56 protein-coding genes and 1 pseudogene (1 of these 57 running past the window's edge) are annotated in these 57,671 nt (G+C 33.9%); 41 read left to right on the top strand and 16 right to left on the bottom strand.

Features of this window, described 5'->3' with window-relative positions; genetic code table 11:
- From BUA89_RS21980 to BUA89_RS21850, 27 genes are all read left to right on the top strand, one after another.
- Positions 1 to 1,170, top strand: the 3' portion of a protein-coding gene (locus tag BUA89_RS21980) for a polysaccharide biosynthesis protein (RefSeq protein WP_072964054.1). The gene continues 759 nt to the left of window position 1, outside the view; only the last 1,170 of its 1,929 coding nucleotides appear in the window; its start codon lies beyond the left edge, outside the window; it ends in the stop codon at positions 1,168 to 1,170.
- Between the two features lie 36 nt (positions 1,171 to 1,206).
- On the top strand, positions 1,207 to 2,022 hold the full coding sequence (locus tag BUA89_RS21975) for a polysaccharide biosynthesis/export family protein (protein WP_072964052.1): 816 nt from the start codon (positions 1,207 to 1,209) through the stop codon (positions 2,020 to 2,022).
- A 96-nt stretch (positions 2,023 to 2,118) separates the two neighbouring features.
- A complete protein-coding gene (locus BUA89_RS21970; RefSeq protein WP_072964050.1) occupies positions 2,119 to 3,420 on the top strand; it encodes a nucleotide sugar dehydrogenase in 1,302 nt (433 codons plus the stop codon).
- A gap of 31 nt (positions 3,421 to 3,451) precedes the next feature.
- Positions 3,452 to 5,815, top strand: a complete 2,364-nt coding sequence (locus BUA89_RS21965) for a GumC family protein (protein ID WP_072964048.1) — start codon at positions 3,452 to 3,454, stop codon at positions 5,813 to 5,815.
- Between the two features lie 127 nt (positions 5,816 to 5,942).
- Entirely contained in the window at positions 5,943 to 7,253 is a 1,311-nt protein-coding gene (locus BUA89_RS21960) for an oligosaccharide flippase family protein (RefSeq protein WP_072964046.1), read from the top strand.
- A gap of 9 nt (positions 7,254 to 7,262) precedes the next feature.
- On the top strand, positions 7,263 to 8,096 hold the full coding sequence (locus tag BUA89_RS21955) for a glycosyltransferase family protein (protein ID WP_072964044.1): 834 nt from the start codon (positions 7,263 to 7,265) through the stop codon (positions 8,094 to 8,096).
- Positions 8,097 to 8,101: 5 nt separating this feature from the next.
- The gene (locus tag BUA89_RS21950; protein WP_072964041.1) at positions 8,102 to 9,466 is read left to right on the top strand and encodes an O-antigen polymerase; all 1,365 of its coding nucleotides are present in this window, start codon (positions 8,102 to 8,104) and stop codon (positions 9,464 to 9,466) included.
- The gene (locus tag BUA89_RS21945; protein ID WP_072964039.1) at positions 9,466 to 10,560 is read left to right on the top strand and encodes a glycosyltransferase WbsX family protein; all 1,095 of its coding nucleotides are present in this window, start codon (positions 9,466 to 9,468) and stop codon (positions 10,558 to 10,560) included. Before BUA89_RS21950 ends, BUA89_RS21945 begins: the two co-directional genes overlap by 1 nt.
- 11 nt (positions 10,561 to 10,571) lie before the next feature.
- Entirely contained in the window at positions 10,572 to 11,696 is a 1,125-nt protein-coding gene (locus BUA89_RS21940) for a glycosyltransferase family 4 protein (protein WP_072964037.1), read from the top strand.
- The gene (locus BUA89_RS21935) at positions 11,696 to 12,916 is read left to right on the top strand and encodes a glycosyltransferase (RefSeq protein WP_072964035.1); all 1,221 of its coding nucleotides are present in this window, start codon (positions 11,696 to 11,698) and stop codon (positions 12,914 to 12,916) included. Before BUA89_RS21940 ends, BUA89_RS21935 begins: the two co-directional genes overlap by 1 nt.
- A 73-nt stretch (positions 12,917 to 12,989) precedes the next feature.
- Positions 12,990 to 14,024, top strand: coding sequence for a polysaccharide biosynthesis protein (locus BUA89_RS21930; RefSeq protein ID WP_072964033.1), 1,035 nt, complete (start codon positions 12,990 to 12,992; stop codon positions 14,022 to 14,024).
- A gap of 9 nt (positions 14,025 to 14,033) precedes the next feature.
- Positions 14,034 to 14,459, top strand: a complete 426-nt coding sequence (locus BUA89_RS21925) for a WxcM-like domain-containing protein (RefSeq protein ID WP_072964031.1) — start codon at positions 14,034 to 14,036, stop codon at positions 14,457 to 14,459.
- A complete protein-coding gene (locus tag BUA89_RS21920; RefSeq protein ID WP_072964080.1) occupies positions 14,459 to 15,577 on the top strand; it encodes a polysaccharide biosynthesis C-terminal domain-containing protein in 1,119 nt (372 codons plus the stop codon). Before BUA89_RS21925 ends, BUA89_RS21920 begins: the two co-directional genes overlap by 1 nt.
- Before the next feature lie 21 nt (positions 15,578 to 15,598).
- On the top strand, positions 15,599 to 16,732 hold the full coding sequence (gene wecB / locus BUA89_RS21915; RefSeq protein ID WP_072964029.1) for a non-hydrolyzing UDP-N-acetylglucosamine 2-epimerase: 1,134 nt from the start codon (positions 15,599 to 15,601) through the stop codon (positions 16,730 to 16,732).
- On the top strand, positions 16,720 to 17,949 hold the full coding sequence (locus BUA89_RS21910; protein WP_228420664.1) for a glycosyltransferase family 4 protein: 1,230 nt from the start codon (positions 16,720 to 16,722) through the stop codon (positions 17,947 to 17,949). The genes wecB and BUA89_RS21910 overlap by 13 nt, the downstream gene beginning before the upstream one ends.
- A gap of 37 nt (positions 17,950 to 17,986) precedes the next feature.
- Positions 17,987 to 18,214, top strand: coding sequence for an acyl carrier protein (locus BUA89_RS21905; protein WP_072964027.1), 228 nt, complete (start codon positions 17,987 to 17,989; stop codon positions 18,212 to 18,214).
- On the top strand, positions 18,215 to 18,961 hold the full coding sequence (locus tag BUA89_RS21900) for an SDR family NAD(P)-dependent oxidoreductase (RefSeq protein WP_072964024.1): 747 nt from the start codon (positions 18,215 to 18,217) through the stop codon (positions 18,959 to 18,961). It begins immediately after the preceding gene.
- A 5-nt stretch (positions 18,962 to 18,966) separates the two neighbouring features.
- Positions 18,967 to 19,965 carry a 3-oxoacyl-ACP synthase III family protein gene (locus BUA89_RS21895; protein ID WP_072964022.1) on the top strand — a complete coding sequence of 333 codons (999 nt, stop codon included), beginning with the start codon at positions 18,967 to 18,969 and terminating at the stop codon, positions 19,963 to 19,965.
- Between the two features lies 1 nt (position 19,966).
- A complete protein-coding gene (locus tag BUA89_RS21890; protein ID WP_072964020.1) occupies positions 19,967 to 20,926 on the top strand; it encodes a GNAT family N-acetyltransferase in 960 nt (319 codons plus the stop codon).
- Positions 20,923 to 21,762 (top strand): polysaccharide deacetylase family protein, encoded by an 840-nt coding sequence (locus BUA89_RS21885; protein ID WP_072964018.1) that lies wholly within the window; start codon positions 20,923 to 20,925, stop codon positions 21,760 to 21,762. The genes BUA89_RS21890 and BUA89_RS21885 overlap by 4 nt, the downstream gene beginning before the upstream one ends.
- A gap of 1 nt (position 21,763) precedes the next feature.
- The gene (locus tag BUA89_RS21880; RefSeq protein WP_072964017.1) at positions 21,764 to 22,654 is read left to right on the top strand and encodes an NAD-dependent epimerase/dehydratase family protein; all 891 of its coding nucleotides are present in this window, start codon (positions 21,764 to 21,766) and stop codon (positions 22,652 to 22,654) included.
- The gene (locus tag BUA89_RS21875) at positions 22,654 to 23,616 is read left to right on the top strand and encodes an MraY family glycosyltransferase (RefSeq protein ID WP_072964015.1); all 963 of its coding nucleotides are present in this window, start codon (positions 22,654 to 22,656) and stop codon (positions 23,614 to 23,616) included. Before BUA89_RS21880 ends, BUA89_RS21875 begins: the two co-directional genes overlap by 1 nt.
- A gap of 15 nt (positions 23,617 to 23,631) precedes the next feature.
- Complete coding sequence (gene rfbC / locus BUA89_RS21870; RefSeq protein WP_072964013.1) at positions 23,632 to 24,177, top strand: dTDP-4-dehydrorhamnose 3,5-epimerase; 546 nt, start codon at positions 23,632 to 23,634, stop codon at positions 24,175 to 24,177.
- Between the two features lie 93 nt (positions 24,178 to 24,270).
- Positions 24,271 to 25,572 (top strand): 30S ribosomal protein S12 methylthiotransferase RimO, encoded by a 1,302-nt coding sequence (gene rimO / locus BUA89_RS21865; RefSeq protein ID WP_072964011.1) that lies wholly within the window; start codon positions 24,271 to 24,273, stop codon positions 25,570 to 25,572.
- A 427-nt stretch (positions 25,573 to 25,999) separates the two neighbouring features.
- Positions 26,000 to 26,608, top strand: a complete 609-nt coding sequence (locus BUA89_RS21860; RefSeq protein WP_143152420.1) for a hypothetical protein — start codon at positions 26,000 to 26,002, stop codon at positions 26,606 to 26,608.
- A 19-nt stretch (positions 26,609 to 26,627) separates the two neighbouring features.
- Positions 26,628 to 27,350, top strand: a complete 723-nt coding sequence (locus BUA89_RS21855; protein WP_072964007.1) for a hypothetical protein — start codon at positions 26,628 to 26,630, stop codon at positions 27,348 to 27,350.
- A gap of 386 nt (positions 27,351 to 27,736) precedes the next feature.
- Positions 27,737 to 28,108 carry a septal ring lytic transglycosylase RlpA family protein gene (locus BUA89_RS21850; protein WP_072964004.1) on the top strand — a complete coding sequence of 124 codons (372 nt, stop codon included), beginning with the start codon at positions 27,737 to 27,739 and terminating at the stop codon, positions 28,106 to 28,108.
- A gap of 53 nt (positions 28,109 to 28,161) precedes the next feature.
- On the opposite strand, the gene BUA89_RS21845 is transcribed toward BUA89_RS21850, so the two are convergent.
- The 3 genes from BUA89_RS21845 to BUA89_RS21835 all read right to left on the bottom strand — a co-directional run bounded on the left by BUA89_RS21845 (position 28,162) and on the right by BUA89_RS21835 (position 32,332).
- Positions 28,162 to 28,926: an exodeoxyribonuclease III gene (locus tag BUA89_RS21845; RefSeq protein WP_072964002.1), complete on the bottom strand. Its 765-nt coding sequence runs from the start codon at positions 28,924 to 28,926 to the stop codon at positions 28,162 to 28,164.
- Between the two features lie 88 nt (positions 28,927 to 29,014).
- Positions 29,015 to 30,559 (bottom strand): T9SS response regulator signal transducer PorX, encoded by a 1,545-nt coding sequence (gene porX / locus BUA89_RS21840; RefSeq protein WP_072964000.1) that lies wholly within the window; start codon positions 30,557 to 30,559, stop codon positions 29,015 to 29,017.
- Positions 30,560 to 30,691: 132 nt separating this feature from the next.
- On the bottom strand, positions 30,692 to 32,332 hold the full coding sequence (locus tag BUA89_RS21835) for a S41 family peptidase (RefSeq protein WP_072963998.1): 1,641 nt from the start codon (positions 32,330 to 32,332) through the stop codon (positions 30,692 to 30,694).
- Positions 32,333 to 32,699: 367 nt separating this feature from the next.
- Between BUA89_RS21835 and BUA89_RS21830 the strand changes: the two genes are divergently transcribed.
- From BUA89_RS21830 to BUA89_RS21790, 9 genes are all read left to right on the top strand, one after another.
- On the top strand, positions 32,700 to 33,926 hold the full coding sequence (locus BUA89_RS21830; protein ID WP_072963996.1) for an HD domain-containing protein: 1,227 nt from the start codon (positions 32,700 to 32,702) through the stop codon (positions 33,924 to 33,926).
- A 72-nt stretch (positions 33,927 to 33,998) separates the two neighbouring features.
- Entirely contained in the window at positions 33,999 to 35,018 is a 1,020-nt protein-coding gene (gene lpxD, locus BUA89_RS21825) for a UDP-3-O-(3-hydroxymyristoyl)glucosamine N-acyltransferase (RefSeq protein ID WP_072963994.1), read from the top strand.
- Positions 35,019 to 35,023: 5 nt separating this feature from the next.
- Positions 35,024 to 36,421, top strand: a complete 1,398-nt coding sequence (locus BUA89_RS21820; protein WP_072963992.1) for a bifunctional UDP-3-O-[3-hydroxymyristoyl] N-acetylglucosamine deacetylase/3-hydroxyacyl-ACP dehydratase — start codon at positions 35,024 to 35,026, stop codon at positions 36,419 to 36,421.
- Positions 36,422 to 37,216 carry an acyl-ACP--UDP-N-acetylglucosamine O-acyltransferase gene (gene lpxA / locus BUA89_RS21815; protein ID WP_072963990.1) on the top strand — a complete coding sequence of 265 codons (795 nt, stop codon included), beginning with the start codon at positions 36,422 to 36,424 and terminating at the stop codon, positions 37,214 to 37,216.
- A gap of 17 nt (positions 37,217 to 37,233) precedes the next feature.
- On the top strand, positions 37,234 to 37,575 hold the full coding sequence (locus BUA89_RS21810; RefSeq protein ID WP_228420662.1) for a hypothetical protein: 342 nt from the start codon (positions 37,234 to 37,236) through the stop codon (positions 37,573 to 37,575).
- A gap of 15 nt (positions 37,576 to 37,590) precedes the next feature.
- On the top strand, positions 37,591 to 38,157 hold the full coding sequence (gene efp / locus BUA89_RS21805) for an elongation factor P (RefSeq protein WP_072963987.1): 567 nt from the start codon (positions 37,591 to 37,593) through the stop codon (positions 38,155 to 38,157).
- 221 nt (positions 38,158 to 38,378) lie between these two features.
- Entirely contained in the window at positions 38,379 to 39,281 is a 903-nt protein-coding gene (locus tag BUA89_RS21800; RefSeq protein ID WP_072963985.1) for a UDP-3-O-(3-hydroxymyristoyl)glucosamine N-acyltransferase, read from the top strand.
- A gap of 91 nt (positions 39,282 to 39,372) precedes the next feature.
- Positions 39,373 to 40,245, top strand: a complete 873-nt coding sequence (gene sucD / locus BUA89_RS21795) for a succinate--CoA ligase subunit alpha (RefSeq protein ID WP_072963983.1) — start codon at positions 39,373 to 39,375, stop codon at positions 40,243 to 40,245.
- Positions 40,246 to 40,261: 16 nt separating this feature from the next.
- A complete protein-coding gene (locus tag BUA89_RS21790; protein ID WP_072963981.1) occupies positions 40,262 to 40,933 on the top strand; it encodes a porin family protein in 672 nt (223 codons plus the stop codon).
- Positions 40,934 to 41,011: 78 nt separating this feature from the next.
- Here the strand turns inward: BUA89_RS21790 and BUA89_RS21785 are convergent, their stop codons facing one another.
- From BUA89_RS21785 to BUA89_RS21770, 4 genes are all read right to left on the bottom strand, one after another.
- A complete protein-coding gene (locus tag BUA89_RS21785) occupies positions 41,012 to 41,479 on the bottom strand; it encodes a hypothetical protein (RefSeq protein WP_072963979.1) in 468 nt (155 codons plus the stop codon).
- A gap of 17 nt (positions 41,480 to 41,496) precedes the next feature.
- A complete protein-coding gene (locus BUA89_RS21780; RefSeq protein WP_072964074.1) occupies positions 41,497 to 42,807 on the bottom strand; it encodes an ABC transporter permease in 1,311 nt (436 codons plus the stop codon).
- A 2-nt stretch (positions 42,808 to 42,809) separates the two neighbouring features.
- Positions 42,810 to 43,721, bottom strand: coding sequence for an ABC transporter ATP-binding protein (locus tag BUA89_RS21775; protein ID WP_072963977.1), 912 nt, complete (start codon positions 43,719 to 43,721; stop codon positions 42,810 to 42,812).
- 104 nt (positions 43,722 to 43,825) lie between these two features.
- Positions 43,826 to 44,176 carry a T9SS type A sorting domain-containing protein gene (locus BUA89_RS21770; RefSeq protein WP_072963975.1) on the bottom strand — a complete coding sequence of 117 codons (351 nt, stop codon included), beginning with the start codon at positions 44,174 to 44,176 and terminating at the stop codon, positions 43,826 to 43,828.
- 119 nt (positions 44,177 to 44,295) lie between these two features.
- Here BUA89_RS21770 and hemB point away from each other — a divergent pair, with 119 nt between their 5' ends.
- A complete protein-coding gene (gene hemB, locus BUA89_RS21765) occupies positions 44,296 to 45,285 on the top strand; it encodes a porphobilinogen synthase (protein ID WP_072963973.1) in 990 nt (329 codons plus the stop codon).
- 51 nt (positions 45,286 to 45,336) lie between these two features.
- Here hemB and BUA89_RS21760 read toward each other — a convergent pair whose 3' ends face one another.
- The 3 genes from BUA89_RS21760 to BUA89_RS21750 all read right to left on the bottom strand — a co-directional run bounded on the left by BUA89_RS21760 (position 45,337) and on the right by BUA89_RS21750 (position 46,695).
- On the bottom strand, positions 45,337 to 45,519 hold the full coding sequence (locus BUA89_RS21760) for a hypothetical protein (protein WP_072963971.1): 183 nt from the start codon (positions 45,517 to 45,519) through the stop codon (positions 45,337 to 45,339).
- Positions 45,520 to 45,600: 81 nt separating this feature from the next.
- The gene (locus BUA89_RS21755) at positions 45,601 to 46,329 is read right to left on the bottom strand and encodes a hypothetical protein (protein ID WP_072963968.1); all 729 of its coding nucleotides are present in this window, start codon (positions 46,327 to 46,329) and stop codon (positions 45,601 to 45,603) included.
- 72 nt (positions 46,330 to 46,401) lie between these two features.
- A complete protein-coding gene (locus BUA89_RS21750) occupies positions 46,402 to 46,695 on the bottom strand; it encodes a TM2 domain-containing protein (protein WP_072963966.1) in 294 nt (97 codons plus the stop codon).
- 160 nt (positions 46,696 to 46,855) lie between these two features.
- On the opposite strand from BUA89_RS21750, the pseudogene lptB reads away from it, so the two are divergent.
- The 3 genes and pseudogenes from lptB to BUA89_RS21735 form a co-directional block, all read left to right on the top strand.
- Positions 46,856 to 47,581, top strand: a pseudogene (lptB, locus tag BUA89_RS21745) (LPS export ABC transporter ATP-binding protein); the annotation flags it as partial.
- Between the two features lie 501 nt (positions 47,582 to 48,082).
- Positions 48,083 to 49,810, top strand: a complete 1,728-nt coding sequence (locus tag BUA89_RS21740) for an ABC transporter ATP-binding protein (protein WP_072964072.1) — start codon at positions 48,083 to 48,085, stop codon at positions 49,808 to 49,810.
- A gap of 61 nt (positions 49,811 to 49,871) precedes the next feature.
- On the top strand, positions 49,872 to 50,828 hold the full coding sequence (locus BUA89_RS21735; RefSeq protein ID WP_072963962.1) for a helix-turn-helix transcriptional regulator: 957 nt from the start codon (positions 49,872 to 49,874) through the stop codon (positions 50,826 to 50,828).
- Between the two features lie 191 nt (positions 50,829 to 51,019).
- Here BUA89_RS21735 and BUA89_RS21730 read toward each other — a convergent pair whose 3' ends face one another.
- The 4 genes from BUA89_RS21730 to speB all read right to left on the bottom strand — a co-directional run bounded on the left by BUA89_RS21730 (position 51,020) and on the right by speB (position 54,210).
- Entirely contained in the window at positions 51,020 to 51,511 is a 492-nt protein-coding gene (locus tag BUA89_RS21730) for a DinB family protein (RefSeq protein WP_072963960.1), read from the bottom strand.
- A gap of 195 nt (positions 51,512 to 51,706) precedes the next feature.
- Positions 51,707 to 52,315, bottom strand: coding sequence for an alpha-ketoglutarate-dependent dioxygenase AlkB family protein (locus BUA89_RS21725; RefSeq protein WP_072964070.1), 609 nt, complete (start codon positions 52,313 to 52,315; stop codon positions 51,707 to 51,709).
- Between the two features lie 130 nt (positions 52,316 to 52,445).
- Complete coding sequence (locus BUA89_RS21720; RefSeq protein WP_072963957.1) at positions 52,446 to 53,288, bottom strand: bifunctional helix-turn-helix domain-containing protein/methylated-DNA--[protein]-cysteine S-methyltransferase; 843 nt, start codon at positions 53,286 to 53,288, stop codon at positions 52,446 to 52,448.
- A 67-nt stretch (positions 53,289 to 53,355) separates the two neighbouring features.
- Positions 53,356 to 54,210 carry an agmatinase gene (speB, locus tag BUA89_RS21715; RefSeq protein WP_072963955.1) on the bottom strand — a complete coding sequence of 285 codons (855 nt, stop codon included), beginning with the start codon at positions 54,208 to 54,210 and terminating at the stop codon, positions 53,356 to 53,358.
- A gap of 165 nt (positions 54,211 to 54,375) precedes the next feature.
- Between speB and BUA89_RS21710 the strand changes: the two genes are divergently transcribed.
- On the top strand, positions 54,376 to 55,035 hold the full coding sequence (locus tag BUA89_RS21710; protein ID WP_072963953.1) for an HAD family hydrolase: 660 nt from the start codon (positions 54,376 to 54,378) through the stop codon (positions 55,033 to 55,035).
- 141 nt (positions 55,036 to 55,176) lie between these two features.
- On the opposite strand, the gene BUA89_RS21705 is transcribed toward BUA89_RS21710, so the two are convergent.
- Together BUA89_RS21705 and BUA89_RS21700 are read right to left on the bottom strand one after the other, a co-directional pair.
- Positions 55,177 to 56,568 carry a type III PLP-dependent enzyme domain-containing protein gene (locus BUA89_RS21705; protein ID WP_072963951.1) on the bottom strand — a complete coding sequence of 464 codons (1,392 nt, stop codon included), beginning with the start codon at positions 56,566 to 56,568 and terminating at the stop codon, positions 55,177 to 55,179.
- A gap of 110 nt (positions 56,569 to 56,678) precedes the next feature.
- Positions 56,679 to 57,554, bottom strand: coding sequence for a tyrosine-protein phosphatase (locus BUA89_RS21700; protein WP_072963949.1), 876 nt, complete (start codon positions 57,552 to 57,554; stop codon positions 56,679 to 56,681).
- Positions 57,555 to 57,671 lie beyond the last annotated feature (117 nt).

The following is a 57,671-nucleotide window of genomic DNA, read 5'->3' as shown; positions in this document are numbered from 1 at the left end:
AAAGATCTCAACATATTTAAGTCGCCATCCGTACAAAAGCTTAGAGACAGTGATTTTGGAGGATCCATCAGAAATCTTCAGATTGAAGACCTTTTAAACAGGAAACCGATCAAGATTCAAAATGAAGAAATTAAAAGCAGACATTTTAATAAAACGATCTTAGTTACCGGAGGAGCCGGATCAATTGGTAGTGAAATAGTTCGCCAGGTTGCACAATTTAATCCTTCTCTTATCGTTGTTTTAGACCAGGCAGAAACTCCTCTGTATGATATAGAACTCGAAATGAAGGAAAAATTTCCACACATACGATTCAAGTTTGTTTTAGCAGATGTATCAAATAAACATAGAATTGAGCCTTTGTTTCAGATGTATAATTTTTCCATGGTATATCATGCCGCAGCATATAAGCATGTGCCGTTGGTTGAGGAAAATCCACATGAAGGAATTTTGGTAAATGTATTGGGATCAAAAATCATAGCTACACTTTCTAGTAAATATCATGTAAATAGATTTGTAATGATTTCCACTGATAAAGCGGTAAACCCTACCAATGTTATGGGAGCTTCAAAGAGAGCTGCGGAATTATTCGTTCAGTCATTGCAGAATGTAGAAGGAAATACAACTAAGTTTATTACGACAAGATTTGGGAATGTTTTGGGATCCAACGGCTCTGTGATTCCACATTTTAAAAAACAGATAGAAGCGGGTGGTCCTGTTACGATTACACATCCTGAGATCGTACGATATTTTATGACCATTCCTGAGGCTTGCGAGTTGGTACTACAGGCAGGTACCATGGGGAAAGGAGGGGAGATCTTTGTTTTTGATATGGGAGAACCCGTGAAAATATTGGATTTGGCAAAAAGGATGATAAAACTCTCAGGGTTTGAACCTAATATTGACATCAAAATAATTTATACAGGGTTAAGACCGGGAGAAAAGTTATACGAAGAGCTTTTGAGTGACGGTGCAAAGACATTGCCTACTCATAACGAGAAGATCATGATTTCTAAAGATCCTTCTACTGAATTTAATGAAATAAATTTGTTAATAAATTTGGTAACAAAAGCTTCTATCAGAAGAGATAAAGTAGAAGTAGTGAAATTATTAAAAACAATTGTACCAGAGTTTAAGAGTAATAATTCTATCTATGAGGTATTGGATAACTAAATAAAATATAAATGTATATTTGTACAATTTTAAAATATGAAGGGTAAAGTTCTAACTATATTTTGTGCGCTTGTTTTGGTTTCCTGTAAAGTGAACCAAAATGCAAAGAATGATCTGAATTATATGCAAAATATAGAAAATGTTGCGATAGAGTCATCAATAAAAAATTCCAGTTCCACAATACAACCGGGAGATCAAATGGTTATTATGATTACAGCTAAAGATATGGATGTGGTAAAACCGTTTAATCAAAACTATTCTTCTTCTGAAGTTATTCAGAATAATGGTTCTGCAGGAGGAAATACTCCAAATCAAGGGGCTACAAGTATTTCTGGACCTACTTATATTGTGGATGCAGATGGTAATATAGATTTTCCTGAATTAGGAAAAATAAATGTAAGTGGAAAGACTTTAGTAGAGTTTAAAGATGAACTTCGGGAAAATCTTAAACAATATATTATTAATCCTACTGTAAATATAAGATTAGCAAATTTTAAAATTACAATGTTAGGAGAGGTAAATCGACAAGGAGATTATATTATTTCTAACGGCCAGGGAACCATATGGAATGCACTAGGTATGGCAGGAGATCTTACAATGTATGGGAAAAGGGATGATATACTGATCATAAGAACAGAAAATGGACAGGTTACTCACGGAAAGATTAATCTTCAGGATGCTAATTTGATCAATTCTCCCTACTACTATTTAAAGCAAGGAGATGCAATTATCGTTGCAGCAAATAATGCCAAGGATATATCATCTAAGCAGAATCCTAACACAGGGCTTTATCTGACAGCAGCATCAATCGCTTTAACAGCGGCAGCTCTTGTGATAAGTTTAGTAAAATAATATTCAATTTTGTTCCCTATTATTAAAATTATTCTTTAGCTATAATAATTAAAGAGTTCAGAGACTTAGAAATAATAAGCTTTTAGACTAAATAAAATGAATGAAAATAAATTATATAAAATAGGAGTTATTGGACAAGGATATGTAGGTCTGCCATTATCAATAGAATTTGCTAAACATTATCCTGTTTTAGGATTCGATATTAATTCTCATAGAGTTGAAGAATTAAATAAAGGAATAGATAGTACTCTTGAAGCTGACTTAGAAAAGTTGACTTTATCTTTACGAAAATATAAAGAATCAAATGGGATATTAGGATATAAAGCTACATCTATCTTAAATGAAATAGCTAATTGTAATGTTTATATTGTAACTGTACCTACTCCTATCGATAAATACAATGCTCCTGATTTGGGACCTCTGCTTTCTGCATCAAAAATGCTTGGGGAAATTATAAAGAAAGGAGATATCATCATTTATGAATCAACTGTTTTTCCAGGATGTACAGAAGAAGAATGTGTACCTATTTTAGAAAAACGTTCGGGGTTAATTTACAATCAAGATTTTTATATAGGATATTCACCAGAGAGAATAAACCCTGGTGATAAAATTAATACGTTAACAAGTGTTAAAAAGGTAACCTCCGGATCAACTGAAGAAATAGCTGAAGAAGTTGATGCATTATATCGTAAGATCATTATAGCCGGAACTCATAAGGCATCTAGTATCAAGGTGGCTGAAGCTTCAAAAGCGATCGAAAATGCGCAGAGAGATGTTAATATTTCATTTGTTAACGAGCTTGCTCTAATTTTTGACAGAATTGGGATTGATACTAATGATGTTCTTGAAGCGGCGGGAACAAAATATAATTTTTTGAAGTATAAACCTGGTTTAGTAGGAGGGCATTGTATCTCTGTAGATCCTTATTATTTGGCTCATAAAGCTGAACAATTGGGATATCATCCTGATGTTATTCTTTCCGGGAGAAGAGTGAATGATTCTATAGCAAATTTTATAGCTTCTAAAGTCGTGAAACTTCTTATTGCTAAAGGAGGTATTGTAAAGAATTCAGAAGCCTTAATTTTGGGTATTACCTTTAAAGAAAATTGCCCGGATGTTAGAAATACCAAAGTTGTTGATATTTATAACGAGCTTAAGGAATACGGGATTAATGTTGATGTTTACGATCCGTGGGCAAATAAAGAAGAAGTTGAGCATGAATACGGTGTGCACATTCTTGAAAAGCTCAAAGAAGGTAAAAAATATGATTCTATAATTGTTGCTGTTTCGCATAAAGAATTTCTCGAAATGGATATAGAACAATTAAAAAATACAACTGCAGTTATTTTTGATGCGAAAGCATGTCTAGATAGAAAGTTAGTAGACGCAAGATTATAATAATAAAATAAAGATTTAATTATAGTAGATAATGAATAATTCGGTAATTGAGGGTCAGGAAAAACAACTAAGTATTAATGAAATTATCAAGCCATATTTAAGAAACTGGATATGGTTTGTAATCGTACCTATTTTATCTTTAATTATAGTTTATTTTTACGTAAAGCAGGTAACTCCAGTTTATAAAATAGAGTCTACTGTGCTTATTAAGGATGCAAAAACTGCACCTAATACCTCTGAAGAATTTGGAGTTTTACAGGATCTATCAGGATTGGGGGGAATGGGGACCAATAGTATCGAAAACGAAATTGAGATTTTCAAGTCTAAAAAAATGATGTATGATGTTGTGAAAAAATTAGAACTTCAAAATTCTATTTTTACAAAATCAGGTTTCACTACGAAAGAGCTTTACAGTGATACTTCACCAATACTCATACATACAATTAACGAAAAACCGTTTACACAATCTCCGGAGAAGCCAGTATTAATAAAAATCTCTGGTAATGAGATTATTTTAAGTTCGGAAGAGCTTTCTCATGAAATTAAAACTACTTTCAATAAAACCATCAGTCTTCCGTATGCTAATATTTTAATTCAGAAAAATTCTAAATTTAACAAAGCAAAGGCGGGAGAAGTCGGTGATCTTTATTTTACCTATTCTACATTAGAGAATACAGTTATTAAATGGCAAGGGAAATTAGATGCCCACCTTGTAAATAAAGATGCTACGGTGATAGGATTGTCTTTAAACTATCCTAACACTGATAAGGCTAAAGATATTCTAAATAATTTAGTTCATGTATATAATAATGAGGCTATTAGTGATAAAAATTCTGAATCTAAAAAGACAAAAGATTTTATTGATGATAGAATTAATATTATTTCAAATGAGCTGGGGCAAGTAGAAAGTGAGAAAGAAAACTTCAAAACAGCTAATAAAATTACAGATATAGAGGTAGAAGCAAGATTAAATCTTGAAACTTCTGCGAGTGCAAGAGCAAAAGAGCTTGAAATAGAATCACAATTAGAGCTCACAAATACACTTATTAATTTTATAGATAAGCAAAATAATTCTCAAGTTTTACCAATTAATATGGGATTAGATAATGCCACAGCAATGGCTAATATTTCCGAATATAATCAATTGGTTTTAGAAAGAAATAGATTATTAGAAAATGCAACGCCTCAAAACCCTTTAGTTGTTAGTGTTACCAAGCAGATCTCATCTCTGAGAGGGGCTGTTTTAGAGAGTTTAATTAAAAACAGAACAGGTCTCCAGATGGCAAAAAATCAATATCAAGGGGAGCAAAATACTGTTAATTCCAAAATTACAAAAGTACCACACCAAGAGAAAAAATTCAGAAGTATTGAAAGACAGCAGCAAATAAAGGAGAGTTTATACTTATTATTACTTCAGAAAAGGGAAGAAACTGCTATTTCTCTTGCTGTAACGGGAAATAAAGCAAGAATTGTAGATTACGCTTATACATATCCTACTCCTATAGCACCCAGAAAACAGATATTTTTGTTAGGAGGTTTATTGGTTGGACTACTGATACCGTTTATAATTATTTATTTTAAAGAATTATTTAATAATAAAATAAAATCTAAACATGATTTAGTTAATTTGTCAAATAATAAGCCAGTTATCGGAGAAATTCCTAGTTTGGAAAGAGGTCAAGATGAATTGGTAAAAGTAAACGATCTTTCTCCATTAGCTGAAGCATTCAGGATTCTAATTACGAATATGAATTTCTTGTTATCTAAAAAGAAAGGTTCGAAGGTAGTATTTGTAACTTCCACAGTTAAGGCTGAAGGTAAGACATTTGTATCCGTAAATCTTGCTCTTACACTTGCTACCCCTAATAAAAAAACAATTATTATCGGTTCAGACATCAGAAATCCGCAGCTTCAAAGGTATAATCCTGCTAGAAAGGGCTTGTTAGGACTTACTGAATATCTTTATGATGATAAAACAAAGCTTGAAAATATTATACATACTTCTACTTTTAATCCAAATTTGGATGTGATATATTCAGGAAGCATACCTCCCAATCCTACTGAGCTTTTAACGAATGGAAGATATGAAATACTTATTGAGGAATTAAAAACAAAATATGATTATATCATTTTAGATACGGCTCCGTTGATGTTGGTTACAGACACCTTCCTTTTTGCTGAAATGGCTGATGTTACTCTTTATGTTTCAAGATCCGGATATACAGAAAAAACACTGATAGAATTTGCTAATAATAGTATTGATTCTGGAAAAATTACAAATGTAGGATTTGTACTAAATGATGTAAGTAAAAATTATCTCGGCTATGGAAATAAATATGGATATGGATACAATGCTGAAGAAAAAAAATGGTGGGAAAAAATTTTAAAAAAATAATAAGCATTATAATAAAATAATGATATTGGAAAAAACCTTTATAAAACAATATAAAGGTTTTTATTTAAGAGCATATTTGATAAAATATCGATAAGAGTTAAAAGGATTACACATTACATCAATTTCAATGTTTAAAAATAAAGTACTTGAAAATATTTTTTCTTTAGGAATTAGCCAGATTGCAAGTGTTGCTTTTCCCTTAATTACGATGCCATATGTATCGAGAATTATTGGCCCTGAAGGTTATGGTATTTTGAACTACAGCACAGCCTTTATTGGATATTTTACATTATTTATTTTATACAGTTTTGATTTATCAGGAACAAAAATAATTTCTAGGAATATTAATGATAAAGTTCTTGTTAGCCAAGCCTTCTCCGAAGTATTATATTCAAGATGCATTTTATATGTTATTTGCTGTGTATTATTTATAATATCGTTCTTCTTTGGAAAAGTTTTTCATAAAGATTATTTAGTCAGTATCATTTTATTTATTGGACTACTTTCTTCAGTTTTTTCGCCACAATTTATCTATCAAAGTTTTCAGGATTTAAAGCTTTTTTCTAAAATAAATGTGATTAGAGGATTAATCAATATGATTTTAATTTTTCTTTTTGTAAAGACAAAACAAGATTATTTTTATATTCCTTTATTTGCCACAATTTTTAATGTTATCATCAATATAGGTTTGCTTTTGCATGCAAAGAAAAAGTTTTCTTTACAATTAACGAGGCAACCTCTTAATAAATTATTTAATTTAATATTTACTGATAGATTTATTTTTATTTCAAATGTTTTGGGAGCCTTTAGAGCTACTACGAATACTATTATTTTAGGTTTTTTCGTCACAACGAAAGAAATAGGATATTTTACGACAAGTATAAATTTTTTGTTTGTTGTTGTAAACGTTCTTTTTATTCCAATATCAACAGCTATTTATCCCTTTATATCCAATGCATTTTCAAAGTCTCATGAAGTAGGAAACGATATTGTTAAGAAGATTGTACCTATAACAGTGTACTTTTATTTTATTACCTCCTTTTGTTTGTTGGTGTTTTCTCCTTTTCTAATAATGTTAATTTTTGGAAATAAGTTTGATGAATCGATAAAAATTCTGCAGATCATATCATTTGCACCTCTTACGATTGGCTTATCTAATTTATTAGGAGTACAGGTTTTACTGAATTATCATTTTGATAAGTTGTATTTCAGAATAAATTTATACAGTACAATTATTACATTGATACTAAATTTTTATTTAAGTAAAAACTTCGGATATTATGGTGCTGCTTGGAATATTGTTTTTGTTGATATTATGATCATTACTTTGTATTTTATATATCTTAAAAAGTTAAAAATAAATATTATTGACTGGAATTATTTTAACCCCAAAATCGTTAAGGCAAACTTATTTAGTCTTGCTTCGTTTAAAAAATAAAATTGGACTATGCGCATATTGGGAATAATTATATTATATAATCCGGATATTAAAAATGTTTTAAAAAATATTTCAAAATTCATTGATCACATTGATCATTTGATTATTTGGCAAAATTCTTCTTGTGAGGGATTGGAGAAAATGGTAGGTGAATATTCTAACAAGCTTACAATAATGGGAAATAAAAACAATCAGGGGATAGCATATCCTTTGAATGTCGCTACAAATAGGATTAAAGAAAGTTCGTCATTTACTCATTTGTTAACAATGGATCAAGATAGTGAATGGCAAAATTTTGATTCATTTATAGATACCGTTAGCTTACTTGATAATCATTCTATCTACTCACCTAACATAAATAATGAAAATAATGATTGTACGACAAATACCAAAAAAGTTAATGATTGTATAACGTCTGGAGCATTATTCTCTAAATATGCTTTAGATAAAATCAACGGTTTTAATGAAGTTTATAGTGTAGATTGTGTAGATTATGATTTTAGTTATAAGGCAACCGCAAATGGGATTAATATATATAAAATATGTAATGCCCGCATGGTACAGACTTATGGCGCTCCTCAAATATCTAAATATTTTGGAATAAAATCTAATGTCTATTCAGCGCAGAGATCTTATTTTATTGTTCGGAATCATATGCTATTATGGAAAGATCACAATAAATATCTGAGTTCTAGATTTAAAATCAATATTCTGAAACATTATATATTTGTAAGAATTGTGAAAATTATTATGATGGAAGATCATAAAATTAAAAAAATTTCTTCCATTATCAGAGGATTATTTGATGGGCTTATGAATAATCGTTCAAAAAAATATACATAAAAATTATGACTAGGTTTATATGGGTTCTTATATCAGTACTTTGTGTTGCTGCAATGTTTTTTGCGGGTAAAGATTCTGTGTATTTTTCAGACAAAATATTTTTCACTAGTAGTATTATTCAGGTAATATCCATATATAATATTTTTTCCAGAGAAAGCGAGCCCTACTCATTAGAAAAAATGTTTTATCTCTTTTCACTATTTTTCTTTGGGATAGCCCCATTACTACAATCGTACGCCAATTCGAAATTTTGGTATTATAGACCTCTTAGAGAAGATGAATATTTTTTCATGAATATTTTGATATTGTTTATTATTGTCTTGTATAAAATAATTTATAATTTTTTTAGAAAAACAATAGCCCATTCTAAAACACAGAACAAGTTCAGTAATTTTAAAATAGGAGATAAAATATCTTTTTTTAATGCTATTATTTTAATAGCTATATCGTCGATGTCTTTCATTATAGTATTCGCATCTAATAATTTTAATATTGTGCCTATGCTTATTCGCGGAGGTGAATTGGTAGCAGACGCTTTAAAAAATGTTGAGCAAGACGAAAGTCCTACAAAATGGCTTATTGTAAACAATTTTGTAAGACCAATGTCTATCATGTGTTTTTTATATTATGCTATTTCTAAGGAAAAGAATAAAGTTATCTTTGCCATATTGGGTATATTGGCAATTATCACATGTTTTCCTGCTGCTGTTCCACGTTTTGCGGCGGCTGCCATGTATATTCCTGTAATATTAGTTTTGATTTCTTTTGTAAGGAAAAAAAATGTTTTTTCACTTCTTTTTATTGGTGGGCTTCTGTTTCTTTTTCCTTTTTTAAATATTTTTAGAAACTTCGGTAGTAGTAGTGGTGAAGAAGAATTTAAATTAGACTTCAAAATGTTTACAGAACCCCATTTTGATACTTACCAGAACTTCGCCTTATTAATTTCTAACGATATTATTAGCTATGGGCGACAGTTATTAGGAGTGTTTTTATTTTGGGTACCCCGATCTGTATGGCCAGATAAACCACCGGGTACAGGAGCTTACACTGCAGAAAAGTTAAATTTCTTTTTTAGCAATGTAGCTGCTAATTATTTTGCAGAAGGATACGTAAACTTTGGATATTTAGGAATTATAATATTTCTGATATTTTTAGCGTATCAAACTGCATTAGTGGATAAAACTTATTGGGAAACTAAAAGAACAATTATCGGAGATTTTTTTTCTGTATTATATGCAATTTCATTAGGCTTTCTATTTTTTATCTTAAGAGGAGACTTGCTTAGTTCAGTAGCGTATATGTTCGGTTTCCTATTTGCCGCAATATTTGTATATAAAATCACCACATTTAGAATAAAAAATTATAAATAATGAAAAATAAACAAGCTCGTGTTATAGCTTTCTATCTTCCGCAGTTTCACCCAGTCCCTGAAAATAATGAATGGTGGGGACCTGGCTTTACAGAATGGCAGAGTGTTGCTAGTGCAAAGCCATTATTTAAAGGGCATCATCAACCTAATATCCCTGCTGATTTGGGGTTTTATGATTTAAGGGTTGCAGAAACTCGAAAGTTACAAGCTGAAATGGCGAAAGAAGCTGGGGTTGAAGGGTTTTGTTATTGGCATTATTGGTTTGGAGATAAAAAGAGACTTTTAGAAATGCCTATAAATGAAGTGATGTCTTCTGGAGAGCCGGATTTTCCTTTTTGTTTCGGATGGGCAAATCATAACTGGTATCAGAAACTTTGGGATCCTTCAGGAAATGGAGATAAGCTGTTAATCGAGCAAAAATACCTTGGTAGAAAAGATTATGAAGAACATTTCATGTCTACATTGTTACCAGCGTTTAAAGACGAAAGATACATTCAGGTTGATGGAAAGCCTTTATTTGTTATTTATTCAATAGATAAAAAGAAAGAAATAAAAGAAATAATTGATGTGTGGCGCGAGCTCGCACTGAAAAATGGACTTGACGGAATTTATTTTGTGGCTGTTCAAAGAGGAGAAACCACAGATGAAATAAAAGCTTTAGGTTTCGATGCCATGTACCGATTACAGGATTATTTGAAAACATATGTAAACCAACCTTATTTTGTAAAAGTACTACAGTTCTTAAAAATTAAATTATTTAACTCTCCCAGAAGAATTGATTACGAAAGACTATCTGATAATTTGTATATAGATCAGCACTATGGTGAAGATACAATTCCTACCATTATTCCAAATTATGACCATAGCCCAAGGTCAGGAAGTAAAGGGTTTGTAATTTCGGGATCAACTCCTCAATTATTTGCTGATCAGGTTTCAAAGGCTATTCGGTATTTAAAGAATAAAAAAGAAGATAAAAAAATCTTATTTTTAGTCTCTTGGAACGAATGGGGGGAAGGCAATTATATGGAACCCGATCGTCGTTTTGGAAAAGGATACATTAACGCTTTACGAAAAGTGATATTCAACGAGCAATAGAAGCTTATCAAATGAAGAATAAAAAAGTATATTTTTTTACGAATATAATTCCTCCATACAGGGTCTACTTTTATAATAAATTAGAAGAAGTTCGTAAAGGTACTAATTTTGATTTTGAAGTTTTTTTTATGAGAGAAACAGAGTCTAATCGAAATTGGAATATTGATTTGAAAGACCTTCAATTTAAATATAAAATTGGTAATGGTTTATACTTTGATATTAGAGGCTTTTTTTTCCATTTTAATCCTCTCTTAGTACGTGATCTTATAAAATCTAAGGAAGAAATTATTTTAGGAGGTAGTTGGAATAATCCTAATATCATGTTAATTGCTTTGTTAAAGAGTCTAGGATTAGCAAAAAATAAATTATCAGTATGGAGTGAGGCCAATAGTTTAACCAATGAAAGTCAGACAAAGAATAAACTGAGGGACGTTTTAAAAAAGTGGTTCTTTAGACAGGTGGATGGTAAATTCATAATACCAGGAGAGATGGCTGTACAGTCATTCGAAAAATGGGATATACCGATACATGATATTGTATTTTTGCCTAATATAGTATCTACTAATGTTTTTAACAGTAACAAAGCAGTATCTAAGGAGAATACATTACCTGTCTTTTTTTTGGTGGCGAGATTAGAAGAAAGCATAAAAGGAATAAAAAATTTTATGGATGCCGTTGGTCTTGAAAATCTTAAAAAAATTATTTTAAAAATTGCGGGTACTGGCACCTCTTATGATGATTATGCAAAATATATCCGGGATAATAATCTGGAGAATAATGTTAAGCTATTGGGTAATCTTTCTCAGGAACAAATTGGAGAAGAATATAGAAATGCGGATGTTTTCTTACTGCCATCATTCTCGGATCCAAGTCCGCTATCCAGCGTTGAAGCGATTTCATCTGGATTGCCTGTATTTATAAGTAATCGATGTGGAAATCATTTTGAAACTGTTTCAGAGGGTAAAAATGGTTATGTTTTTGATCCGGCTAATCATATTGAAATTAGAGATAAATTCAATAGGCTGATGAGTGAAAAAAACTATTGGAAAGAATTCTCAGAAGTAAGTTTAAAGTTGGCAGAACAAAATTTTAATCCGGACATTGTTTTAAAAAGATTTGTATCAAGTTACACGTAATGAAAAAAATTTTACAAATTAATGTAGCTTCAAATTTCGGTTCCACAGGCAAAATTGTTAAAGGCATTGAAAAAGAAATTCGGAATCAGGGATGGGAATCTTTTGTGGCGTATGGAAGAGATTCTGGCCAGCCAGATTCGGAAGATATTAGAATAGGAAATAAAATAGGGAATATTTTTCATGTTTTATACACTCGTTTTACAGATAAACATGGTCTTTGTTCAAAAAAAGCTACAACCGATTTTCTTGTTAAGTTAGATACAATTCAGCCGGATATTATTCATCTTCATAATATTCATGGATATTACATTAACTATGAATTGTTGTTTACCTATATTAAGAAGAGGAATATTCCTGTAGTGTGGACGTTGCACGATTGCTGGTCTTTTACAGGACATTGTGTTCATTTTGAATATATAAATTGTAATAAGTGGAAGACAGAATGTGAAAAATGCCCGCAAATAAATAATTATCCAAAATCATTTGCTGATAATTCTAAAAAAAACTTTCTACTAAAGAAAGTTACATTTAATATGTCGGAGAAGCTAATTTTGGTTCCTGTGTCTCAGTGGTTATCAGATTTGGTTGAAAAATCTTTTCTTAAAAAAAATAAAAGTGTAGTTATATATAATGGTATTGATCTTCAAAAGTTTAAAATAATTGATGATTTTCAGGATACATTAAAAAAATATAATATCCAGGATTGTAAATATGCCTTAGCTGTTGCTAGTGTGTGGGATTTTAGAAAAGGATTAGAAGAAGTTTATCAATTGGCGGAATTACTTTCCGAAGATTATAAATTAGTAATTGTCGGACTTACCCAAGAGCAAATAAAAAAACTTCCTAAAAAAATCATAGGTTTGCAAAGAACAGATAATGTGGAAGAACTTGTAGCGCTTTACAATGGTGCTCAGGTTTTTGTAAATCCTACATTAGAAGATACATTTCCTACAACAAATCTGGAAGCGATGGCATGTGGTACACCCGTAGTAACATATAAAACAGGTGGAAGTCCAGAAAGTATTGATCATAAAACTGGGGAAGTGGTTGAAAAAAAAGATATCTATTCGTTATTAAGAGCCACAGAAAAATATCTAAAAAATAATAAAGATGCTTCGAGACAAAATTGTAGATCAAAAGCTGAAGAACTCTTCAATCGGGATATAAATTTCAAAGAATATATAAATTTATATAAACAGTTATTTGAAAAAAAGATATAAAATTAAATATTGTACAACATAACAAACAGATTTTATAATATGTACATTTATATCATGAAATAGTAAATATAATATGAAGATCAAAAATAAAACACTTTTAATAACCGGAGGAACCGGCTCATTCGGAACGGCTGTTTTAAGAAAATTCATTAATACTGACCATTTTAAAGAGATCCGAATCTTTTCCCGGGATGAAAAAAAGCAGGATGATATGAGAAATCAGTTTAAAAACGATAAACTGAAATTCTATATCGGTGATGTGAGAGACTATAGAAGTATCGAGCCTGCCATGAGAGGAGTAGATTATGTTTTTCATGCAGCAGCCTTAAAACAGGTTCCGTCTTGCGAATTTTTTCCGATGCAGGCTGTGAAAACAAATGTAGAAGGAACTCAAAATGTTATTGATGCGGCAGCGGCAAATGATGTACAAAAGGTAATTTGTTTAAGTACTGATAAAGCGGCATATCCCATCAATGCAATGGGTATTTCTAAGGCTATGATGGAAAAAGTAGCGGTTGCAGCGGCCAGAAATTTACAGAATACAACCGTTTGTCTTACCAGATATGGTAATGTAATGGCATCCCGAGGCTCTGTAATTCCTTTATTTATCAAACAAATTAAAAGTGGAGATTCTATCACCATTACAGATCCGAATATGACACGATTTCTCATGTCATTAGAAGAAGCGGTGGATTTGGTGTTATTTGCATTTGAACATGGAAATCCGGGAGATCTCTTTGTAAATAAAGCTCCTGCAGGAACAATCGGAGATCTTGCCCAGGCTTTGAAAGAAATGTTTAAAGTAGAAAATCCTGTAAAAATTATCGGAACAAGACACGGAGAAAAATTATATGAAACACTGTGTACCCGTGAAGAAATGATTAAAGCAGAAGATATGGGCGATTTCTACAGAATTCCTGCAGACAACAGAGATCTGAATTATGCTCAATATTTTTCTGAAGGTATAGTAGATATCTCAAAAATCGAAGATTACCACTCTCACAACACTGAACAGCAGGATGTGGAAGGAATGAAGAAGCTTTTAATGAAACTTCCTTTGATTAGAAAAGAAATTCTGGGAGAAGATATAATGCAATATCCGGATTAAAAATTTTCTATGAATACTCCTGACATTCTTGAAGGTGGAAAATATTTTGATGATAGGGGAAGCCTATTATTCAATAATAACTTTGATGCTTCCGAAGTAAAAAGAATTTATTTTATTGAAAATAAAGACCTCAGCTTTATAAGAGGCTGGACGGGACATCAGATAGAGCAACGTTGGTTCAGTGCGGTACACGGAAGTTTTACCATAAGATTAGCAAAGCTGGATTCATTGAATAATCTGGATAAAAATGTTGAAATTGTAGAATTTGAACTAAACAGCCTGCAATTTAATGTTCTTCACGCACCAAGAGGATTTGCAACAACAATTCAGGCGACTCAGAATGATTCGAAGCTGATGGTAATGGCAGATTATTTATTAGGAGAGATAAAAGACGAATATCGTTTTGAAATAAATTATTTTGAAAAACTGAAATGATGAAAAAAATAGGCATTACGGGGCAAAATGGTTTCGTTGGCTCATATTTATATAATACTTTAGGGCTACAGCCTGAAAAATTCGAAAGAGTAGACTTTGACAGGGAGTTCTTTGATAATCCGGAAAAACTGGATGAATTTGTGGGGGAATGCGATGTTATTGTACATCTTGCGGCGATGAACCGTCATTCTGATCCAGAGGTTATCTACAACAATAATGTGGATCTGGTTAAAAAATTAATTGTTTCCTTAGAAAAGACAAATTCTAAAGCACACATTCTTTTTTCATCTTCTTCGCAGGAAGAAAGGGATAATTTATACGGAAAATCTAAAAAAGAAGGAAGAGAATTGTTGGCAGATTGGGCAGAAAAATCAGGAGGAAAATTTACAGGAATGGTAATTCCTAATGTTTTCGGACCTTTTGGAAAGCCTAATTACAATTCTTTTATAGCAACTTTTTGCCATAAACTGACACACGGAGAAACTCCTGTGATTGATAATGATGGTGAAGTAAAACTGATTTATGTAGGAGAGCTTGTTCAGGAAATAATCTGTAAGATTCAAGGCGAGGAATCCAATACATTATATGAAGTGCCTCATACTTCTGTCAATAAAGTTTCGGTAGTTCTTCAGAAATTAGAAGATTACAAAAAATTATATTTTGACAATGGTGAAATTCCTGTTTTGGAAAGTAAATTCGATTTAAATCTTTTTAATACTTTCCGTTGTTATTTTGATATTAAAAATCATTATCCTATAAAATTTACTCAGCATACAGATCCCAGAGGGGCATTTGTTGAGGTAATAAGATTGGGAATTGGCGGTCAGTGTTCATTTTCCACTACAGTTCCGGGAATTACGAGAGGAAATCATTTTCATACAAGAAAAATTGAAAGATTTGCGGTAATTAAAGGAAAAGCTTTAATTCAATTAAGAAAAATAGACACTGATGAGGTGTTAGATTTTTATCTTGATGGAAACGAACCGGCTTATGTAGATATGCCGATTTGGTATACCCATAATATCAAAAATATAGGAGAAGAAGAATTATATACAATTTTCTGGATCAATGAACCTTTTAATCCTGAAGATGCAGATACTTATTTTGTAGAAGTTTAGACATATAGTTAAAATAGTAAGATGAAAAAATTAAGAGTAATGACGGTCGTAGGAACTCGCCCGGAAATTATCAGATTATCAAGAGTATTATCGGCTTTGGATGCTTCCGAAGCTGTTGACCATATTATCGTTCATACAGGACAAAATTATGATTACGAACTTAATCAGATTTTCTTTGAAGATCTGGGACTTCGTAAACCTGATTATTTTTTAGAAGCTGCAGGGAAAACGGCGACGGAAACCGTAGGAAATATTTTAATTAAAATAGATCCGCTTTTGGAAGAATTGAAACCGGATGCTTTCTTGGTGCTGGGTGATACAAATTCTTGTCTTTGTGCAATTCCAGCTAAGAAAAGGCAAATCCCTATTTTCCATATGGAAGCTGGAAACAGATGCTTTGACCAAAGAGTGCCGGAGGAAACCAACAGAAAAATTGTAGATCATACATCAGATGTTAATTTAACGTATTCTGATATTGCAAGAGAATATTTGCTGAGAGAAGGGCTGCCTGCAGACAGAATTATCAAGACGGGCTCTCCGATGTTTGAAGTGTTGAATCACTATCTTCCGGAAATTGAAAATTCAGATGTTTTAAGCCGTTTTAATCTGGAAGAAGGTAAATATTTTGTAGTGTCATCTCACAGAGAAGAAAATATCAATTCTGAAAAAAACTTTAACGGATTAATTGAAAGTTTAAATACAATTGCTGAAAAATTCGGTTATCCTATCATCGTTTCTACGCATCCCAGAACCAGAAATATGATTGATAAAATGAAGGTTGAGGTAAGACCGGAAGTTCAATTCTTAAAGCCATTAGGTTTCCACGATTATAATGCATTACAGATGAGAAGCTACGCCGTTTTATCCGATTCAGGAACGATTTCTGAAGAATCATCAATTCTGAATTTCAGAGCGCTCAATATCAGGGATGCTCATGAAAGACCAGAAGCGATGGAAGAGGCGTCCGTAATGATGGTTGGTTTGTCTTCTGAGAGAGTTTTACAAGGACTTGTTCAGCTTCAGCAGCAAAAAACAGGTAAGGAAAGAAATTACAGATTAGTGGCAGATTATTCCATGCCGAATGTTTCTGAAAAAGTAGTAAGAATTATTTTAAGTTATACCGACTATATTAATAGAGTAGTGTGGAGCAAATAAAGAAAAGAAGTGTATTAATCGTTACTCAGAATTTTTATCCGGAAAATTTTAAAAGTAATGATGTTGCATTTGAATTGAAAAAGAAAGGTTACGATGTAACGGTACTTACTGGAATTCCGAATTATCCTCAGGGAAAATATTATCCGGGATACGGCTTATTTAAAAAAAGGGTTGAAACGGTAGAAGGAATTAAGGTTTACAGATGCCTGCAAATTCCGAGAGGGAAAAAGTATACTAAATTTTTACTTCCTTCAACTTATCTTAGCTTCATGTTTTTTGGTTCGCTCTGGGCAATTTATCTGAGTCTTTTTAAGAAGTTTGACTCTATTTTTGTTCATCAGGTGTCACCTATTACTCAGACTCTTCCTGCAATCATCGTAAAAAAAATGCAGAAAAAACCGTTAATACTCTGGGTATTGGATCTATGGCCGGATGCATTTATTTCAGGCTCGGGAATTGATAATAAAACTATTATTTTATGGCTTGGGAAATATGTGGATTTTAGTTATAAAAACAGTGATAAGATCCTTATCAGTTCCAAAGGATTTAAAGAATCTATTGTAGAAAGAATAGGAGACGACCATAAAATACAGTATTTTCCTAACTGGGCAGAAGATACATTTCAAGGTGCTGTAAAGCATACAATTCCGTCCTTGCCGGATGGTTTTAAAATAATGCTTGCCGGAAATTTGGGTGTTTCGCAAAATCTGGAAAATATAATGTATGCCGCTTTAAAGCTTAAAAACGAAAATGTAAGATGGATTATATTGGGAGATGGAAGTAGAAAAGAGTGGATGGAAAATTTTGTAAAAGAAAATTCTTTACAAGACAGTGTATTTTTAATGGGGAAGCATCCAGTTGAGACAATGCCTGCTTTTTATGAGAATGCAGATATCATGCTTTTGAGTCTCAACAATAAATATGATGATTTGAAAAAAGTAGTACCCGCAAGGCTTCAGTCTTATATGGCCGCCGGAAAACCTGTATTAGGCTTTATAGAAGGGGCTGCCACAGATGTGATAAAAGAAGCTGATTGTGGATATACCGTGAATCCAGATGATATAGACGGGCTGGTAGATTTAATTCAGAATAAATTAGTTCAGAATTCTCATCAGCTGCCTTTACTCGGCTCGAACGGGAAAACCTATTTTGATACTTATTTTACCAAACAAAAATGTATAAATAATCTAATAGCAGCAATGGATACGCTAAATTAATATTTAGTATTTTTGCTTTAAAATTTAAAATAATAATATGGACATTAATAATTTCGTTTCAAAATTTTCAGAACAGTTTGATGATACAGATGCATCTGAGTTTTCTGCAGATACAAAATTTAAAAATCTAGAGGAATGGTCTTCTATTCTTGCGCTTTCAATCATTGCGATGGCAGATGAAGAGTATGAGAAAGAAGTGACGGGTGAAGACATCAGAAATAGTGAGACTATTCAGGATCTATTTGATATTTTAAGCAAAAAATAAATGCATAATCCATTTTCGCTTGCCGGAAAATCAATTTTAGTGACAGGTGCCTCTTCAGGGATAGGGAAATCTATTGCAATAGAATGCTCAAAAATGGGCGCAAAGTTGATTATTTTGGGTAGAAATGAAGAAAGATTAAGAGAAACATATAATGAGCTGGAGGGTGATAATCATCAGATGTACTCTGCCGAATTAACATCAAAAGAAGAAGTTAAATCAGTACTTAATGATCTGCCTCTTATAGACGGACTTGTAAATGCAGCCGGGATTTTGAAGAGAACTCCTTTTAAATTACTGAATTTAGATATGCTGGAGGAGGTGATGAAGGTCAATTTTTTAGCACCTGCAATGTTTACTAAAGAGCTTCTTCATCATAAAAAGATTGGGAAAGGGGCGTCGATTGTCTTTATTTCTTCCATATCGGGGAATTATTGTTCTTCGGTAGGAAACACAGCCTATTCTTCCTCAAAAGGTGCTCTCAATGCATTGTCCGAAAACATAGCTCTTGAATTATCCGCCAGAAATATCAGAGTAAATACAGTGAATCCAGGGATGATCGCTACCGATATGCTTTATCAGAAATCACTTTCGGAGGAACAGATAAAAGAAGATCTGGAAAACTATCCTTTAAAAAGATATGGCAAACCTGAAGATGTTGCCTATGCAGTAATTTATTTGCTTTCCGAAGCAAGCTCTTGGGTTACTGGCTCCAGTCTGTTAATAGACGGAGGTTTTACATTAAAATAAACATAATGAAAGCATATATAAAAGCTATTTCGTATTACTTGCCGGAAGAAATTTATACTAATCAAAATCTTGTGGAGCATTTCCCGGAGTGGTCGGTTGATAAAATTGCCGAAAAAGTAGGAATTGATGAAAGACGTATTGCTGCTGAAGATGAAACGGCGGGAAGCATGGCGGAAAAAGCGGCATTAAATCTTTTTCAGGAGTGGAATATAGATCCTTCCGAAATTGATTTCGTAATGCTTTGTACACAAAGTCCGGATTATTTTTTGCCAACAACAGCATGTGTGATACAGCACAATCTTAATATCCCAACGAATTCAGGGGCAATTGATTTTAACCTTGGCTGTTCGGGCTATGTGTATGGTCTGGCTTTAGCTAAAGGATTGATTGTTGCCGGAGTAGCAAAAAATATATTGCTTTTAACCGCTGAAACATACACAAAACATATTAATCCTAAAGATAAAGGGAACAAAACCATATTTGGAGATGCGGCTGCTGCTACATTAGTATCTACAAAAGGATTAGCTGAAATTAAAGAGTTTGTGCTGGGAACAGATGGCAAAGGTGCCGAAAACCTTATGGTAAAAACCGGCGGGATGAAATATAAAGATAAAATGAATCTGGTGGCGGAAGATGAAAACGGAGCTGAAAAGCATTCTGATTATCTGTACATGAACGGTTCAAAGATCTTTAATTTTACCCAAAGCAATGTGCCAAAATTAGCACAACAGACTTTAGAAAAGAATAATCTTGAAAAATCTGATATTGATTTGTTTGTCTTTCATCAGGCCAATAAATATATGATGGAGTTTTTGAGAAAGAAAATGAAAATTGAAGAAGAAAGGTTCTATTACTACATGAATAAAGTAGGGAACACAGTCTCCTCAACAATTCCTATTGCGCTATATGAAGCAATGAAAGAAGATAAAACGGAAGGTAAAAAGATTATGCTTGCCGGGTTTGGTGTGGGGTATTCATGGGCAGGAACTGTATTAGAATACTAAAATGACGGTAATATATAAAAAAACCACTGAACTTTCCGATGCAGAAATACAAAATATCTGTGATGTATTTTCAGAGGTTTTTCCAGAACATTCAAGATCAGTAGCCAGTTTTAAAAATGAATTTCTGAATACAGACTTTGGATACTCTTTTCACGGATTATTAATGGATGGTGAAAAAATAGTTGGCTCGCAAAGCTATATTCCTTTTGTTTACCTAATTGATGGCTCCGAGAAAGAAGCAGGGTTAAGCGTAGACACTATGATCATGAAAGAATACAGGAATTTCGATAACATCTATGATTTATTGTCGAAAGGGCATAAATTATTAAAAGAATCCGGTTTCTCATTTGTATTTGGTTTTCCTAACGATAATGCATACCCGCTTTTAACTAAAGGACTTAGAGAAAAAGATATCGGGGATTTAAGCACCTATATATTGCCTTATAAAATCGGAAGTATTAAAGAAAAGCTGAAAAGCTTTAATTTTATATCCAAAATATTTTCGGCGGCCGTGATTAAGTTTTCTCTATTTTCAGGTAATACAGAAACAAAAGAATACAGAATTCAGAAAAACCGTACAAAATTTAATGATTATCGTTATAAATGGTTCGATGGTAATTATAAAAAAGTAAATAAAAAGGATTTCGAGTTTTTCTATAAAATTAAAAAACATCAGGGAGTTGAAACAGCATTTTTAATTGATGTACATCCGCTTAATAAGAAAAATTTTGATGAAGCGGTTCGTGATGTTTATCAATTAGAAAAGAAGAATTTTGATATCATTCTCTATATAGGACATCTTCATTTTACACCGATGAGTTTAATAAAAATTCCTAAAAAGAATGAACCGAAGACATTTCACTTTACGGCAAAAATTCTCGATTCAAAATCTATTACCCCTGAAGTATTATATGATGTAAATAATTGGGATGTTAATCTTTCTAATTATGATTTATTATGAAGTTACTTACTTTTGACATAGAAGATTGGTATAATTGTGATTTTATTGACAATGATTTTAACTGGGATCGCCATGAAGTCAGAATATATGATAGTGTTCAGCGTATTTTGGATGAACTGCAAAGACGAAAAATAAGAGGAACTTTTTTCTGTTTAGGCTGGCTGGCAGAAAAGCATCCGGATGTTATTAAAAGTATTGATCAATATGGTCATCATATTGGCTGCCATTCTTATCAGCACGAGCTATCCTTCAGATTTACTCAAAAAGAATTTGAACAGGATACCAATAAAGCGAAAAAGCTTTTAGAAGATATCATCGGAAAAGAAGTAAATGCCTTTCGGGCACCAGGTTTTTCTATTACTTCTAAAAATCTTCATTGTTTTGAAACTCTTCTTGAATTAGGTTTTACCTATGATGCTTCTGTATTTCCTGCAAGCCATGATTACGGTGGTTTACCAGAGTTTGGAATATCAGAACCTTTTATTATTGAAACGCAATCTGGTATTTTAAAGGAATTTCCTATGAATATCCATAAAGTCGCAAATAAAAATATTGTTTTTTCGGGTGGAGGTTTTTTTAGACTTCTTCCTTATCCTCTTATTAAAAAGTTTACTGACCGTACAGAATATCTAATGACTTATTTTCATCCACGGGATTTTGACACAGGGCAACCTGTAATTAAAAGCTTACCGATAATGAGAAAATTTAAATCGTATGTCGGCATAAAAGGGGCATTTAAAAAATTCAACAGATATTTAAGCGATTACGATTTCTTAGATATTGAAGAAGCTGATAAGCGTATTGAGTGGGAGAAATCGAAAAGAATAAAACTATAAAATGAAAATCGTAATTACGGGGGTTTCAGGTTTTGTCGGGCAAAATTTGTCAAGATATCTTGCAGAAAATGAACTGGAAGTTGTAGGGCTTAACTTACGTAACGAATGGGTTTGTCCAGAAGATGCTGATGTTATAGTTCATCTAGCCGGAAAGGCTCACGATACTGCAAATACTTCTTCCGCACATGAGTATTTCAAAATAAATACAGAACTTACTAGAACACTTTTTAATGAATTTTTAGAGTCCAACATCCAGGATTTTATCTATTTCAGTAGTGTAAAAGCAACTGCCGATACTGTAGATGGAGTTTTAGATGAAGATCATCTTTCAAATCCTAAAACTCCTTATGGAAAATCTAAACTCCAGGCCGAAGAATATTTAATGTCTAAAGTACTTCCTAAGGGCAAGAGATTATTTATTGTTCGTCCTTGTATGATCCACGGACCTGGTAATAAAGGAAATCTGAATCTTTTATACAAAGTGGTTGAAAAAGGTATTCCATGGCCATTGGCTTCGTTCGAAAATAAACGTTCTTTTTTGAGTATCGACAACCTTAACTTTTTAATATTACAAATTCTTAAAAATAAGAATATTGAATCTGGAATTTATAATTTTGCGGATGATGATTTTATTTCAACCAATGAACTTATAAAAATTATTGGTAAAGCTTCCGGAAAGAAAAGTAAATTGTGGAATCTTCCGGCTAACCTAATTTCCTGTGTTGCGAAAATAGGGGATAAAGTAAAATTACCACTAAACTCAGAGCGATTAAAAAAACTTACAGAAAGCTATATGGTTTCTAATACAAAAATTAAAAATGCTTTAGGAATTGATGATCTACCTGTTTCTGCTGAAGAAGGCTTAATTAAAACCATTAAAAGTTTCACATAATGGAATATATCATAGCCACCATTATATTATTTATCTCAATAATAATCTATTTCAAAATTGCGGATAAATACAATATTATAGACAAGCCGAATCATAGAAGTGCCCATACCCAGATTACACTGCGCGGGGGCGGAATTATTTTTCCGGTCGCATTTATTGTGTTGTGTTTATTTAATCTTAATGAGGTCATCGAACATTATTGGTCGTTCGGATTGGGGTTATTGGCAATCTGTTTTATCAGTTTTATTGATGATATCAGAACATTGTCTAGTAAAGTAAGACTTTCTGTTCATCTGCTGTCAGTTATTCTCCTGTTATATTTTACCAATACATTTAGCCTGATGCCCTTTTGGGTCTGGCCCATTTTCTTCGTAATGATTATAGGAACGCTCAACGCTTATAATTTCATGGATGGGATTAATGGAATGACCGGTATGTATAGCTTCATCACTTTACTATCACTATTGTATATTAATAAAGATATAATCTCGTTTACGGAAGATAGCTTTATCATTTATCCTATTTTAGCATCACTGGTTTTTTTATTCTTTAATTTCAGAAAAAAAGCAAAATGTTTTGCCGGTGACGTAGGAAGTATGGGAATTGGTTTTTGGGTAATCGCATTAATTACTTTATTGATTATGAAAACGCAGGATTATAAATATATTCTGCTTTTGTCAATCTACGGGATGGAAGTGGTTCTAACAATCATTGAAAGAATATTGTTAAAGGAAAATATTTTTGAAGCCCACAGAAGGCACCTTTACCAGCTGTTTGCTAACGAAAAAAAAGTCTCTCATTTAATTGTTAGTTCTGTATATGCGGTGTCTCAACTGATTGTGAATGTATTCTTAATAAATTCTCAACTTCATTTATTGCTAATCATTTTATTAATTTTCATTCCGTTCGGAGGGCTGTATTTAGGCCTGAAATGGAGTTTGAAAAAACAGTATAATCTTTAAAAACTAAAATAAAATATGAAAATAAAAGAAACGCCTTTAAAAGACTGTTATATCATTGAGCCTACCATCTTTGAAGATGACAGAGGGTATTTTTTTGAAAAATTTAATGAAAAGAAGTTTGAAGAGCTTACCGGAATGAACGGGCATTTTGTTCAGGATAATATTTCAAAATCTTCTTATGGCGTTTTGCGGGGGCTTCATTTGCAGAAAGGGGAGCATGCCCAGGCGAAATTAGTGTCGTGTTTAGAAGGGAAAGTTTGGGATGTTGCAGTAGATTTAAGAGAAGATTCGCCAACTTTTGGGAAATGGTTCGGAATCGAACTGACTCCTGAAAATAAACTTCAATTATATGTACCCAGAGGTTTTGGACATGGATTTTCTGTATTGAGTGAAACTGCGATTTTTGCATATAAATGTGATAACTTTTATGACAAAGATTCTGAAGGCAGTGTAATTTGGAATGATTCTGAATTAAATATCGATTGGAAATTGCCATTAGACGTTGTTCAATTATCCGAAAAAGACAGGGTATTGCCCACATTTTCAGAAAGAAACTTTTAATAGAATATTGAAAACCACCTCATTGAAGTGGTTTTTATTTTTTAATTCAAACGCTTCAATATTTTGTATCTTTGCAAACTCAAAATCAAAAAGATGCGCACAAAATCTGTAGGTAAGAAGAAAATTAATGTAGTAACGCTTGGATGTTCCAAGAATGTTTATGATTCTGAAGTCTTGATGAGTCAGCTTAAAGCCAATGGTAAAGAAGTTGTTCACGAAGACAGAGGGGATATTGTGGTAATCAATACCTGCGGATTTATCGATAATGCAAAGGAAGAATCTATCAATACCATTCTGGATTATGTGGAAGCCAAAAACAGAGGTGAAGTAGAAAAAGTATTTGTTACCGGTTGTCTTTCTGAAAGATACAAGCCGGATTTGGTCCGTGAAATTCCTGATGTTGACCAATATTTCGGAACAAGGGATCTTCCTATTTTACTAAAACATTTAGGAGCAGACTACAAGCATGAATTGGTAGGAGAAAGATTAACAACTACTCCTAAGCATTATGCCTATTTAAAGATTTCCGAAGGTTGCGACAGGCCTTGCTCTTTTTGTGCGATTCCTTTAATGAGAGGTGGACACGTTTCTACTCCGATTGAAAAACTGGTTACAGAAGCTCAGAAGTTAGCAAAAAAGGGAACCAAAGAACTGATTTTGATTGCTCAGGATCTTACGTATTACGGTTTGGACATTTACAAAAAACGTGCACTTGGAGATCTTCTAAAAGAATTGGTAAAGGTAGAAGGAATTGAGTGGATTCGTCTTCATTATGCTTTCCCAAGTGGTTTTCCGGAGGATGTTCTGGATATTATCAGAGAAGAACCGAAAGTTTGTAATTATATAGATATTCCTCTTCAGCACATTAATTCAGATTTGTTGAAATCCATGAAGAGAGGAACTACTCACGAGAAAACAGATGCTCTTTTAGGAAAGTTCAGAGAAAAAGTTCCGGATATGGCAATTAGAACGACTCTTATTGTAGGATATCCGGGAGAAACCGAAGAAATTTTCCAGGAGTTAAAAGATTGGGTAAGAGAACAGAAATTCGACAGATTGGGTTGTTTTACTTACTCTCATGAAGAAAATACGGGGGCTTATGTTTTGGAAGATACTATTCCTCAGGAAGTAAAAGAAGCTAGAGTAGAGGAGATCATGGAGATCCAGTCTCAGATTTCTTGGGAGAAGAATCAGGAGAAAATTGGTCACGTATATAAATGTATTTTTGATAGAAAAGAAGGGAATTATTTCGTAGGAAGAACAGAATATGATTCTCCCGATGTTGACAATACAGTCTTGGTTTCTGCGGAGAATACATATATTTCAATAGGTGATTTTGCCGATGTGAAGATTACTTCAGCGGAAGAATTTGATCTGTATGGTGAATTAATTTAATTGTTCACAAATAATTGATATCTTTTTAATCAAAATCGCTTATCGTTAAATATAAAGCAATGTAATAATAATGTTAATAAATTTTAACATAAATTAATTTATATTTGTTTTGGTTGTAATTGATTGATATTTAGTTATTTAATTTTTATTCCAAATAAAATGTTAAAACTTTTCAGTCTAATCTTGCATACATATACAATAAAATATTAAATTTGCAGTGTAGATAGATTTTAAAGCCTATCCGATTATCACTTAAGTATTTAAATAGACTTATAACTGAATTTGAAATTATATATAATAAAAATATTTAATTTTTATTGATAATTTTCAATTTGGGGGTGGTATCCCAATAATTATTTGAATATTATTGATGAAAATATAATTTAAATCTTAAAAACTTATGAAAAAATTTTTATTAACAGCGACTATGTTAGTCGGATTTGTAGCGATCGCTCAGGCTCAGCAAGGACGTGTGGGTATTAATACCACAACTCCTGCAGCTACCTTAGATGTTGTAGCTAATACAACGGATACTGCGAGACCAGACGCGCTCTTGGTTCCCCGTATGACTAGAGCACAGTTATACGCTAAAGACAATGCTTACGTTGCAGCTCAGAATGGAGCAATTGTATTTGTGACGACGATTGATGGTACTGCTACCACTAAAACAGCCAATGTTACTGCTACGGGATTCTATTATTATGATGCTCCTAATGCGGTTTGGAAGGCAGTTGGTGGTAATACAGCACTGCAGTATAGAATACGTGAAGCGCAGGCTGCTTCTGCAACTTATGATTGGTCAAATACCAATTTTGATTATTGGGAGTTTAATTCAGGGTCAGAATTATATTTGGGAAATCCTGCTCTTTTTACTGGTAGAACTATTTATGTAAGAAATTCTTCTGCTGGAACAATACAATTTACTGGTACAGAACTTACTACAAGACCTAGAAATGTTGTAGCTATAACATCTCAATCCTCAATGACACTTTATAGTAACGGAACTGCTTGGTATCTAATTTCTGGTAGAAACTAATAATTAAAACATAAATAAAATGAAAAAGTCTTTTTTAAATATAGTTAGTGCTTTCTTTCTGATTTTAGGAGTAAATGCTAACGCTCAGATATTAGGTAATGGTCCTGCATCATCTTCTTTAGCGGGAACTAACTATTTTTTAGATAATAGTAATTTTGAAGGTTTGGCGAATCAAAGTTATGGTAGAGGTTTAGGATTTCCAAGAACCAACTTAACTACTTTCCAATTCAACACATCTCCAATGGATAATGACGTTACTTTATCTCATTTTGATGGTATGGTTGTTTTTAACAGCGCTACTGGTAATACGGTTGCTGGCCAAGGAGTACAGGTTGCGGTTATTCCAGGTTTCTATTATTTTTCTAATCCAGGAAATCCAGGAAATATTACAAATGGTAGATGGATTCCGATGGGTACAAACTCAAGAGTAAATGTTTTAAACGGAGTTGCTGCTGGTGTACCAACAAATACACAAGTTGATGGTGCTCAGGTTTACGCATACAAAGGACAGTTTACTACTACAGGAACTTCAACGGCTGTTACTTTAGCTGTTCCTACTGGTCTTACTTCAATGTATGGAATTACTATTTTCAAAAGAGCATCAAGTGGTAATAAAGTAGTTTTCTCAAAAGAATTATATTCTTTTGATTCAACAAACGGAGCTGCAGTTACAGGTTCTCCTAGTATGTCTGTGGTCTATCCTGCTGATACTTATGATTATATATTAGAATATTTTAAATAATTTTCTAATACTTAAATAAATAAAAAGCCAACTGAATTCAGTTGGCTTTTTATTTATTTAAGTACTGATATAAGTTCTTCCTTTTATTGTTTTTAAATGAACTGAACACAATAAATATTGAATCTTAAAATTCTTTAACTTATTGATTATCAAAATTATTTTAGTGTTAAAATAATCCTAATTTATAGAATTTAGTTAAAATTGTTAACTTTTCAATCTTTTTTTTAACACTTTTTAACAATAGGTGCTAAAATGCCTATTAATAGGGAGTTATAATGAATATTAAGATAAAATTTAGTTTTTATTAACGTTTGTTAACAAATAAAATAGGCTCGTTGAAAGATTCCTTATAGATTTGCCCCTGTCAAAACCAATAAAAGTTCAACATGATGAAAAGATTCATTCTCGTAATCATAATGATGATTTCAACCCTTGGTATTTATTCTTTCAAAATAAATGCCACAGATGCGAAAAAAACAAGTTATGCATCGTACTACCACGATAAGTTTAACGGTAGAAAAACAGCCAGCGGAGAAATCTTTGATAACGCAAAGTTTACCGCAGCAAACAGAACGCTTCCATTTGGAACAAGTATTAAGGTAACAAACCTTAACAATGGTAAAGAAGTAATAGTGAGAGTAAATGACAGAGGGCCTTACCATTCATCAAGAGCTTTAGATATGTCTAAAGCGGCGTTCGATGAAATCGGAGATACCAATAGAGGTACGATTCCGGTGGAATATGAAATTGTCGATTAAATTTTATGATTTAAATTAAAAAGCCAACTGACTCAGTTGGCTTTTTGCTTGTTTTAAAGGCTCAATTCTACTAAAGCAGGACAATGATCAGAATGTACGGCTTCTTTCAAAATTACGGCTCTTGTAAGCTTTTCTTTTAAAGTGTGGGATGTAAAGTTATAATCAAGTCTCCATCCTTTATTTCTTTCCCTTGAGTTTTGCCGGTAACTCCACCATGTATAATTATCAGGTTGATCATTAAAAAACCTGAAACTGTCGATCAATTCACATTCATTAATGAAATTGGTCATCCATTCCCTTTCCATTGGTAAAAAGCCGGAAACATTCTTTAAGCCAATCGGATTGTGGATGTCGATTGCTTCATGGCAGATATTAAAATCTCCGGAAATAATAAGATTTGGGATTTCTTTCTTTAAATTTTTAATATAATCTAAAAAGTCATGACAGAACTGCATCTTGAAATCGAGTCTCTCAATATTAGAAGCTGAAGGTACATACACAGAAATGGCAGAGAATTCATCAAAGTCGGCACGGATAATCCTTCCTTCATTATCATAGCTTTCGATACCGCAACCATATTCTACATGATTAGGCTTGATTTTAGAAGCAATTCCGACGCCGCTATAGCCTTTTCTTACCGCTGAATGCCAATAACTGTGATAACCTAATTTTTCAAGGCTTTCAATGTCAATCTGGTCGTTTCCTGCCTTGCTTTCCTGAATGCAGATAATATCCGGATCAGCCGTTTTCAGCCAACCTAAAAAATCTTTAGTAAAAGCTGCCCGGATTCCGTTTACGTTATAAGTGATTAATTTCATGATTCAAAAATATTAATAAAAAAGAAGCGGAAAAAATCTTTGATTTTTTCCGCTACCCTTATAACCCGAAGTTAAACTATGAAAAAAACTATTTGGGTTCTAAAATGCTGATAGGAATAATACATTCTTCTAATGAAATTCCCCCGTGTTGATAAGTTTCTTTATAATAATTCACAAAGTGATTATAATTCTTAGGATACGCCAGGAAAATATTATTCTTGGCGAAAATATATTTTGAGCTTAAATTCCCTTTCGGTAAAAATAATTTTTCAGGATTGGTAATAGCCCAGACATCGCTGTCGTCATACGTTAAACTTTTCCCTGTTTTATAACGGATATTGGTTGAGGTTTCTCTGTCACCTACAACTTTGCTCGGTTTCTTGACGTAAACTGTTCCGTGATCGGTTGTTATCACTAATTTGAAGCCGTTTTCTGCAGCGACTTTAATGATTTTCAATAACGATGAATTTTCAAACCAATTCAAAGTTAAAGATCTGAACGTTTTATCATCACGGATCAACTGATCAACAATGTGGTTGTCTGTTTTGGCATGAGAAAGAATATCAATAAAGTTATAAACAATTACCAAAAGATCATTGTTTTTATGCTGATTGAAATCGTCATAGATTTTTCTTTCAAAATCGGCGTTCAGAACTTTTAAATACTTCATGGATTTAGAACCTAAACCGATTCTTTTCATCTGATCTTCTAAAAAATCGCGCTCAAATTCATTTTTATTTCCTTCTTCATTGTCATTGAACCATTTGTCGGGAAAACGTTTTTCGATTTCCGAAGGCATTAAACCTGCAAAAAATGAATTTCTTGCATATTGGGTCGCAGTAGGAAGAATGCTGTAATAGTAGTCTTCAGAAGTCTTATTATAATATTTTGTGAATAATGGCTCGATCACTTTCCATTGATCATAACGAAGATTATCGACCATTAACAACAAAACTTTATCCTTTTCAACCTCAGGCTTTACTTTTTCTTTGAAAAGGGTGTGGCTCATGTTGGGTTTTTCGCTCCCATTCAGCCAGTCTTCATAATTTTTTTCAATAAACTTTGCAAACTGAATATTGGCTTCTTCTTTTTGAGACTGAAGAAGATCTGCAAACTCATTGTCTGTAACTTTATCGAACTTCAATTCCCAATTCACGATTTTTTTGTAATATTCAGCCCAATCCTGATACGTTCTCAGATAAGAAAGTTCTATAGATAAGTTTCTGAATTCCTGCTGATATTGAAGAATCGTTTTTTGTTCAACCAGATTATCCTGTTGAAGATTTTTCTTTAGCGATAAAAGAATCTGATTAGGATTTACCGGTTTTAATATATAATCTGCGATTTGCGAACCGATTGCCTCTTCCATGATGTGTTCCTCTTCGCTTTTTGTCACCATCACGATTTTTAGGGAATTATCTTTATCTTTGATCATCGGGATGGCTTCCAAACCGGAAATTCCGGGCATATTTTCATCGATCAATGTCAATGCGAATTTTTCAGAATCCATCAATTCCAACGCCTCATTAACGTTATTAACAGGCGTTACCTGATAGCCTTTTTTTTCAAGAAAAACGATGTGAGGTTTAAGTAAATCTATTTCATCATCTATCCATAATATCTTTTCCGACATAATTTATTTTTTACATGGTTAATAGTATCAAATTGCTGACCAATTCTATTTAAAAACTGCCAAAATACGCAGCTATAAAGTTAAATATAAGTTAAATGAAAACATAACGAAATATTTTTGTTTTTCTTTTATTTAATTGCCGTTTTTTATATATTCCAAAGCTCTTTCCAGAACTTCATCTTTTCCTTCCTGAATGCCTCTTACAGTGGGTCTTACAATAATATCAGGAACTATTCCGATTCTTTGGGTTTCGGTTCCGTTCGGGTAATAAGCCCCCAATCCTGTAAAACACGTTTCCAGATCAGCAATATTAAATCTGATAATATCTCCGTTCGCTCCGGATGTATATCCTCCAATCACTTTGGCTTTCGGATGTTGTTTTAGCATCATTACCGTTGTTTCGGCCTGGCTTTGTGTGTTTTCATTGACCAAAACAATGACATTGTCTTTGTAGTAATCGGAATTGTTGCTTCCGATGCTGTTTTTCCGGCTATAAAATTTACTCAAATAATTTGTTTCCGGGAAATTAAATTGATAATAAATTTTATTTTCAGGAAGTAATAATCGGCTTAACGGTAAAATCGTCATTTTCGGATAATTTCTGGAATCAAAAATGATCGATTCTGTGTTCTCTAAATTTTTAAACATTTCATTCAGATCAGCTTTTGTGATCATTCCCATATTTACATAGCCAATTTTCTTTTCATCATCAAGAAATTTCCATTTTTCCGGAATCGTTGGCTTTTCAGTAATAATTTCCTTCTGAGAATATGTTTTTACTCTTAAGCTTAAATTTTTCCCGTCTCTTTCAATTTTAAGATCGGTTGAATCTTTATTGGTGTAAAGAAAAAGATATTTCGATTTATTGATTTTCCCCCAGGAATTGGAAGCCGGAAGATATTTCCCGAAAGAATTTATTTTTTGAGAAATCGTTAAACCATTAATATCATAAATAACATCACCGGCTTTCAACGGATTTTCATTATTGAAAATATTGGCATTAAGTTTTGTCACAACCAATTTTCCTTCCGCGTAAGCGTATTGTACGGGAACATTTTTTCTTCCGTATTGGTTTAAACTGATTAACCTTGAAAACAAGAAAGCATGAGAATCATCTGTTTTGGTAACCAATTCTGCTAAAGTCAAATGATAATTTTCATCATTATTAATGGCAAGAAATTTTGGGATCATTTCTTTTAAAACATCATTCCAGTTTTGGTCGGTTTTATATTTGTAAGCGAAAAAATATTCCGCATAATTCCAATATCTGAATAATTCCAAAAGAGCGATCCGTTTTGAGGTGAATTTCGAACCGTAAGAATTTTCATTCCTGAAATACACCTTTCTTCCATTTAGCCCGAAATAATGATTTTCACCGATATTTCTGTTATTTTGAATAAACTTTAGTTTTTGAGTTACATTCTCAGTGAAAATATTCTGATCATTAATCCAGCTTAAATCAAAATTTTTCAAAAAATAGACTTTATTTTCTTCTTTCAGGCATTCTTTACATTCATTAACTTTTCCTAAACTTTCAATCCAGTTAGAATAAAACTCGTTCAGTTGGTTTTTATTATTAATATTTTCAAGTTCATCAATTTTCTGAAACAATTGCTGATCCCAGTTAAAATTTCCTTTGGCAACATTGGGATGATAATATTTCAAAAATCCCCAAACTCTACAAAGAAATTCCAATTTCTGAACTTCAGGTAAATTCTGTGCTGAAAAATGTAAGCTTAAAAAGAGTAGAATGAAAAGTGAGAATTTTCTCATGAAATGTTATTCGCCGTTTTAATTAATCAAAGATAATTTTTTAAACATAAACAGGATAAATATTTTCACAGATGATACAAATTGAAAAGAAGTTTTGGCTAAAGCTTGTTCCTACTGATAAAATCGAACTAGTTAAGAAAATTTACATTCAACCTTTGCTGAGTGAAAAGCCTTTGCGAACGAAAATATGCAGATTAATTTTGAGAAAAATCTTTGCGGACTTTGCGTCCAAAAAATCTTTATAAAATAATTTTGTGTCATTCGTGAAAATATTAGCGCTATTCGTGTTTAAGATATTTTTTAATCCTAATTTAATCAAACCTAAAATTTAAAATTCCTAAATTTGTTACAAATACAGACGTTTCCAATGCAGAATAAGCTAAAAATCATCAATGATCCCGTTCACGGATTTATCAGAATTCCACATGAAATTTTATTCGACATTATAGAGCATCCTTATTTCCAGAGACTGAGAAGAATAGGGCAGACCGGACTTTTGAATTTGATTTTTCCGGGTGCAACACACACAAGGTTTCATCATGCTTTGGGAGCGATGCATTTGATGTTTACGGCTTTGGAAACATTGAAACAGAAAGGGGTAAAGATTTCGGAAGAAGAGGAAAAAGGAGCAATGCTGGCGATTTTAATGCATGACATTGGTCACGGGCCGTTTTCTCATGCGCTGGAAAGCATGCTGATGGACGACTGGCATCACGAAAATCTTTCATTATTACTGATGAATAAATTAAATGATGAATTTAATGGAGATCTGTCATGTGCAATTGAAATGTTTCAGGGGAAATATCACAGAAAATTTTTCAATCAACTGATTTCTTCGCAACTGGATGTTGACAGGTTGGATTATTTAAAACGAGATAGTTTCTTTACCGGAGTTTCTGAGGGGAGTATCAATACGCAGCGAATTATTTCTATGATGAATGTCTGCGAAGAGGGAGAATTGGTTATTGATGCCAAAGGCGTCTATTCTATTGAAAATTTCCTGACTGCAAGAATGTTCATGTACTGGCAGGTGTATTATCATAAAACTTCCGCATTGGCAGAATTTATTTTGGTGAAAATCCTGGAGAGAGCAAAATATTTGGTTTCCCAAGGTATTGATCTGCCTGCGACGGATAATCTTAAATACTTTTTATACCGTGGGAAAAGTTTGGCAACGGACGAAGATATCGAAAGATTTACACAATTGGACGACAATGATATTATTCAGGCGATGAAAAACTGGCAGAATTCTGATGATTTTGAGCTGTCTTACTGGTGTAAATGTGTGATTCAGAGAAACCTTCCGAAAACGATTATTTCATCACACCCTTTTGATGAGAAATTTATTGAGGAAAAGATAAAAAATACCAATGAATTTTTCGGAATCAATAATGGAAAAGATTTGGTTCATCAGATAAAACGAAAATTACTGCCTTACGACACCGAAAAACAACCAATTTATCTGTTACAGAAAAACGGTAAAAAAATTAGACTTGAAGAATCGGAAGACCAGCTTTTATCAGGATTGATGGTTAATAAAACAAAACGTTATATTTTAACTTTCCCGAGAGATATTTCAAGCATAATTTCTTAAAGTATATTAAAATTCACAATCCGAAAATTAAAAAATGTTTGCGAATTACAGAATTTCTTATCTTTGCAGAATATGGAATTTACAGCTTCGCAAATTGCAAGTTTTATTGACGGAAAAATAATAGGTGACGAGAATGCACTTATTACTGGAGTTTCACCTATTGAAGGCGGAGAAACAGGACATCTTTCTTTTATAGCACAAGATCGGTTTTCGCATTATTTGGATACTTCAAAATGTTCCGTTATCATCGTTTCTGAAAATCTTTTGGCAAAAGATACTTATAATCCTACTATTATTGCAGTAAAGGACGCTTATCTTTCTTTCCAGGTTTTAATGAATCTGTATCAGGAAATGCAGGGTAGAAAAGAAGGTATTGAAGATGGCTCTTCGATCCATGATACCGCTGTAATCGGTGATAAGGTGTATATCGGAGCTTTCACTTATGTTTCTGAAAAGGCAAAGATCGGGGAAGGATCTCAGATCTATCCGCACGTTTATATAGGTAAAGGAGTAAAAATCGGTAAAAACTGTAAAATTGACAGTGGAGCAAGAATTTATGATTATTGCATTATTGGTGATAATTGTGTAATTCATTCAAATACTGTGATTGGCGGTGATGGTTTTGGATTTCAGCCGACTCCGGATGGTTTCAAAAAAATTCCTCAGTTAGGAAATGTAATCATTGAAGATGATGTGGAAATCGGTTCAAACTGTAGTATCGACAGAGCGACAATTGGTTCTACAATTATAGGTAAAGGAACAAAAATCGATAATCTGATCCAGATTGCACACAACGTGAAAATCGGAAAAAACAACGTAATTGCAGCACAGGCGGGAATTGCAGGATCTACAATAATCGGCGACTGGAATCAGATTGGAGGTCAGGTGGGTGTTGTCGGTCATATTAAAATCGGAAATCAGGTGAAAATTCAGGCGCAAAGTGGAGTGAATTCCAGCGTTAGTGATAAGGAAACGATTTACGGCTCTCCTGCGATAAGCTATAACGATTACCTTAGAAGTTACGTACATTTCAGAAATTTACCTGAAGTTGTAAAAAGAATAAATAATCTCGAGAATAACTCAAAAGATTAAAACTAATGAGTGATATGCAAAAAACACTTCAACAGGAAGTGACACTTTCCGGAATCGGACTTCATACTGGTAAAGAAGTAAAACTAACCATGAAACCTGCAAAAGAAAATACAGGTTTCGTATTCGTAAGAACAGACTTAGAGGGGCATCCTCAGGTTGAAGCTGATGTTAACTATGTTGTAGCGACTGAAAGAGGAACGACATTAGAAAAATTAGGAGTAAAGATCAATACCTGCGAACATCTTTTAGCGGCTTTGGTAGGTTGTGATATCGATAATGCCATTTTAGAGATGGATGCTTCTGAACCACCAATTTTAGATGGATCATCAAAGTTTTTTGTTGAAGCTATCGAAAGTGTTGGAGTAGTTGAACAAAATACAGCGAGGGAATATCTAGTTGTAAAAGAAGTTCTTACCTACAGCGATCCGGCTACGGGATCAGAAATCACCATTATTCCTTCAGATACATACGAAGTAACTACGATGGTAGATTTTGGAACTAAAGTTTTAGGAACACAGAATGCTACCATTAAAAATATTTCTGAGTTTAAAGAAGAAATTTCATCTGCAAGAACATTCAGTTTCTTACACGAGCTGGAAATGCTTTTGGACCACGGTTTGATCAAAGGTGGAGATATTTCCAATGCAATTGTTTATGTAGATAAAGATCTTACTCCTGAAACGACAGAAAAATTAAAGAAAGCCTTTGGTAAAGACAACGTATCAATCAGACCAAACGGAATTCTCGATAATTTAAATTTAAATTATCCTAACGAAGCGGCAAGACACAAATTACTAGATGTAATCGGTGATTTGGCTTTGGCAGGAGTGAAAATAAAAGGTAAAGTAATTGCTAATAAACCAGGACATTACGTAAATACTCAATTTGCGAAAAAACTGAACCGTCAGTGGAAATTGCAGAAGAAGAAAAACGTTCCTGATTTTGATTTAACAAAAGAGCCTGTTTTCGATATCAACGGAATCATGAAGCTGATGCCTCACAGACCTCCGTTTTTGTTGATTGATAAAGTTCTTGAGCTTTCAGATTCTCACGTTGTAGGTCTTAAAAATGTTACAATGAACGAGCCTTTCTTCGTTGGACATTTCCCGAAAGAGCCAGTAATGCCGGGGGTTTTACAAGTTGAAGCTTTAGCACAGACAGGGGGAATTCTTGTATTGGCAAGTGTTCCGGATCCTGAAAATTATTCTACTTATTTTATTAAAATTGATAAAGTAAAATTCAAAAGAAAAGTAATTCCTGGAGATACGCTTATCTTTAAAATCGAATTGATAGAGCCTATCAGAAGAGGAATTGTTCACATGCAAGGTTATGGTTACGTAGGAGATACGGTAGCTGTAGAAGCAGAACTAATGGCCCAAGTTGCAAAAAATAAAGTTGATTAAATGATTCATCAATTAGCAGCCGTAGATAAACGTGCGAAAATCAGCAAAAATGTAATTGTAGAACCATTTACTACTATTGCAGGGGATGTGGAAATCGGGGAAGGAACATGGATAGGTCCCAACGTTACCATCATGGATGGGGCAAGAATTGGAAAGAACTGCAGAATTTTCCCGGGAACGGTAATTTCTGCGATTCCTCAGGATTTAAAATTCGATGGTGAAGATACGCAGGTTATTATCGGTGACGAAACAACCATCAGAGAATGTGTGACGGTAAACAGAGGAACGAAAGCGCTGGGTTACACAAAAATCGGAAAAAACTGCCTGATTATGGCGACTTCTCACATTGCTCACGACTGCGTTATCGGAGATCACGTTATCATTGTAAATGGTTGTGGTATTGCAGGTCATGTAGAAATTGGCGATTATACGGTTATGGGAGGTTTATCAGCTGTTCACCAGTTTGGTAAGATCGGAAAGCACGTAATGATTTCAGGAGGTACTTTGGTAAGAAAAGATATTCCGCCTTATGTGAAAGTGGCTAGAGAACCGATGTCTTATGCGGGAATCAATTCTGTAGGATTAAGAAGAAGAGGATTTACCAATGAGAAAATCTTTGAAATTCAGAAAATCTACAGAGCTATTTTCCAAATGAAGATGAACGTTTCCCAAGCGATTACGCATATTGAGAAAGAAATGCTTCCTACTGCTGAAAGAGATGAAATCCTTCAGTTTATCCAAAATTCTCCGAGAGGTATCGTAAAAGGATACGGAACCGGAAAAGACAGAGAATAATTTTAATAAATACTGTCATGAAAAACTTAATCTTACTGATAACGCTCTCTGCGACATCTTTTCTGTTTGGACAGCAAACGGAAGGATTAAAAACTGAGAAGACAACCAGGACTTCCATTATGGAAAGAAAGCTTCCTTCGAAGTCTAATGATAGTATTGCCAGGAATAACTTTAATGATATTCTGAAACAAAATAATACCGGCAGCAATTCAATTTTAGGTACTGCCAGCCCATACAGTTCCGAGATCCAGACGAATGTCAACAGATTGAATAATAATATGAATACATTTAACAGCAATAATGTATTCAATAGAAATCAGTTTCAGGGTCAGGGAATACAATTTAATAAAAGAAAATAATTATATACAAAATTAATGGCAACAAGTAACGATATCAGAAAAGGTCTGTGTATAGAGTACAGCAATGATATTTATAAAGTAATCGAGTTCCTTCACGTAAAACCAGGAAAAGGTCCTGCTTTCGTTAGAACAAAATTAAAATCTGTAACCAACGGAAAGGTAATCGACAATACATTCTCGGCAGGTCACAAAATCGACGAGGTAAAAGTTATCACAAGAAAATATCAGTATCTTTATGATGATGAGAATGGTTTTCACTTCATGAATAATGATGACTTCTCTCAATTATACTTAAATAAAGATATGATTGAAAACTCAAACCTGATGAAAGCTGGTGAAGAGGTTACGATCATTTTGAAAGAAGTAGACGAAACCCCGCTTTCTGCCGAATTACCGCAGTCTGTTTATTTGGAAGTAGTAGAAGCTGATCCGGGAGTAAAAGGAAACACAGCAACAAACGCTCTTAAAAACGCAATCGTTGAAACAGGAGCAAGAGTAATGGTTCCTTTGTTTATCGAGCCGGGAGACAAAATCAAAGTGAGCACTGAAGACGGTTCTTACCTGGAAAGAGTAAAAGAATAATTATTCAAGAATAATATGAGGCTGAAAGTTGTTATACTTTCAGCTTTCATTTTTTATGGCAGCTATTTCCGCCCTCCGTTCCCGCTTTTTTGTCTCGTCTTTTCAGACGAAACAAAAAGAGCTCCACTCAGGTCGGGCTGCGACTAAAGTTGAAAAACAAAACCTTGTCAAGATTTCAAATCTTGACAAGGTTGAAAATTTAAAAACATCATTTAAAAAATATGACGTTTCATCAGCCACAAAAACTGAAAACTATTGCAGATCTTATCGGGGCTAAATTTATCGGTTCAGAAGATTTCCAAGTATTGGGAACCAACGAAATCCACATGGTAAGACCTGGAGATATCGTTTTCGTCAACCATCCGAAATATTACGATAAAGCTTTAAATTCTGCTGCAACCATCATTTTAATTGATAAAGAAGTAGAATGTCCGGAAGGAAAAGCGCTTTTGGTTTCTGATGATCCTTTCAGGGATTTCAATAAGATCAATACTCACTTTACGAGAATATATAACTTTACCGAAGAACTTCACGATGTAGAAGTCGGAGAAGGTACAAAAATCCATCGCACTGCTGTTATCGGAAATAATGTGACAATCGGAAAAAACACCCTTATTTTTCCAAATGTGGTCATTGGTGACAGAACGGTTATCGGTGATAATGTTGTTATCCAGTCAAACACCGTTTTGGGTGGCGACGCTTTTTATTACAGAAAATTAAACGGAAATTTCGACCGTTTAATCTCTGTTGGAAACGTTGTGATCGAAAACAATGTAGAAATAGGAAACGGCTGTACAATCGATAGAGGTGTTACGGATTCTACGGTAATTGGAGAAGGTTCTGTTTTGGATAATCAAATCCAGATCGGCCATGATACCGTGATTGGTAAAAAATGTCTGATCGCTTCACAGGTCGGTATCGCAGGATGCTGTGTCATCGGTGATGAGGTTACTTTATGGGGACAGGTTGGTATTGCTTCCGGAAACAAAATCGAGAGTGGATCAGTCCTTTTAGGCAAAACCGGAGTCAACAGAGATCTTGAAAAAGGAACGTATATCGGGATGTTCGCAGAAGATTTTAAAACTTATCTGAAAAAAGAGGTTAAACTGAGAAATCTCAAATAAACAAATTGTTTAGATTTATCTTTAATCAAAGAAATTTAATTAAATTTGTGAGCATTAATAAAAATAATAAATAAATTAAAATTATAATAAAATGTCAATTTTAGTAAACAAAGATTCTAAAGTAATTGTACAAGGATTTACAGGGAACGAAGGTACTTTCCACGCGGGTCAGATGATCGAATACGGAACAAACGTAGTAGGTGGTGTTACTCCGGGAAAAGGGGGTAGCGAGCACTTAGGAAAGCCGGTATTCAACACTGTTGCTGATGCTGTTGCAAAAGCTGGAGCTAACGTGAGTATCATTTTCGTACCGCCTGCATTTGCTGCTGATGCTATTATGGAAGCTGCTGAAGCGGGGATCAAAGTGATTGTATGTATTACTGAAGGTATTCCTGTAGCGGATATGGTAAAAGTAAAATCTTATATCGCCGACAGAGACTGCAGATTAATCGGTCCAAACTGCCCTGGAATCATTACTTCTGAAGAAGCTAAAATTGGTATTATGCCAGGTTTCGTTTTCAAAAAAGGTAAAGTAGGTATCGTTTCAAAATCTGGTACTCTTACTTATGAAGCTGCAGACCAGGTGGTAAGAGCTGGTTTCGGTATTTCTACAGCTATCGGTATCGGTGGTGACCCAATCATCGGAACTACTACAAGAGAAGCTTTGGAATTATTCATCAACGATCCCGAAACTGAAGCGGTTGTAATGATCGGTGAAATCGGTGGTGGTCTTGAGGCTGAAGCTGCAAGATGGTACAAAGCTAGCGGTTCTACTAAACCTGTTGTAGGTTTCATCGCAGGACAAACTGCTCCTAAAGGAAGAACAATGGGACACGCTGGTGCTATCGTAGGTGGTGCAGAGGATACTGCTCAGGCTAAGATGGAAATCATGAGAGAAAACGGTATTACTGTTGTAGATTCTCCGGCGGACATCGGTGCTACTATTGCAAAAGTTTTAGCTTAATATTAAAAACATCAATATGAAAAAAATTTTATTAGCCTCTGCAATGGCTGTCAGTACTCTGTCTTTTGCACAAATTGACCTTAAAAGTACAAGATTCGGTATCAGTGCAGGAGGCAATTATTCGGGTGTTAAAAATGCCCACAATCCCTCAGGAAAAAGATTTGCGTTTCAGGCAGGAATTTTAGCTTTAATCCCTATCGGGAAGGCAAACCAGTTTTATCTTCAACCCGAAGTTCAGTATTTTGGTGCTGGAGAAACAGGGAAAGATAAGGATGCTAAAGGTATTGATGGTTACGATGCAGTATATGCGAATAACTATTTAAGTGTACCGGTTAGCTTTAAAGCTTATTTTTCTGAAGCAGAATCAGAATTCTTTGGTGTAGTTGGTCCTAGATTTAATTTTTTATTGAACCAGAGTGTGAAGAATGTTCCGGTATCAAAACCTTACTATGATCCGGATTATAAATCGGAGCTTGGTAACCCAAAACTGAACGGAAAAGCCAAAAGCTTCAACTTTGGAATTGGTCTTGGAATTGGTTATAGCTATAAGAGACAACTGGAGCTTACGGCAAGATATGATTTCGGTCTTTCGAATACCTATCCTGGTCTTCAGTATGAGCCGAAAGGAACTGATAAAAAGAAATCTGAGCAGGTTCTTAGCGTAAGCTTAGCCTACATCTTCAATTAAGAATTTATTTCAAGCAGAACATAAAAAATCCCGAAACTTAGGTTTCGGGATTTTTGTTTATTTTAATAACAATCAAAATTATTTTCTTTCATAATTTTTAATTATTTCTTCAATTTCATTTTTATAAAGATAAGGAGTTGATTCATTTTTCCCTTCCTGACTTAAAAGTATGTTCTTTCCTATAAACTTTTTGTTTTCCCAATCGGTTATATATATTCTTGTCTTTGTTATATAAGTTGATTCTTTTTCAGTTCCGTTTGAAATATAAGCAGTTATGGAGCTGAATTGTTTTTGGTCAATAAGTATAGGCTTATTGTTATACAGATAGACTATTGTGTAGTTATCAATACATCCATACCGCCTCAATGCATATTGATTGCATTCTTTTTTTGTAATTATTTTTGCTTTCGGAAGCAATTTATTAATGTTTTCAATCAGTAATTTACTTTCATCGGCTAGGTTTTCAAAAACAATATCTTCATTTAAAGCCTGAGTATAATGAAGATTGAAAATACTGACCATTAGTAACAGAAAGGCTTTTTTCATTATAATTCAACTAGAATTTAATTTTTAATCCATTTCCAGATTTCCTTCAAAGTAGCCTTATTTCCGTACATTAAAATTCCCACTCTATAAATTTTCCCGGCAAGGAAAATCATAAAAATAGTTGTTCCTAAAAGCAATCCGATTGATAAAGCAATCTGCCAGGCTGGAACCCCGAAAGGGATTCTTGCAATCATGGCAACCGGCGAGGTAAAAGGTATAATCGACAGCCAAAATCCAAGCGGCCCGTCAGGATTATTCATCAGTGTAAAACTTCCATACATTCCCAGCATCAATGGGAGAATAGCAAATAAAGTAAATTGTTGCGTTTCCGTTTCATTGTCTACTGCAGAACCAATGGCTGCATAAATAGAGCTGTAAAAAATATATCCTAAGAGGAAAAACACGATAAATACGAAGATAATTAAAGGGAAATTCAATTCTAATAAACTGTGCGAAATCTGCGTTCCGATTTGCAGAATGTCAAACTTGCTCATCATCTCTTCGTTTCCTCCGGGAATATTTTTCGGTATGGATGAAAAACCTGTATTCAAAACTAAAGCTCCAACCACGGACATCGTGATCCATACCACAAACTGAGTCAGGGCAACCATAGTTACTCCCAGAATTTTCCCCATCATCAGCTCGAAAGGTTTTACGGAAGAAATGATAATCTCCACAACACGGTTGTTTTTTTCCTCCAAAACACTTCTCATTACTCGTACTCCATAAATGATGATAAACATGAATGTTACGTACATTAGAAGCATACTTAGCACACTTTTCACACCAAAAGCAAGATCAGAATCTTCCTTATTGTTTTCAGAAACATTGATAGTCTTTAAGGTAAAGCTTTTATCAAGGCTATTGAGCTGCGTTTGTTCGATACCCAATTGTTTGATTTTTTCTTTTTTAACAACATCTGTAATATCAGAAACAATCTTCTTTTTGGTATCAAATCCGATTTTGTTGTTAATGATCAGTCTTGTATTCTGTTGTAAATCATCAAAATTTTGGTTTTTTAATTCCGGTAAGATTAAAATCCCGTCTAAGGATTCATTGCCTTTTAAATTATTGATTTTCGATTTTTCATCGGCTGCTGATACGATGACATAATTCAGCTGGTCATCCGACTTCAGTTGATTTTTAAATAAGCCGCTTTTGTCAACCACCTCAATCACACTGTGCGATTCGTTGGCTTTAAACATCAATCCGATTACCGCTCCGAAGGCAATCAGCATCACCGGAGCCAAAAGTGTCAGTATAACGAAGGATTTTTTCTTTACCTGCGTAAGAAATTCCCTTTTTGTAATTAAAAAAATATTATTCATCATTAAGAGTTATTGCTTACCGCATTAATAAATACCTCATTCATGCTCGGAATTTTTTCATCGAACGATCTTACTTTTCCTACCTGTACAAGATCCAGAAGAATATGGTTCTGATCGGATTCGTTTTTTAAATCGAAGGAAAGCAGGTTGTTTTCATTATTCATATTGAAAATCTCATATTTATTCCTAAAACTTTCAAGCTGAGTGTTATTTACTTCAGAAAGGGTAATCCCGAAGATATTTTTCTTGAATTTTTCTCTCACATCGAAAACTCTTCCGTCAATAATTTTTTGGGAATTATTAATTAAAGCAACATAGTCACACATTTGTTCCACACTTTCCATTCTGTGAGTTGAAAGGATGATCGTTGTTCCGCTATTTTTAAGTTCGATGATCTGATCTTTAATTAAATTGGCATTCACCGGGTCGAAACCTGAAAAAGGCTCATCTAAAATCAAAAGATGAGGTCTGTGTAAAACGGTTACTACAAACTGAATCTTCTGAGCCATCCCTTTGGAAAGTTCAGACAGTTTTTTCTTCCACCATTGATCGATATGAAGTTTGTCGAACCATTTTTTGGCTTCCTGCAACGCATCATTTTTACTCATTCCTTTCAGTTCCCCGAAATAAAGAAGCTGATCGCCGACGGTCATATTTTTGTATAGACCTCTTTCTTCAGGCATGTACCCGATGTCTTTGATATGATTGGGATTAAGCTTTTCTCCGTTAATCTGGATTTCTCCGGAATCAGCCTGAGTAATTTGATTAATGATACGGATGAAAGAAGTTTTCCCGGCTCCGTTCGGACCTAAAAGACCATAGATGCTGCCTTTTGGAACATGGATGCTGAAATCATCCAAAGCTACCTTTTTACCGGCATTGTAGGTCTTTCTGATATGTTCTGCTTTTAGCATTAATTTGTTTTTATAATTAGTATAAAAATGTTCCGAAAGTTACGGAATTATTAAAACAGAATTAAGCTAAAAGAAAAAATCCTGATGATTATCAGGATTTAAATTTATTGTTTTACAATTTGGGTAACTTTCATTGTATTGTCACTCAAAATGTATCGGATTAAATATTTTCCGGGTTTTAGTTTTTCAATATTGATCTCTCCCGAGTTCATATTGACGGTATAGTTGGCAACCTGTGTTCCTAAAATTGAATAAAAGATGACGCTTTTAATTTTTAGGTTGGCATCTTTTGCCTTCACGATAAGAAAATCCTTGGCAGGATTGGGGTAGGCCACAAGAACTCCGTCATCTGACTTCTGTGAGAACGATGCGGGCTCTTTGATTTGTGCTTTTAAATTGCTGGAAAATCCAACAAAAGTGCCTAAAAAGATAAATAAAAGTAAAAGTTTTTTCATCAACGTCTGATTTGCATAATTATTACTAACAAAATTAATAAATTCTATAATTCTTTGCAATAGTTTTTTGTAGAACTTATATTAAATTTGCAATAAATTATTCAAAAAGTATTCCAAAGATGATATATTCAAGAAACAGAAGACTGAGAGTAAACGAATCTTTAAGAAGTCTTGTAAGAGAAAGTTCTCTTGCCACTAATGATTTTGTAATGCCGATCTTCGTAATGGAGGGGGAAAATAAGGAAGAACCGATCCCGTCGATGCCGGGAATTTTCAGAAGGAGCATAGACCTTACTGTAAAAGAATGTAAAGAGTTATTTTCTTTAGGCGTAAAGGCTGTCAACCTTTATATGAAGGTTTCGGAAGACCTGAAGGACAACACCGGAAAAGAAGCGTGGAACAAAAACGGACTGATGCAGAATACAATCAGAGCGATTAAAGATGCGGTGCCGGAAATGGTGGTAATGCCGGATGTTGCTTTAGATCCTTATTCAATCTACGGGCACGACGGAATTATAGAAAACGGTAAAATTGTAAACGATGCAACGAATGATGCTTTAGCAAGAATGTCTGTGTCACTTGCAGAAGCCGGAGCCGACATTGTAGCGCCAAGCGACATGATGGACGGAAGGGTACAGGTAATTCGTGAAGCGCTGGAAGAAAACGGATTTACGGATGTAGGTATTTTAAGCTATGCCGCAAAATATGCGAGTTCGTTTTACGGGCCTTTCAGAAGTGCTTTAGACAGTGCCCCGAAAGATAATATGGAAATTCCGAAGGATAAAAAAACATATCAGATGGATTTCCATAATTCAAGAGAAGCTTTAAATGAAGTTTTTAAAGATATCGATGAAGGTGCAGATATCATCATGATTAAACCAGGACTTCCGTACCTGGATATTGTTTCTAAAGTTCGTGAAGCGATCGATTTGCCTATTGCAGTTTATAATGTGAGCGGAGAATATGCGATGGTAAAAGCAGCTGCACAAAATGGCTGGCTGGATAATGATAAAACGATCATTGAAAGTTTAACCTGCTTCAAGAGAGCCGGCGCAGATATGATTTTCACCTATTTTGCGAAGGAAGCGGCAATGATTTTAAATAAATAATTTTAAGTCATCATAAAAAGGAAAACACCTCAACCCGAGGTGTTTTTTATTTTATCCAAAGCACATTTTGTAGTATGGACTTTCTGGTGTTATCGGATTTTCGCCGCCGTTATCATTCACACAAACATTTTTCGGACAAAGATACCACCCTGCAGGGCAGTTTCCGTTGGAATCAGGAAATCTGATATTTCCGCCATTCACTTTCAAAAGATCTTTTCTTGCTAATTTTTTCATGATAAATATTTATTTGATTAGTACCTCTAAGTTAATAAAATTTATCACTTGATATTGAAATAATTTATTTGAAAGTAAGTTTTACATAATATTAAAGTCTTTTCCTTTTGTGAATTTAGCCGCAAAAGGAGCCTGATTTCCTGTATATTTCAAGACAAAATTCTTATGGGTTTCTGTATCAACTTTTGCCAAAACCTCAACATTTTGAGTTTGGAAATTAACATCTACATTTACTCCCGATTCCTTTTCCAGATTAATTTCCACACTCTCTGCATAAAAAAGAGAAGTGCTTAAGAAATTAAACTTAATATTTTTCCGGTAAGATTTAGATTCATTCTGCGTAAACTCCGAATAGCTTCTTAAAATTTCAATTCCCGGCGAATCGATATTCGTAATTCTGGATTTTGTTACACCATTTACTTTCACCGAAAAATCTTTTGCATTTTTAATATCACCATTAATTCCGATGTTGAAAAGAGAGGGTAAGGCTAGTCCGAATTCAATCATACTGTCTTTTGTAAATTCAAAATCCGGGATCAGAGCGGGAAATTTCTGAACATTCATCAGTTGGTTTTTAATGGTGCCCAGTTGATCGCTGCCAAATAAATATCCGATCAGATTATTATTGGTTGTCCGCCAGTTTCTGCCATTCCATTCATAGATTTCGCAAAGTAGCGTATCGGTGGAAGAGTGGGGAAGGAGATCCATATCCTGCCATTTGAAAACTTCCTTGGCATAAGGTCTTCTGTTGATAATATTTACTCCAAGATCTAAAGCTAAAAGATCTGTAAGCTGCTGATTGTTTTCCATATTGTTTTAAGTGATGATTATCAGATAAAAATAAGGAATTAAAACAGGATATTTGATATATTATGATAAATCTTACAGCCAGCCTTTTTTGCCGTAAACATAGGTGTCATCGAATTGCTTGTCGCTCATAAATAAATACAGGATCCCTTCGATAAACGGAATGATAGAGGCCGCTCCAAAAGTAATAATATTTAAAACCAATTGAATAACGCCTTCTTTGGTATATCCGAGATAAAATTTGTTTAAGGCAAGCCAACCCACAAGAATCCCCAGTAATGCGGCCGGAATTTTCTTCTCTGAACGATATGGGGCATTGCTTTGCTGATGTTGATCATTGTCTGTTTTTGTGTAACCGTAATTTTCCATTGTAATATTTTTTTTGATGCTTGATTGTCTTTAATCAGTAGTTGTAAAACTTAAAATGTTACAAACTAATTTGTTATAGGTTATATTAAAATATCATAAAAATTTCGCCTTCGCTTTTTAATCTAAAAATTGAATTCAAAAAAGCTTTATCTTTGCCGTTATGATTTTACGAGGAGAAAACTTAATCAAAGAATACGGTCCTAAAAAAGTTGTAAAAGGCGTTTCTGTACAGGTTCAGCAGGGAGAAATTGTTGGTTTGCTTGGTCCGAACGGGGCAGGAAAAACTACTTCGTTTTATATGATTGTTGGTTTGGTTAAGCCTACTTCCGGAAAAATTTTTCTTGATAAGCAGGAAATTACCACCGATGCCATGTACCGCAGAGCGCAGAAAGGTATCGGGTATCTGGCTCAGGAAGCGTCTGTTTTCCGTAAATTATCGGTGGAAGAAAACATCATGGGAGTTTTGCAGCTGACGAAGCTTTCAAAACGCGAACAACAGATTAAATGTGACGAGCTGATCGAAGAGTTTTCGCTACAGCATGTCCGTAAAAACCGTGGAGACCTTTTGTCCGGAGGGGAAAGACGTAGAACGGAAATTGCAAGATGTCTGGCAACAGATCCCAGCTTTATTCTTCTGGATGAGCCGTTTGCCGGGGTTGACCCCATCGCGGTGGAAGATATCCAGAAAATTGTAAGAAGCCTTGTGGATAAGAATATCGGAATCCTGATTACTGATCATAACGTACAGCAGACATTGGCGATTACCAATAAAACCTACATCATGTTTGAAGGAAGAATATTAAAAGAAGGTCTTCCGGAAGATTTGGCAAACGATCCGCAGGTACGAGAAGCTTATCTTGGAGAAAACTTCGTATATCAGAGTATTTTGGATAAACCCAAAAAGAAAAGCTATGCTTACAATATTTGGGCAGGAAATTTCGATTCGAAGGAGCAGTTTCAAGCTTTTGTGGATAAAAACTTTGCCCAGTTTGATGATTTGAGATTATTGCATGGTTTTGGGGACATTGGTTTAACTTCACTGGGAAATTCCGAAATTCAGCATATTTTCAATGATGTGGTGGATAAAAATGCAAACAATTCTTTTGTATTCCAGAAAAAGGAAATTAATTCTCTTTACACTTTAGAGCAGGCAGAAACAGAATCCAAAGCCGCGAGCAGACAGGAGCTGCATTATCTTACAACTTACGTATTCGAAAATTAAATTAAAGCAATTATTTGCTGAAAAATAGAATAAAACGTACCTTTTCTCTGTAAAACGGTACGTTTTTTAGTTAAATTCATTCCTATGGCAAAACCATTCAACAGAACCGTCACCTTATTCGGGATTTATAAACAGCTTGTTCCGTTTATCAAACCTTACCAGTTGATGATTTATGGAACTTTATTTCTTACATTTTTAGGAGCTTTGGCAGCACAGGTTAATCCGTTGGTCTTAAAATACACGGTGGATGAGGTGACAAATCTTACTCACCTTCCGCATCCGATGTCGGAGGGAATTCATGTTTTGGTACTGATTTCCGTGATTTTATTGGGTAAGGAATTATTAAATATTTTCATCAATTTCGGACAGAAATTTTACGGTGAAAAAATCAGGATCAATGTAAGTTCTGTTCTGGCACAGTCTGCCATCGACAAGATTTTGACTTATCGGGTTGCTTATTTTAATGATGAAAACCATGAATCTGGGAAGCTGCAAATCAGAATCGACCGGGGAATTGAAAGTTTGACAAGACTGGTTCAGAACTTTTTCATCGATATGCTTCCTTTATTTTCCAATGCAATTATTGCCCTGATCATCATGTATCTGCAGAATATGTATGTCGGAATTGTTTCTACCATTATCGTCCCGATTTATTTTTACATAAGTTCGTTACAAGCGAAAAAATTGGGTGGAGTCCGTCGACAATTAAGAAATCAGCGGGAACAAAAAACTTCCGGATTGTTGAATTTAATTAATTCCATTATGGTCATTAAAAGTTTTGTCCGTGAAAAGTTTGAAGGAAAAAAACAATACGATCTGCAGATGCAGTTGATGGATAGCCAAATGTTTACCCGTAAAACGAATTTTATATATGATGGTTTAAAAACTTTTATTGAACAGTTTGGAGTGGTTTTAATTATCCTTTTAACGGTTTATCTGGTGTTGGATCAGCAAATGACAATCGGTGCAATCATGCTACACATCATGCTTTTTAATAATGTTTCGGCTCCAATTCGCCAGCTTCACAGGATTTATGATGACATGAATGACGCGATGATCTATGCAGAAGGTTATTTTGATATTTTAAATGCAGATGACGAAAAAGAACCCAACGGAAAGTTTGTAGAAAAAGACATCAAAGGCAATTTTGAATTAAAGAATGTTAACTTTTCTTATCCAAACGGAACTCAGGCTTTGCATGATGTTTCCATGAAAATTGAAAACGGAAAAACTACGGCTTTGGTTGGCTTGAGTGGTGCCGGAAAATCAACGATTATTAATCTTTTATGTAAATTTTATCTTCCCGATTCAGGAGAAATTATGCTGGATCATGTTAATTTAAATGATTTTGATAATACCTCTTTAAGAGATGATCTCGGATTGGTGCTGCAGAAAAATCACATTTTCCAGGGAAGTATCGAAGACAATATCCGGTATGGAAACATGAATGCGAATTTCGAAGAAATAGAAGAAGCTGCGAAAAAAGCCTATCTTCACGAGCAGATTTTAGATTTACCAGAAGGGTACAGGCATGATGCAACACAACTTTCGGGCGGGCAGCAGCAGAGAATTGCAATTGCCAGATTATTCCTGAAAAATCCACCGATTATTTTCTTAGACGAGCCTACCGCAAGTTTAGATGCAATTGCCACAGAACAGATTAAAAATTCTTTGGATGCGATAAAAGAAGGCCGGACGGTGATTATTATTTCCCACTCTCTATCGCAGATCCTAGATTCAGATAAAATTTATGTCATGAAAAAGGGTCGGGTAGTAGAAAGCGGAACACACGATGAATTGGTGCAAATTAATGGAACATACAGAGAAATCTTTGATGCCTCCGCAAGAAGCCTGAATCTGGATAAATTGGTGAATACTTTTAAAGACAATTAATTAAGATAAAAGATAATTTCGTTAAACCTTAAATTCTAAGACCCTCACACGCTCCACCTCAATGAACGACCACTACCTCAAGAAACTCGACCGCGTCACGGCAATTCTCACGCAACTACAATCAAAACCGCTTGTAAGAGCACAAGATCTTGCCCAAAAATTTAATGTGAGTATTCGTACCATTTACCGGGATGTAAAAACATTGGAGAATGCCGGAATTCCGATTGTCGGGGAGGCAGGAAGTGGGTATTCTCTAATGGAAGGCTACAAACTTCCGCCCGTGATGTTTACCAAAGAAGAGGTTTTGAGCTTCATCACCGCCGAAAAACTGATGCAGAAATTTTCACACCAAAGTCTGGGAATCCATTATCAGGCGGCAATGGAAAAAGTACGTTCTGTGTTGAAATATTCGGACCGAAATTTAATACAAAATATCGAAAAGCAGATTGATATTTTTCAGTATCATGCGGCGACGGAAGATACCATAAAAGATGTTCTTCCGACGATTTTAGAAAGCATCGGAGAAAAAAGGCAGCTGATCATGGACTATAAAACCGTTGATGATAAAATTTCAACAAGAACCATAGAAGCAGTAGGTGTTTTTTTTGAATTCAATTATTGGTACATTATGGCTTTCTGCATGTTGAGAAATGATTTCAGACAATTTCGGGTTGACAGGATTTTGAAAATTTCAAAAACTCAACATCCATTTTTAGGAGAGTATGGGCAAATCAACGATTACAGAAAAAATGAAAATGGAAATAAAACGAGGGTAAAACTTTTAGTAGAGAAAAAAATCATGGGATTTCTGGTGAATTCTAAAAAATACTATGGATTGACCCAAGAAACCGATGTAGAAAATGGAAAGGTTGAATTGACTTTCGAAACAGAATCAATTAAAGATGGATTTCCTCGTTGGTTGATTACTTTTGCAGACTATGCAACTATTTTAGAGCCTGAAAGTCTTAAACAGCAATTGAATGATTTATTAACTCAAATTGCCATTAAGCATCAATAAAAACCCCAACACGATGTGTTGAGGTTCAGTCAGATTGATTTGAAGATGGTTTTAAAAGCAAATTTGCAGTCTATATAATTTATTGTCAAAATTTAATTTATGAAATGCATTTTTACCTTTAATTTATCAGGACTGATTTTTCATATTGTAACTTATTAAAGATTTCAGTCTCCACAAAGGCATTAAAAAGCCTAAAATCTCTCCCAAAAAAAAGGCGGCTCGATTCCCAAAGCTCTTAAATAAACATAGCCCTGTCCGCGGTGATGAATTTCATTATCAACGAAATACAAAATATTCTGATACACCGGAAACTCATATTGACCAAATAAATTGAATGTTTCCTGAAAACGTTCTTCCGAAATCTGAGCGAAATATGTATTGATCGTTTCGGTTTCTTCATCCCATTTTTTCAAAAGGTCTTCTTTTGTTTTTGGGTTGAAACCTTCTTCGTTGTATGCTTCCATATTTTTATCAACGATTCCTTTCAAAGCAGGTCCGCCGATACTGATCAATTCAATGGCCAATTTTGCAAATGGTCTCATTCCGCCAACTGAAAATTCAAATAATTCTTTTTCAGGAAATGCTTCGATTACTCTTCTTGTCAGATTTCTGTGACCTTGCCAGTGTTCTAATAATTGTTCTGACGTCATAAATTGTTTTGTGATGGTTGCTGTAGTTGTCATAATTTTAATATTGTTTGTTATTGCTGATACAAAGATAAAACGAGGTAATGACAACAGCTTGTCAGTAGGATTTTAAGAGTGAAAAATATTTTTAAAACATAAAATATTCAACATATTTTTTCCGTTAGAGCAGTATGACAATGTCAGGTAAATAAATAATTTGAGAGTGGTCGGCTGTTGAGGTCGATCATTTTTTTATTCTTCAATGGTTCTGAAAGTTAAGTTCACTCTTGGAGTTTTTACTTTTGTCGTGGGTGGAAGTCTGTGCAGCCAATGATCTTGCGTTATCCCTTTCATGACCAGTAAACTTCCGTTTTCCAGGAATATTTCCACTTTTTCTTTCGTCGTTTTGTGTTTAAATAAAAACTTTCTTTCCGCTCCAAAAGTTAAAGATGCAATTGCTCCGTGTTTTTTCAGATCCTTTTCAGCATCGCTGTGATAGGCCATTCCCTCGCTTCCGTCGTGGTATAGATTCAACAAACAGGAGTTGTACGTTTCTCCTGTCACTTCTTCGCATTTTTGTTTTAATTCCAATAATTCGGGGGTCCAGAATTTTGCATATTTTGTTCGTTTTGAATAGGTATACTCAAATGGTTTTTCTCCAAACCACGCGACTTTTCTTTTGGTTAAAATTAATTTTCCGAAAATAACCGCTTCATCATTCTCCCACGGAATTTTATTGAACAAATAATCATAGTAAAAATCGGATTTTTCTCTGGAGAAAACTTTTCCGTAATAGTGAACGGTTCCGTCGTTGGGAAGAATATTTAAAGGGTAATCGGATATGTCTTCGAATAAACTCATCATTTTTAATAATCTTTAAGCTAAATATTTTTAAACACAAATTGCACAAATATTTTTCACAAATAAACACAACATCTGTGCAAATCTGCGAAAATTTGTGGGAGAAAATAATTAATATAAAAATAGAATTTTAAGAATAAATTTTAGAACTCTCCCAACCCACCATCAATTGTTTCCTTTCACTTCCCCATCGATAACCGCCAAGATTCCCGGAAGACTGAATCACCCGATGACAGGGAATTAAAAAAGCTACAGGGTTACTTCCAATTGCCGTTCCGACTGCTCGTGAAGCGTCCGGATTACCTATTTTTTCTGCTAAATTTCCGTACGTTGATAATTTCCCCATTGGGATTTTAAGAAGGCTTTCCCAGACTTTTAACTGAAAATCACTTCCTTTTAAATGGAGTTTTATGGTGTTGAGTTTCGTCCAGTCTTTATTAAAAATGGACAAGGAATTTTTCTGAAAATCATCCTGTTTTTCAAAAAAAGAAGCATTAGGAAATTTTAAAATTAAATCTCCCAATGCTTTATTTGTATCGGTTTCAAAAGCCATATAACAGATTCCTTTTTCTGTGGAAGCTGCAATTACATTTCCAAAAGGTGTTTCGGAAAAGCTGTAATTAATGTTGAGACTTTTTCCTCCGTTTTTATATTCTGCCGGAGACATTCCTTCGATTTTCACAAACAAATCGTGCAATCTGCTGGTACTTGAAAATCCTGTCTCGTAAGCGGTATCAAACAAACTCGCTTTTTCTTCCTTCAATAAATTTTTAGCATGTTCAAGACTAATGAACTGTAAAAATTTCTTCGGACTTGTTCCTGCCCAATCAGAAAACATCTTCTGAAAATGAGCCGGACTTAAATGAATTTTTTCCGCTACTTCCTCCAAATTGGGCTGAAGCTTAAAATTACTCTGGATATATTCTATCGCTTTCGCAATTCTTTCGTAATCGATCTGGTTTTGTGTAGACATAACATTGAATTTACCTCACAAATTTCCAAAGATTTTCTAATAGAAAAAATCCGATTCTTGCGAAGTTTTAGTCTTGATTAATATGATAATAAGCAAGCATTTTGTAATATAATTTTGCAGCCAGGAATGCACTTGGTTTTGCCATCGGAGAATCCATTAATTCTACAATATCAAATGCTACAACGTTACATTTTTCGAATACTTTTCTTAATAATTCCAACGTTGGATACCATTGTAAACCGCCTGGCTCCGGAGTTCCTGTTGACGGCGCAATTGACGGATCGAAAGCATCTAAATCAATTGTAATGTATACATTTCCTGAAACTTTTTCCAACACGTCATTTACCCAATTTTCGTTATTGGCAATTTCGTGAGCGAAAAATACTCTTCCTTCTGGTAAATATTCCGCCTCTTCGATATCCATAGAACGAATTCCCACCTGCACCAAATTGTGCTTCTGATTGGCTTCAAAAACCGCACAAGCGTGATTGGAAGTAGAACCGTGGAATTCCGGACGAAGATCTGTGTGAGCATCCAATTGAAGAACCGTTAAGTTCTCGAATTTCTCACCAACCGCACGAATAGAACCGATAGAAACAGAATGCTCTCCACCGAAAAGCGTGAATAATTTACCATCATTAGCCAAAAGCTCTTTTGTTTTTTGGTAAACCGCTTCTGTCATGGCTTCCGGTGTAGAATTTTCAGAAACTTCTCCGGCTAAATAAACTCCTTCCAAGTAAGGTTCAGTTTGAGTTTCAATGTCGTAAAGCTCCATGTTTTCAGAAGCGTTTAAGAACAATTCCGGACCTTTATCCGCTCCTTTTCCCCAAGTTGAAGTTCCGTCGTAAGGAACAGTCACCAACATTACTTTCGAGTTCTCTAATGATGCATTCTCTTCAGGAATTCCTGCGTATGTTTTCATGTCTTTATTTAAAAATTAAATGATTTCGGCAAAGATACAAAATACTCTTCGAGTTATAAATTATGAGTGATGAGTTATGAATTTTTAACCTTCATTCTATTTTTTTAATTTTTAAATCCTTTAATCTTTAAATTTTAAAAGTTATTTTTGTTTAAAATTCAAAATATGCCTTTAAAAGCCGTTCTTTTCGATATGGATGGAGTGATTGTAGATACAGAACCATTACATAGAAAAGCTTATTTCAAAACATTCAAGGATTTGGGAATCGAAGTTCCTGAAGATTTATATACTTCTTTTACGGGAGCTTCTACGAAAAGAGTTGCCGAAACTTTAATTGCTCAATTTAATCTAACTCAGACTTATGAAGAAATAGCAAAAATCAAAAGAGATTATTTCAAGGATTATTTTTATAATGATGAAGAATTTGATTTAATTACCGGAGTAAAAGATTTAATAGAACATTATTTTGAGAAAGGGATAAAATTAATTTTAGCTTCCTCTGCGACGATGACCACAATCAACATGGTTTTCGAAAAATTTGAGCTCGAAAAATATTTTAGCGGAAAAATAAGTGGCGCGGATTTAAAAGAATCAAAACCTCATCCTGAAGTTTTTCTTCTGGCTGCAGAAATGGCAAATGAACCTGTAGAAAACTGTATGGTGATTGAAGATTCCACCAATGGAATTTTGGCAGCGCACCGGGCAAAAATATTCTGCGCGGCCTATAGAAGTCCACATTCTAAAAACCAGGATTATACGCTGGCGGATACCGTGGTTTCTGATTATGAAGAATTACAATTAGATAAAATTTCAAAATATTTTTAAGTAAAAAAAGCTCTCAGAATTTGAGAGCTTTAATTTTATATTTTGTTGTTGTCATTCGGAAAGAAACAAAATGTAGTGAAGAATCTCTATAATCTTTTTGAGATTGCTTCGTCGCCTTGCTCCTCGCAATGACGACTATTATTAATACCCCAAAAGTTTCAGTACATCTTCAGGTTCCTGTTTTTCACGGAAAACTTCATAATGCAACTCACCGTTTTCGTCCTTCTGAATCAGTACGTGTCTTGGCTGAGGCATCAGACAGTGATGAACACCACCATAACCACCGATTGTTTCCTGATATGCTCCCGTGTGGAAGAAACCAATGTACAAAGGCTTTGTATCACTGAAAACTGGTAAATAAATGGCGTTGGTATGTTGTTCGGAATTATAGTAATCATCTGAATCACAGGTTAATCCGCCTAAGAAAACTCTTTCATACGTATCATCCCAGCGATTCAAAGGAAGCATGATAAAGTGTCTTGAAATCGCCCAAGTATCCGGAAGCGTCGTCATGAAAGATGAATCGATCATATTCCACTTTTCTCTGTCGTTCTGACGTTTCTGAGAAATAATTTTATAAATGTTCGCGCCACTTTCTCCAACCGTGAAACTTCCAAATTCTGTATAAATATTTGGTTCTTCAACTCCTTCTTCCTCACAGAATTTTTTGATCTGAGAAACTATTTCTTCAACCATATACTGATAATCGTAATCGAACTGCAACGATGTCTTGATTGGGAAACCTCCACCGATATTCAGTGAATTTACTTCGGGAGCAATTTTCTTCAAACGTGCATAAACACGAAGACATTTGTATAATTCGTTCCAGTAATATGCCGTGTCTTTGATTCCTGTATTAATGAAAAAGTGAAGCATTTTCAATCTCGCATTCGGATGCTCAGCAATTTTCTGGCTGTAATAAGGAATGATATCTTTATATCCGATTCCTAATCTTGATGTATAAAATTCGAACTTCGGCTCTTCCTCAGATGCAATTCTGATTCCGATGTCGAAGGTTGTATCAATGCTTTCTGTCAGTTTATCCAGTTCACGGTAATTATCCAAAATTGGCGTAATATTTTCAAAACCACTGTTGATCATATCTGAAATCTTTGCCAGATAATCATCTGTTTTGAAACCGTTGCAGATTACTTCAATATCTTTCGTTACTTTCCCTTCTTTATAAAGAGATTTCACAATATCCATATCATACGCAGAAGAAGTTTCTATAGAAATATCGTTTTTCAAAGCTTCTTCCAACACAAATTTGAAATGACTCGATTTTGTACAGTAGCAGTACCTATAATTCTTCTTATATTCGGTTTTCTCAAAAGCTTCCTTAAACCAACTCTTGGCCTTCTGGATATTTTGAGAAATTCTCGGCAGGTAGCTAATTTTTAGCGGGGTGCCAAACTGTTCAACAACATCCATCAGAGGAATATCGTGAAACGACAAATTGTTCTCAGATACATTGAACTCCTCAGTAGGGAAATACAACGTCTGATCAATAAGTTCCGAGTATTTTATTTTCATTTCTAAAAAGGTGAATTAAGAAATGCAAAATTGCTAAAAAAGTTTGATTTTTTCGCGTTAAATTTATTATAAATTTTCAGGTGTTTTTAGTGAAAATTTCGTCCGGATTATTAATATGTAAACTTCTGAATGTATTCCTGTCTCTTATTTTCAGAAATTCCTAAAGCCTGTTGAATATAAATATCAATTGAACCGTATTTATTGTTGATTTCATTAAAAGCGGCGTCCAGATAATCGGTTTCTACCCAACTTAATTTTTCCAACACTTTTACATCCATTTTTGGATAGAGAAAATGTAAATTTTTGGATAAGTTTAGTCTCTTATCAACTAATTTTTTTCTGTAATTATTCGATAAAAGATATTCGTTGTAAATGGTTTGTTTATCAAATTTTAAAATACTTAAAATTAAAGCAGTAGTAATTCCTGTGCGGTCTTTTCCTGCCGTGCAGTGGTATAAAACCGGTTGATCTGATTCTAAAATTTCGGTGATGATTTTCCTGATGATTTCGGGATTTTCTGTGACGTAATCCTTGTAAAAATCAAGCATTCTTTCATCAGCATCCGAACCGTTGACTTTTCCTTTTAATACTAATTTTTTAGCCTGATCCAATTGGTCACCTTTGTCTTCAAAAGCCGAATAGTTTTTGTACACAATGTCGCTTGGAAGATTGTCCGGTTTTTGAGCAATTTCTTTTGAATTTCTAAGATCAATAATTTCTTTGATTCCTAATTTTTTGATTTCATCAAAAGACCTTTTCTTTAATTGATGAAGATGCCCGCTTCTGTAAAGTTTTCCAGGTTTTAAAGTTCTTCCATCATTATTTTTGATATTAGCAACTTCTCGAAAATTATATACTTTTTTAATCAGAATATCCTTTGTTGCTATATCTTTTCCATATTCGGGTGTGGAAAATTTCTGCGTTTTACATGAGAAAATACAGAATATTGAAATAACTAGAAATGATATTTTGATTGAGTTTTTCATTTTTTTATTTTCCCACTGATTACCTTTAGATTTGCCAAAGGATTTAGCATTAACTTAGATAATAATTATAATTCTGAAGAACCAGAGAAAATAAAGTGAACTAAACAGATTGCCAGA

Source organism: Chryseobacterium arachidis, from assembly GCF_900129245.1.
GTDB classification, from domain to species: Bacteria; Bacteroidota; Bacteroidia; order Flavobacteriales; family Weeksellaceae; genus Chryseobacterium; species Chryseobacterium arachidis.
This window is presented reverse-complemented; position numbering and strand designations above follow the sequence as displayed.

Excerpts from the sequence above, each read along its gene's own strand:
- BUA89_RS21975 (WP_072964052.1), top strand. The coding sequence starts at position 1,207 with ATGAAGGGTAAAGTTCTAACTATATTTTGTGCGCTTGTTTTGGTTTCC.
- BUA89_RS21970 (WP_072964050.1), top strand. The coding sequence starts at position 2,119 with ATGAATGAAAATAAATTATATAAAATAGGAGTTATTGGACAAGGATAT.
- BUA89_RS21965 (WP_072964048.1), top strand. The coding sequence starts at position 3,452 with ATGAATAATTCGGTAATTGAGGGTCAGGAAAAACAACTAAGTATTAAT.
- BUA89_RS21960 (WP_072964046.1), top strand. The coding sequence starts at position 5,943 with ATGTTTAAAAATAAAGTACTTGAAAATATTTTTTCTTTAGGAATTAGC.
- BUA89_RS21955 (WP_072964044.1), top strand. The coding sequence starts at position 7,263 with ATGCGCATATTGGGAATAATTATATTATATAATCCGGATATTAAAAAT.
- BUA89_RS21950 (WP_072964041.1), top strand. The coding sequence starts at position 8,102 with ATGACTAGGTTTATATGGGTTCTTATATCAGTACTTTGTGTTGCTGCA.
- BUA89_RS21945 (WP_072964039.1), top strand. The coding sequence starts at position 9,466 with ATGAAAAATAAACAAGCTCGTGTTATAGCTTTCTATCTTCCGCAGTTT.
- BUA89_RS21940 (WP_072964037.1), top strand. The coding sequence starts at position 10,572 with ATGAAGAATAAAAAAGTATATTTTTTTACGAATATAATTCCTCCATAC.
- BUA89_RS21935 (WP_072964035.1), top strand. The coding sequence starts at position 11,696 with ATGAAAAAAATTTTACAAATTAATGTAGCTTCAAATTTCGGTTCCACA.
- BUA89_RS21930 (WP_072964033.1), top strand. The coding sequence starts at position 12,990 with ATGAAGATCAAAAATAAAACACTTTTAATAACCGGAGGAACCGGCTCA.
- BUA89_RS21925 (WP_072964031.1), top strand. The coding sequence starts at position 14,034 with ATGAATACTCCTGACATTCTTGAAGGTGGAAAATATTTTGATGATAGG.
- BUA89_RS21920 (WP_072964080.1), top strand. The coding sequence starts at position 14,459 with ATGAAAAAAATAGGCATTACGGGGCAAAATGGTTTCGTTGGCTCATAT.
- wecB (WP_072964029.1), top strand. The coding sequence starts at position 15,599 with ATGAAAAAATTAAGAGTAATGACGGTCGTAGGAACTCGCCCGGAAATT.
- BUA89_RS21905 (WP_072964027.1), top strand. The coding sequence starts at position 17,987 with ATGGACATTAATAATTTCGTTTCAAAATTTTCAGAACAGTTTGATGAT.
- BUA89_RS21900 (WP_072964024.1), top strand. The coding sequence starts at position 18,215 with ATGCATAATCCATTTTCGCTTGCCGGAAAATCAATTTTAGTGACAGGT.
- BUA89_RS21895 (WP_072964022.1), top strand. The coding sequence starts at position 18,967 with ATGAAAGCATATATAAAAGCTATTTCGTATTACTTGCCGGAAGAAATT.
- BUA89_RS21890 (WP_072964020.1), top strand. The coding sequence starts at position 19,967 with ATGACGGTAATATATAAAAAAACCACTGAACTTTCCGATGCAGAAATA.
- BUA89_RS21885 (WP_072964018.1), top strand. The coding sequence starts at position 20,923 with ATGAAGTTACTTACTTTTGACATAGAAGATTGGTATAATTGTGATTTT.
- BUA89_RS21880 (WP_072964017.1), top strand. The coding sequence starts at position 21,764 with ATGAAAATCGTAATTACGGGGGTTTCAGGTTTTGTCGGGCAAAATTTG.
- BUA89_RS21875 (WP_072964015.1), top strand. The coding sequence starts at position 22,654 with ATGGAATATATCATAGCCACCATTATATTATTTATCTCAATAATAATC.
- rfbC (WP_072964013.1), top strand. The coding sequence starts at position 23,632 with ATGAAAATAAAAGAAACGCCTTTAAAAGACTGTTATATCATTGAGCCT.
- rimO (WP_072964011.1), top strand. The coding sequence starts at position 24,271 with ATGCGCACAAAATCTGTAGGTAAGAAGAAAATTAATGTAGTAACGCTT.
- BUA89_RS21860 (WP_143152420.1), top strand. The coding sequence starts at position 26,000 with ATGTTAGTCGGATTTGTAGCGATCGCTCAGGCTCAGCAAGGACGTGTG.
- BUA89_RS21855 (WP_072964007.1), top strand. The coding sequence starts at position 26,628 with ATGAAAAAGTCTTTTTTAAATATAGTTAGTGCTTTCTTTCTGATTTTA.
- BUA89_RS21850 (WP_072964004.1), top strand. The coding sequence starts at position 27,737 with ATGATGAAAAGATTCATTCTCGTAATCATAATGATGATTTCAACCCTT.
- BUA89_RS21845 (WP_072964002.1), bottom strand. The coding sequence starts at position 28,926 with ATGAAATTAATCACTTATAACGTAAACGGAATCCGGGCAGCTTTTACT.
- porX (WP_072964000.1), bottom strand. The coding sequence starts at position 30,559 with ATGTCGGAAAAGATATTATGGATAGATGATGAAATAGATTTACTTAAA.
- BUA89_RS21835 (WP_072963998.1), bottom strand. The coding sequence starts at position 32,332 with ATGAGAAAATTCTCACTTTTCATTCTACTCTTTTTAAGCTTACATTTT.
- BUA89_RS21830 (WP_072963996.1), top strand. The coding sequence starts at position 32,700 with ATGCAGAATAAGCTAAAAATCATCAATGATCCCGTTCACGGATTTATC.
- lpxD (WP_072963994.1), top strand. The coding sequence starts at position 33,999 with ATGGAATTTACAGCTTCGCAAATTGCAAGTTTTATTGACGGAAAAATA.
- BUA89_RS21820 (WP_072963992.1), top strand. The coding sequence starts at position 35,024 with ATGAGTGATATGCAAAAAACACTTCAACAGGAAGTGACACTTTCCGGA.
- lpxA (WP_072963990.1), top strand. The coding sequence starts at position 36,422 with ATGATTCATCAATTAGCAGCCGTAGATAAACGTGCGAAAATCAGCAAA.
- BUA89_RS21810 (WP_228420662.1), top strand. The coding sequence starts at position 37,234 with ATGAAAAACTTAATCTTACTGATAACGCTCTCTGCGACATCTTTTCTG.
- efp (WP_072963987.1), top strand. The coding sequence starts at position 37,591 with ATGGCAACAAGTAACGATATCAGAAAAGGTCTGTGTATAGAGTACAGC.
- BUA89_RS21800 (WP_072963985.1), top strand. The coding sequence starts at position 38,379 with ATGACGTTTCATCAGCCACAAAAACTGAAAACTATTGCAGATCTTATC.
- sucD (WP_072963983.1), top strand. The coding sequence starts at position 39,373 with ATGTCAATTTTAGTAAACAAAGATTCTAAAGTAATTGTACAAGGATTT.
- BUA89_RS21790 (WP_072963981.1), top strand. The coding sequence starts at position 40,262 with ATGAAAAAAATTTTATTAGCCTCTGCAATGGCTGTCAGTACTCTGTCT.
- BUA89_RS21785 (WP_072963979.1), bottom strand. The coding sequence starts at position 41,479 with ATGAAAAAAGCCTTTCTGTTACTAATGGTCAGTATTTTCAATCTTCAT.
- BUA89_RS21780 (WP_072964074.1), bottom strand. The coding sequence starts at position 42,807 with ATGAATAATATTTTTTTAATTACAAAAAGGGAATTTCTTACGCAGGTA.
- BUA89_RS21775 (WP_072963977.1), bottom strand. The coding sequence starts at position 43,721 with ATGCTAAAAGCAGAACATATCAGAAAGACCTACAATGCCGGTAAAAAG.
- BUA89_RS21770 (WP_072963975.1), bottom strand. The coding sequence starts at position 44,176 with ATGAAAAAACTTTTACTTTTATTTATCTTTTTAGGCACTTTTGTTGGA.
- hemB (WP_072963973.1), top strand. The coding sequence starts at position 44,296 with ATGATATATTCAAGAAACAGAAGACTGAGAGTAAACGAATCTTTAAGA.
- BUA89_RS21760 (WP_072963971.1), bottom strand. The coding sequence starts at position 45,519 with ATGAAAAAATTAGCAAGAAAAGATCTTTTGAAAGTGAATGGCGGAAAT.
- BUA89_RS21755 (WP_072963968.1), bottom strand. The coding sequence starts at position 46,329 with ATGGAAAACAATCAGCAGCTTACAGATCTTTTAGCTTTAGATCTTGGA.
- BUA89_RS21750 (WP_072963966.1), bottom strand. The coding sequence starts at position 46,695 with ATGGAAAATTACGGTTACACAAAAACAGACAATGATCAACATCAGCAA.
- BUA89_RS21740 (WP_072964072.1), top strand. The coding sequence starts at position 48,083 with ATGATTTATGGAACTTTATTTCTTACATTTTTAGGAGCTTTGGCAGCA.
- BUA89_RS21735 (WP_072963962.1), top strand. The coding sequence starts at position 49,872 with ATGAACGACCACTACCTCAAGAAACTCGACCGCGTCACGGCAATTCTC.
- BUA89_RS21730 (WP_072963960.1), bottom strand. The coding sequence starts at position 51,511 with ATGACAACTACAGCAACCATCACAAAACAATTTATGACGTCAGAACAA.
- BUA89_RS21725 (WP_072964070.1), bottom strand. The coding sequence starts at position 52,315 with ATGAGTTTATTCGAAGACATATCCGATTACCCTTTAAATATTCTTCCC.
- BUA89_RS21720 (WP_072963957.1), bottom strand. The coding sequence starts at position 53,288 with ATGTCTACACAAAACCAGATCGATTACGAAAGAATTGCGAAAGCGATA.
- speB (WP_072963955.1), bottom strand. The coding sequence starts at position 54,210 with ATGAAAACATACGCAGGAATTCCTGAAGAGAATGCATCATTAGAGAAC.
- BUA89_RS21710 (WP_072963953.1), top strand. The coding sequence starts at position 54,376 with ATGCCTTTAAAAGCCGTTCTTTTCGATATGGATGGAGTGATTGTAGAT.
- BUA89_RS21705 (WP_072963951.1), bottom strand. The coding sequence starts at position 56,568 with ATGAAAATAAAATACTCGGAACTTATTGATCAGACGTTGTATTTCCCT.
- BUA89_RS21700 (WP_072963949.1), bottom strand. The coding sequence starts at position 57,554 with ATGAAAAACTCAATCAAAATATCATTTCTAGTTATTTCAATATTCTGT.